Source organism: Plantactinospora solaniradicis (assembly GCF_042658085.1).
In the GTDB taxonomy this organism is placed as follows: Bacteria; Actinomycetota; Actinomycetes; order Mycobacteriales; family Micromonosporaceae; genus Plantactinospora; species Plantactinospora solaniradicis.
On sequence record NZ_JBHSPR010000013.1, the window covers coordinates 208993 to 266663 of the forward strand.

At 70.1% G+C, this 57671-nt stretch carries 50 protein-coding genes (2 of these 50 only partly in view); 29 read left to right on the top strand and 21 right to left on the bottom strand.

Annotated elements, in window-relative coordinates; translation table 11 throughout:
- Nucleotides 1-810, top strand: the final stretch of a protein-coding gene (locus ACFP2T_RS18750) for an ATP-binding protein (RefSeq protein WP_377423427.1). 1806 nt of this gene lie to the left of the window's left edge; the window shows 810 of its 2616 coding nt (coding positions 1807-2616); its start codon lies beyond the left edge, outside the window; it ends in the stop codon at nt 808-810.
- A gap of 337 nt (nt 811-1147) precedes the next feature.
- A complete protein-coding gene (locus ACFP2T_RS18755; RefSeq protein WP_377423429.1) occupies nt 1148-4543 on the top strand; it encodes a glycosyl hydrolase family 95 catalytic domain-containing protein in 3396 nt (1131 codons plus the stop codon).
- Nucleotides 4544-4660: 117 nt separating this feature from the next.
- Here ACFP2T_RS18755 and ACFP2T_RS18760 read toward each other — a convergent pair whose 3' ends face one another.
- Nucleotides 4661-5326, bottom strand: a complete 666-nt coding sequence (locus tag ACFP2T_RS18760; protein WP_377423431.1) for a hypothetical protein — start codon at nt 5324-5326, stop codon at nt 4661-4663.
- Nucleotides 5327-5516: 190 nt separating this feature from the next.
- Between ACFP2T_RS18760 and ACFP2T_RS18765 the strand changes: the two genes are divergently transcribed.
- From ACFP2T_RS18765 to ACFP2T_RS18775, 3 genes are all read left to right on the top strand, one after another.
- Nucleotides 5517-6416: a hypothetical protein gene (locus ACFP2T_RS18765; RefSeq protein WP_377423434.1), complete on the top strand. Its 900-nt coding sequence runs from the start codon at nt 5517-5519 to the stop codon at nt 6414-6416.
- A gap of 50 nt (nt 6417-6466) precedes the next feature.
- Nucleotides 6467-7084: a TetR/AcrR family transcriptional regulator gene (locus ACFP2T_RS18770; RefSeq protein WP_377423435.1), complete on the top strand. Its 618-nt coding sequence runs from the start codon at nt 6467-6469 to the stop codon at nt 7082-7084.
- A gap of 152 nt (nt 7085-7236) precedes the next feature.
- Complete coding sequence (locus ACFP2T_RS18775) at nt 7237-7950, top strand: hypothetical protein (RefSeq protein WP_377423438.1); 714 nt, start codon at nt 7237-7239, stop codon at nt 7948-7950.
- Here the strand turns inward: ACFP2T_RS18775 and ACFP2T_RS18780 are convergent.
- From ACFP2T_RS18780 to ACFP2T_RS18805, 6 genes are all read right to left on the bottom strand, one after another.
- Nucleotides 7910-8695 (bottom strand): alpha/beta hydrolase, encoded by a 786-nt coding sequence (locus ACFP2T_RS18780; RefSeq protein WP_377423441.1) that lies wholly within the window; start codon nt 8693-8695, stop codon nt 7910-7912. The two genes, ACFP2T_RS18775 and ACFP2T_RS18780, sit on opposite strands and share 41 nt — an antisense overlap.
- A gap of 43 nt (nt 8696-8738) precedes the next feature.
- Nucleotides 8739-9326, bottom strand: coding sequence for a GNAT family N-acetyltransferase (locus tag ACFP2T_RS18785; protein WP_377423443.1), 588 nt, complete (start codon nt 9324-9326; stop codon nt 8739-8741).
- Nucleotides 9327-9393: 67 nt separating this feature from the next.
- A complete protein-coding gene (locus ACFP2T_RS18790) occupies nt 9394-10035 on the bottom strand; it encodes a LysE family translocator (protein ID WP_377423446.1) in 642 nt (213 codons plus the stop codon).
- Nucleotides 10036-10045: 10 nt separating this feature from the next.
- Nucleotides 10046-10504: an NUDIX domain-containing protein gene (locus tag ACFP2T_RS18795; RefSeq protein ID WP_377423449.1), complete on the bottom strand. Its 459-nt coding sequence runs from the start codon at nt 10502-10504 to the stop codon at nt 10046-10048.
- Nucleotides 10491-11621 carry an MAB_1171c family putative transporter gene (locus tag ACFP2T_RS18800; protein ID WP_377423451.1) on the bottom strand — a complete coding sequence of 377 codons (1131 nt, stop codon included), beginning with the start codon at nt 11619-11621 and terminating at the stop codon, nt 10491-10493. The genes ACFP2T_RS18795 and ACFP2T_RS18800 overlap by 14 nt, the downstream gene beginning before the upstream one ends.
- Nucleotides 11614-12174, bottom strand: a complete 561-nt coding sequence (locus ACFP2T_RS18805; protein WP_377423454.1) for a UBA domain-containing protein — start codon at nt 12172-12174, stop codon at nt 11614-11616. The genes ACFP2T_RS18800 and ACFP2T_RS18805 overlap by 8 nt, the downstream gene beginning before the upstream one ends.
- A gap of 321 nt (nt 12175-12495) precedes the next feature.
- On the opposite strand from ACFP2T_RS18805, the gene ACFP2T_RS18810 reads away from it, so the two are divergent.
- On the top strand, nt 12496-12942 hold the full coding sequence (locus ACFP2T_RS18810; RefSeq protein WP_377423457.1) for an XRE family transcriptional regulator: 447 nt from the start codon (nt 12496-12498) through the stop codon (nt 12940-12942).
- Between the two features lie 16 nt (nt 12943-12958).
- On the opposite strand, the gene ACFP2T_RS18815 is transcribed toward ACFP2T_RS18810, so the two are convergent.
- Nucleotides 12959-14779: an RICIN domain-containing protein gene (locus tag ACFP2T_RS18815; protein ID WP_377423460.1), complete on the bottom strand. Its 1821-nt coding sequence runs from the start codon at nt 14777-14779 to the stop codon at nt 12959-12961.
- Nucleotides 14780-15041: 262 nt separating this feature from the next.
- Here ACFP2T_RS18815 and ACFP2T_RS18820 point away from each other — a divergent pair, with 262 nt between their 5' ends.
- Together ACFP2T_RS18820 and gndA are read left to right on the top strand one after the other, a co-directional pair.
- Nucleotides 15042-16400 (top strand): cellulase family glycosylhydrolase, encoded by a 1359-nt coding sequence (locus ACFP2T_RS18820; protein ID WP_377423462.1) that lies wholly within the window; start codon nt 15042-15044, stop codon nt 16398-16400.
- A gap of 321 nt (nt 16401-16721) precedes the next feature.
- Nucleotides 16722-18173, top strand: coding sequence for an NADP-dependent phosphogluconate dehydrogenase (gndA, locus tag ACFP2T_RS18825; protein ID WP_377423465.1), 1452 nt, complete (start codon nt 16722-16724; stop codon nt 18171-18173).
- An 86-nt stretch (nt 18174-18259) separates the two neighbouring features.
- On the opposite strand, the gene ACFP2T_RS18830 is transcribed toward gndA, so the two are convergent.
- The gene (locus ACFP2T_RS18830) at nt 18260-19834 is read right to left on the bottom strand and encodes an alkaline phosphatase D family protein (protein ID WP_377423468.1); all 1575 of its coding nucleotides are present in this window, start codon (nt 19832-19834) and stop codon (nt 18260-18262) included.
- Nucleotides 19835-20163: 329 nt separating this feature from the next.
- Here ACFP2T_RS18830 and ACFP2T_RS18835 point away from each other — a divergent pair, with 329 nt between their 5' ends.
- Entirely contained in the window at nt 20164-22536 is a 2373-nt protein-coding gene (locus ACFP2T_RS18835) for an alpha/beta hydrolase (protein WP_377423470.1), read from the top strand.
- 99 nt (nt 22537-22635) lie between these two features.
- On the opposite strand, the gene ACFP2T_RS18840 is transcribed toward ACFP2T_RS18835, so the two are convergent.
- The 3 genes from ACFP2T_RS18840 to ACFP2T_RS18850 all read right to left on the bottom strand — a co-directional run bounded on the left by ACFP2T_RS18840 (nt 22636) and on the right by ACFP2T_RS18850 (nt 25062).
- Nucleotides 22636-23466 carry an SAM-dependent methyltransferase gene (locus tag ACFP2T_RS18840; protein WP_377423473.1) on the bottom strand — a complete coding sequence of 277 codons (831 nt, stop codon included), beginning with the start codon at nt 23464-23466 and terminating at the stop codon, nt 22636-22638.
- 54 nt (nt 23467-23520) lie between these two features.
- Nucleotides 23521-24405 carry a helix-turn-helix domain-containing protein gene (locus tag ACFP2T_RS18845; RefSeq protein WP_377423476.1) on the bottom strand — a complete coding sequence of 295 codons (885 nt, stop codon included), beginning with the start codon at nt 24403-24405 and terminating at the stop codon, nt 23521-23523.
- Nucleotides 24406-24561: 156 nt separating this feature from the next.
- Nucleotides 24562-25062 carry an Lrp/AsnC family transcriptional regulator gene (locus ACFP2T_RS18850; protein ID WP_377423479.1) on the bottom strand — a complete coding sequence of 167 codons (501 nt, stop codon included), beginning with the start codon at nt 25060-25062 and terminating at the stop codon, nt 24562-24564.
- Nucleotides 25063-25124: 62 nt separating this feature from the next.
- On the opposite strand from ACFP2T_RS18850, the gene ACFP2T_RS18855 reads away from it, so the two are divergent.
- Nucleotides 25125-26033: an EamA family transporter gene (locus ACFP2T_RS18855; protein WP_377423482.1), complete on the top strand. Its 909-nt coding sequence runs from the start codon at nt 25125-25127 to the stop codon at nt 26031-26033.
- Between the two features lie 87 nt (nt 26034-26120).
- Entirely contained in the window at nt 26121-27044 is a 924-nt protein-coding gene (locus ACFP2T_RS18860; protein WP_377423821.1) for an aldo/keto reductase, read from the top strand.
- 93 nt (nt 27045-27137) lie between these two features.
- Here ACFP2T_RS18860 and ACFP2T_RS18865 read toward each other — a convergent pair whose 3' ends face one another.
- Complete coding sequence (locus ACFP2T_RS18865) at nt 27138-28508, bottom strand: pectate lyase (protein ID WP_377423484.1); 1371 nt, start codon at nt 28506-28508, stop codon at nt 27138-27140.
- Nucleotides 28509-28869: 361 nt separating this feature from the next.
- On the opposite strand from ACFP2T_RS18865, the gene ACFP2T_RS18870 reads away from it, so the two are divergent.
- On the top strand, nt 28870-30972 hold the full coding sequence (locus tag ACFP2T_RS18870; protein ID WP_377423487.1) for a sigma-70 family RNA polymerase sigma factor: 2103 nt from the start codon (nt 28870-28872) through the stop codon (nt 30970-30972).
- A 25-nt stretch (nt 30973-30997) separates the two neighbouring features.
- Here ACFP2T_RS18870 and ACFP2T_RS18875 read toward each other — a convergent pair whose 3' ends face one another.
- Nucleotides 30998-32431: a hypothetical protein gene (locus ACFP2T_RS18875; protein ID WP_377423489.1), complete on the bottom strand. Its 1434-nt coding sequence runs from the start codon at nt 32429-32431 to the stop codon at nt 30998-31000.
- A gap of 323 nt (nt 32432-32754) precedes the next feature.
- Here ACFP2T_RS18875 and ACFP2T_RS18880 point away from each other — a divergent pair, with 323 nt between their 5' ends.
- Nucleotides 32755-33396: a GNAT family N-acetyltransferase gene (locus tag ACFP2T_RS18880; protein WP_377423823.1), complete on the top strand. Its 642-nt coding sequence runs from the start codon at nt 32755-32757 to the stop codon at nt 33394-33396.
- Nucleotides 33397-33465: 69 nt separating this feature from the next.
- On the opposite strand, the gene ACFP2T_RS18885 is transcribed toward ACFP2T_RS18880, so the two are convergent.
- Nucleotides 33466-34047 (bottom strand): TetR/AcrR family transcriptional regulator, encoded by a 582-nt coding sequence (locus ACFP2T_RS18885; protein WP_377423492.1) that lies wholly within the window; start codon nt 34045-34047, stop codon nt 33466-33468.
- A gap of 94 nt (nt 34048-34141) precedes the next feature.
- Here ACFP2T_RS18885 and ACFP2T_RS18890 point away from each other — a divergent pair, with 94 nt between their 5' ends.
- Nucleotides 34142-35530 carry an MFS transporter gene (locus ACFP2T_RS18890; RefSeq protein ID WP_377423495.1) on the top strand — a complete coding sequence of 463 codons (1389 nt, stop codon included), beginning with the start codon at nt 34142-34144 and terminating at the stop codon, nt 35528-35530.
- A 97-nt stretch (nt 35531-35627) separates the two neighbouring features.
- Complete coding sequence (locus ACFP2T_RS18895; RefSeq protein WP_377423498.1) at nt 35628-36287, top strand: M23 family metallopeptidase; 660 nt, start codon at nt 35628-35630, stop codon at nt 36285-36287.
- 109 nt (nt 36288-36396) lie between these two features.
- On the opposite strand, the gene ACFP2T_RS18900 is transcribed toward ACFP2T_RS18895, so the two are convergent.
- Nucleotides 36397-37548, bottom strand: a complete 1152-nt coding sequence (locus ACFP2T_RS18900; protein WP_377423501.1) for a lactonase family protein — start codon at nt 37546-37548, stop codon at nt 36397-36399.
- 450 nt (nt 37549-37998) lie between these two features.
- Between ACFP2T_RS18900 and ACFP2T_RS18905 the strand changes: the two genes are divergently transcribed.
- The 8 genes from ACFP2T_RS18905 to ACFP2T_RS18940 all read left to right on the top strand — a co-directional run bounded on the left by ACFP2T_RS18905 (nt 37999) and on the right by ACFP2T_RS18940 (nt 44925).
- A complete protein-coding gene (locus tag ACFP2T_RS18905; protein ID WP_377423504.1) occupies nt 37999-39198 on the top strand; it encodes a lactonase family protein in 1200 nt (399 codons plus the stop codon).
- A gap of 199 nt (nt 39199-39397) precedes the next feature.
- A complete protein-coding gene (locus ACFP2T_RS18910; RefSeq protein ID WP_377423506.1) occupies nt 39398-39700 on the top strand; it encodes an urease subunit gamma in 303 nt (100 codons plus the stop codon).
- A 43-nt stretch (nt 39701-39743) separates the two neighbouring features.
- The gene (locus ACFP2T_RS18915) at nt 39744-40172 is read left to right on the top strand and encodes an urease subunit beta (protein ID WP_377423510.1); all 429 of its coding nucleotides are present in this window, start codon (nt 39744-39746) and stop codon (nt 40170-40172) included.
- 51 nt (nt 40173-40223) lie between these two features.
- Nucleotides 40224-41942, top strand: a complete 1719-nt coding sequence (locus ACFP2T_RS18920; RefSeq protein WP_377423513.1) for an urease subunit alpha — start codon at nt 40224-40226, stop codon at nt 41940-41942.
- Nucleotides 41943-42043: 101 nt separating this feature from the next.
- A complete protein-coding gene (locus ACFP2T_RS18925; protein WP_377423516.1) occupies nt 42044-42607 on the top strand; it encodes an urease accessory protein UreE in 564 nt (187 codons plus the stop codon).
- Nucleotides 42607-43308 (top strand): urease accessory protein UreF, encoded by a 702-nt coding sequence (locus ACFP2T_RS18930; protein WP_377423519.1) that lies wholly within the window; start codon nt 42607-42609, stop codon nt 43306-43308. Before ACFP2T_RS18925 ends, ACFP2T_RS18930 begins: the two co-directional genes overlap by 1 nt.
- Before the next feature lie 22 nt (nt 43309-43330).
- A complete protein-coding gene (ureG, locus tag ACFP2T_RS18935; protein WP_377423522.1) occupies nt 43331-44014 on the top strand; it encodes an urease accessory protein UreG in 684 nt (227 codons plus the stop codon).
- The gene (locus ACFP2T_RS18940; RefSeq protein ID WP_377423525.1) at nt 44011-44925 is read left to right on the top strand and encodes an urease accessory protein UreD; all 915 of its coding nucleotides are present in this window, start codon (nt 44011-44013) and stop codon (nt 44923-44925) included. Before ureG ends, ACFP2T_RS18940 begins: the two co-directional genes overlap by 4 nt.
- Nucleotides 44926-44947: 22 nt before the next feature.
- Here the strand turns inward: ACFP2T_RS18940 and ACFP2T_RS18945 are convergent, their stop codons facing one another.
- Nucleotides 44948-45127, bottom strand: a complete 180-nt coding sequence (locus ACFP2T_RS18945) for a hypothetical protein (protein WP_377423528.1) — start codon at nt 45125-45127, stop codon at nt 44948-44950.
- Nucleotides 45128-45302: 175 nt separating this feature from the next.
- Here ACFP2T_RS18945 and ACFP2T_RS18950 point away from each other — a divergent pair, with 175 nt between their 5' ends.
- Complete coding sequence (locus tag ACFP2T_RS18950; protein WP_377423531.1) at nt 45303-47282, top strand: fibronectin type III domain-containing protein; 1980 nt, start codon at nt 45303-45305, stop codon at nt 47280-47282.
- A 52-nt stretch (nt 47283-47334) separates the two neighbouring features.
- Here the strand turns inward: ACFP2T_RS18950 and ACFP2T_RS18955 are convergent, their stop codons facing one another.
- Nucleotides 47335-48000 (bottom strand): calcium-binding protein, encoded by a 666-nt coding sequence (locus ACFP2T_RS18955; RefSeq protein WP_377423534.1) that lies wholly within the window; start codon nt 47998-48000, stop codon nt 47335-47337.
- A 218-nt stretch (nt 48001-48218) separates the two neighbouring features.
- On the opposite strand from ACFP2T_RS18955, the gene ACFP2T_RS18960 reads away from it, so the two are divergent.
- The 3 genes from ACFP2T_RS18960 to ACFP2T_RS18970 are packed head-to-tail and all read left to right on the top strand — an operon-like array spanning nt 48219 to nt 51359.
- Nucleotides 48219-49349: an acyl-CoA dehydrogenase family protein gene (locus tag ACFP2T_RS18960; protein ID WP_377423537.1), complete on the top strand. Its 1131-nt coding sequence runs from the start codon at nt 48219-48221 to the stop codon at nt 49347-49349.
- Nucleotides 49346-50203 carry a phosphate/phosphite/phosphonate ABC transporter substrate-binding protein gene (locus tag ACFP2T_RS18965; protein ID WP_377423540.1) on the top strand — a complete coding sequence of 286 codons (858 nt, stop codon included), beginning with the start codon at nt 49346-49348 and terminating at the stop codon, nt 50201-50203. The genes ACFP2T_RS18960 and ACFP2T_RS18965 overlap by 4 nt, the downstream gene beginning before the upstream one ends.
- Nucleotides 50181-51359, top strand: coding sequence for a ferritin-like domain-containing protein (locus tag ACFP2T_RS18970; protein ID WP_377423542.1), 1179 nt, complete (start codon nt 50181-50183; stop codon nt 51357-51359). The genes ACFP2T_RS18965 and ACFP2T_RS18970 overlap by 23 nt, the downstream gene beginning before the upstream one ends.
- Nucleotides 51360-51442: 83 nt before the next feature.
- On the opposite strand, the gene ACFP2T_RS18975 is transcribed toward ACFP2T_RS18970, so the two are convergent.
- Nucleotides 51443-52111 carry a YceI family protein gene (locus ACFP2T_RS18975; RefSeq protein ID WP_377423544.1) on the bottom strand — a complete coding sequence of 223 codons (669 nt, stop codon included), beginning with the start codon at nt 52109-52111 and terminating at the stop codon, nt 51443-51445.
- A gap of 181 nt (nt 52112-52292) precedes the next feature.
- Complete coding sequence (locus ACFP2T_RS18980) at nt 52293-52847, bottom strand: GNAT family N-acetyltransferase (RefSeq protein WP_377423547.1); 555 nt, start codon at nt 52845-52847, stop codon at nt 52293-52295.
- Nucleotides 52848-53005: 158 nt separating this feature from the next.
- Here ACFP2T_RS18980 and ACFP2T_RS18985 point away from each other — a divergent pair, with 158 nt between their 5' ends.
- On the top strand, nt 53006-55174 hold the full coding sequence (locus tag ACFP2T_RS18985; protein WP_377423550.1) for an amylo-alpha-1,6-glucosidase: 2169 nt from the start codon (nt 53006-53008) through the stop codon (nt 55172-55174).
- Nucleotides 55175-55302: 128 nt separating this feature from the next.
- Here ACFP2T_RS18985 and ACFP2T_RS18990 read toward each other — a convergent pair whose 3' ends face one another.
- Nucleotides 55303-56904, bottom strand: coding sequence for a HEAT repeat domain-containing protein (locus ACFP2T_RS18990; protein WP_377423551.1), 1602 nt, complete (start codon nt 56902-56904; stop codon nt 55303-55305).
- A 198-nt stretch (nt 56905-57102) separates the two neighbouring features.
- Here ACFP2T_RS18990 and ACFP2T_RS18995 point away from each other — a divergent pair, with 198 nt between their 5' ends.
- A protein-coding gene (locus tag ACFP2T_RS18995; RefSeq protein WP_377423554.1) for a TetR family transcriptional regulator crosses the window boundary here: on the top strand, nt 57103-57671 show its 5' portion. The gene runs 85 nt beyond the window's last position; only the first 569 of its 654 coding nucleotides appear in the window; it begins with the start codon at nt 57103-57105; its stop codon lies beyond the right edge, outside the window.

A 57671-nucleotide genomic window follows, 5' to 3' on the forward strand; every position in this document is an offset into this window, starting at 1 on the left:
GCGGCCGTCCGGGCGGTCGAGCTGTTCGGCCAGCTCGCCGAGCCGCTGGGCGAGGCCAAGGCGCTCGACGCCGTGGCGTACTCCCACTTCAAGTACGGTCGGCTGGACGAGGCGCTACGGTGCGTCGAGCGGGCGCTGTCGATCGGTGCCTCCGGTCATCCGGACCTGGAGGTCAGTCTCTGGCTCACCCGTGGCTTCGTCCACAGCAACCGTGGAGACCGCGCGGAGAGCGAGACCTCGTACGCGCGGGCGCTCGACCTCAGCCGCGGCTCGGGCCTCAGGATCAAGGAGGCGCTCACCCTGCGGGCGCTCGGCTCGCTGCACCTGAGGCACGCCGACCACCAGCAGGCCGAGTCCTGCCTCTGGCGGGCGATGACCATCATGACCGAGTTGGAGCACGTGAGCGCCCAGGCGGCCATCCTGCTCACCATCGGGCAACTCCAGGCCCACCAGAGACATCCGGACGCCGCTGCCACACTCGAACGCGCACTCACCTCCTGCCGGCTGATCGGTGTCGCCTTCGGCCAGGCGCTCGCCCTCAGCGAACTCGCCACCCTGCACACCGCCGGAGGCCGTCCCAGATCCGCCATCGATGCCTGCTCCGAGGCGCTCGATCTGGCCCGGGGCCTGGGCCAACCACACCTGCGGGCCATGATCCTGCAACCCCTCGGCGCGGCGCACCGCGCGCTGGGCGATCGGCGGGCAGCGGCCGTGGCGTGGCGGGAGGCCCGGGATCTGCGGGCCGGTCTCGGCAACGCCGTCGAGGTCGCACAGCTCGACGCGCTGCTCGTCGAGTGCGACGACGAATGACGTCGGTCTCATCCTGAGCCATCCGTAACCGCTGCCCGCCTCGATACATCGGATGTCTAGCGCATCGACCGGGTCGCCGCACCCGGGTTAGGGCCGTCATCCGCTCCCCGAGACCGCCGGGCTAGTTACCGCCTGAGCTGGGATAGCTCGCCTATGCGGAGGGTGGCCGCCGATGCGACGGGCCGCAGTGGAGGGAAACAGCGCTCTTGTTTCTCTCCGGTGTCCTTTGTAACCTCGTGGCCAAACATCGGAGGCGTGTCGAACCTACGATCGGTGGTGCGGTCGTCCGGCTCGCCAGAGCCCTGCCCGGCAACCCATCTGACGACCGGAGACACTGATGGATGACCTCGTCCGGCGCCGTACGCTGCGCCGGTGGACGGCCGCCGGCCTGGCGACCGCGCTGACCGCCCTGCTGCCCGCCTGGTCCACCGCCACGCCCGCCTCGGCGGCCCCGGGTGCCGTACCGGCCGCCTCGGCCGGGGACCCGCTGACCCTCTGGTACGACGAACCCGCCGCCGACTGGGAGACCCAGGCGCTGCCGATCGGCAACGGCGCGCTGGGCGGGATGGTCTTCGGCCGGGTCGGCACCGAAACCGTGCAGTTCAACGAGAAGACCCTCTGGACCGGCGGGCCCGGCTCGGCCAGCGGCTACGACTTCGGCAACTGGACCTCGCCGCGCCCGAACGCGATCAGCGAGGTCCAACAACTGATCAACGAGCGGGGGCGGCTGTCCCCACAGGAGGTGGCGAACCGGCTCGGCCAGCCGAAGAGCGGCTTCGGGTCGTACAACACCTTCGGGGACCTGATGCTGCGGCTCTCCGAGGATCCCGGCGCCGTGCAGGACTACCGCCGGGAACTCGACATCGGCCAGGCCATCGCCCGGGTTTCCTACTCCGACGACGGCGTGCGCTACACCCGGGAGTACTTCGCCAGCAACCCGGACAACGTGCTCGTGGTCCGGCTCAGCGCCGACCAGCCCGGCATGATCGGATTCACCACCGGGGTGACCGCGCCGAACAACCGGTCGAAGAACGTCTCCGCCAGCGGCGGCCGGATCACCTTCGCCGGAACGCTCAACGACAACAAACTCAGGTACGAGTCACAGATCCAGGTGACCACCGACGGCGGCACCCGCACCGACGGCACCGACGGCACGGTCACGGTGGCCGGGGCCGACGCGGCCACCGTCGTACTCGGTGCCGGCACCGACTATGCCGACACCTACCCCACGTACCGGGGACCGGACCCGCACGCGACGGTCACCGCCGCCGTCGACCGGGCCGCGGCGAAGCCGTACGCCGAACTGGTCGCGGCGCACACCGCCGACCACCGGGCCCTGTTCGACCGGGTCCGCCTGGACATCGGCCAGGCAATGCCGGACGTCCCCACCGACGACCTGCTCCGGGCGTACCGGGGCGGCGGTTCGCCGGCGGACCGCGCGCTGGAGGCGCTCTTCTTCCAGTACGGCCGCTACCTGCTGGTCGCCTCGTCCCGGGCCGGCTCGCTGCCGGCGAACCTCCAGGGCGTGTGGAACAACGTCACCAACCCGCCCTGGGACGCCGACTACCACGTCAACATCAACCTCCAGATGAACTACTGGCCGGCCGAGATCACCAACCTGTCCGAGACCACCGCGCCGCTGTTCGACTACGTGGACTCGATGGTGCCGCCCGGCCAGGTGACGGCGCAGCAGGTCTACGGCAACCGGGGCTGGGTGGTCAACAACGAGACCAACATCTACGGCTTCACCGGCCTGCACAGCTACCCGCAGTCGTTCTGGTTCCCGGAGGCCGGCGCCTGGCTGGCCCAGCACTACTACGAGCACTACCGGTTCACCCGGGACGAGCGGTTCCTGCGGGAGCGGGCGTACCCGGTCATGAAGCAGTTGGCGCTCTTCTGGCTCGACGAACTGGTCGTCGACCCGCGCGACGGCAAGCTGGTGGTCTCCCCCAGCTACTCGCCGGAGAACGGCGACTTCACCGCCGGGGCGTCGATGTCCCAGCAGATCGTCTGGGAACTCTTCACCAACACGATCGAGGCGGCCGGGATCGTCGGCGGCGACGCCGCGTTCCGTCGCGAGGTCCGGGCCGCACTGGACAAACTCGACCCCGGCATCCGGGTCGGCTCCTGGGGGCAGCTCCAGGAGTGGAAGGAGGACCTGGACAACCCGAACGACCAGCACCGGCACGTGTCGCATCTGTTCGCCCTGCATCCGGGGGCGCAGATCTCCGCGCTGAAGGACCCCGAGCTGGCGGCCGCCGCGAAGATCTCGCTGAACGCGCGCGGCGACGGCGGCACCGGCTGGAGCAAGGCTTGGAAGATCAATTTCTGGTCCCGGCTGCTGGACGGCGACCACGCGCACAAGATGCTGACCGAGCAGCTCCGGCAGAGCACCCTAGCCAATTTGTGGGACACCCACCCGCCGTTCCAGATCGACGGCAACTTCGGCGCCACCTCCGGGATCGCCGAGATGCTGCTGCAGAGCCAGACCGGCGAGGTGCAGATCCTGCCGGCGTTGCCGAGCGCCTGGCCCACGGGCTCGGTGTCCGGACTGCGCGCCCGGGGTGACCTGACCGTCGACACCAGGTGGTCCGGCGGCGCCGCGACCGAGGTCGCCGTCACCGCCGGCCGGGACGGTGCGGTCACGTTGCGCAGCCCGCTCTTCGCCGGTCCGTACCGGCTGGTGGACGCGACGACCGGCAAGCGGGTCAACCCGGACGGCAACGGTGACAGGGCCACCTTCACCGCCCGCAAGGGCCACCGGTACGTCGCCACCGCCGGAGTGAGCTTCGAGATCGACGCGCCCGCGACGCTGGAGTCCGACCGGTCCGGGACGGTCTCGGTGACCGTCCGCGCCTCCGGCAGCACCACCGTGCCGGCCTCCAGGCTGAAGCTGGTCCTGCCGACGGGCTGGAGTGTCCGGCCGGGGCAGTTGCAGGTGCCCCGGCTGCGGCCCGGGGACTCGCAGGTCTACCGGTTCACCGTGACCCCGAGCCGGGAGGCCGCGCCGGGCCGGAACCGGATCGAGGCGAGGCTCGTCCACGACGACTGGCGGGCCTCGGGCAGCACGGCGATCGAGTTGCCCATCCCGCCGCCGTGTGACCGGCCGGACCCGGCGAACCCGCTCGTCGCCTGGGACCCGACGTCCGGGGACACCGTGGCCGACCGGTCGCCGTACGGGCGCACCGCCACGGTGCAGGGCGGCGCCGGGTACGTCGCCGACGGGCCGACCGGCAGCGCACTCGTGCTGGACGGGACGCGGTTCCTGCGTACCGCCCCGACCACGTTGGGCTTCCTGGAGACCGCCACCTTTGCCGCCGAGGTCAAGGTGACCACCAGCGGCAGCTACCGGCGGCTGTTCGACTTCCAGCCCGGCGGTGACCCCGGGACGGACGGCGTCCTGATCGACCTCACCCCGGGAAACCAGGTCCGGTTCATCGGCTCCGGTACCGGTGTGACCAGCACCGCGACCCTCCCGGTCGGCCGCTACGTCGACCTGGTCATCACGATGGACGACAACGGCGACATCGTCGTCTACGTCGACGGCCAACAGGCCGGCACCGCGAAGGTGCCCGACGGCGGGATCGTCGGCTGCGCCACCCGGGAGCTGCGGTTCGCCGCAGACCAGGACGGCGGCCAGCGGCTCACCGGCGAGGTCGACCGGATGGCCATCCTGCCCGAGGCGCTCCCCGCCGACCAGGTCGGCACCTGGCAGGCCCGCGCCTTCGGCTGAGCACCGTTTTCGACGGGTGGGTTCGCGGCGTGCACCGCCGCGAACCCACCCGTCCTGCTGTTCCGGGTACGCCCCGACGCCGCCCGGGTGGGACGCGACGTGGCCGGCGGCAGTCGATCAGCAGCCGCCGCCGTAGACCCGCCAGTAGCTCAACCTGTCGTTCTTGGACGCGCCCACCCAGGAACTCTCCGAGATGCCGGTCGACTCGATCCAGAGCAGTGCCCCACCGGCGCTGTCGTACGTGTACACCCGCCTGAGCCGGTGGGTGTTGACCCAGGACGAGGTCTGGTTGTTGAACCCCCAGTTCGACGCGAAGTCGGCACACGTGTCACGGAACTGCAACCGCCGGCCGCGCCAGTTCGAGTTGGTGTAGAAGCAGTACCAGTCCGCGTTCGTGACCGTGCTGTAGGGGCAGCCGCGCCGGTAGGCGGTGGCCATCGGGGTGACCAGACCGTTGTCCTCGGCGGCCGCTCTGACACCGTTCCCGAGTCCGTCCGGTGCGTACGCCTGTCCGGGCTCGGGGAAGACGACCACGACGCCCCCGCCCCGGTAGGCGAGCGCATGGTCGCTGACCTGGAGGCCACCGGGATACCGGCGCGAGTACTCGTCGATCTCCCGCTGTAGCTGCGTGGCGGATCCCGGTCCGACCGCCTCCGTGGCCGTGGTCCGGACCTGCTGACCGGCCGGGTGCCACGTTCCGGCGGCGGCGGACGTGGTGGGCTGGAACAGCCCGGCGGCCACGACCGCGACGAGTAGGGCCGCTGGCTTCCGGAGCGGGTTCATGGGCTCCTCCTCACGCTTCGGGAGTACGTACTGCCGAAGGTCCCGACCGGAACGGTGCTCGCCGTACCGGCGGAGTCGGCTATCCGAGACCCTAATCAGGGTTATATCCGCCGAAGTCATATTTGTCGGCTTTTAGTGTCAAGACTTGACGCTCGCACTGCCCCGATCGGCGCGTGACATGATTGCGCCCATGGGGAAGCAGCAGGACGTCGGCGGGGCCGACCGGCACAGCGGGTCGGGTACCACCGCGACGGACGGGAGCCACGACACACGGCTCGCCCTCGCGCAGGACCCCGCGACGCCACAGATGGCCCTCTTCGACCTGGCGTCCGACCCGTCGGCCGTGGTCCGCAAGGCGGTCGCGGCCCGGACCGACGCGCCCGCGCAGGCACTACGCCCGCTGACCCGGGACCATGATCGTCAGGTCCGGGAGGCCGTGGCGAGGAACCCTTCGACGTCCGTCGGCAATCTGCTACGTCTGGTCAAGGACGCCGACCGGTGGATCCGGTGGGCGGTCGCCGGCAACCCGGCCTGCGACTACTCGGTTCGCCGCGTGATGTCGGAGGCGCCCGACAAGGAGCTTCGTGGGCTCCTCGCGGAGACGCGCGAACTGGAGCCCGACCTGGCCGCCCGACTGGTCGACGACGTGTCACCCGAGGTACGGGAACGACTCGCCACCCACACCCACGACCCCGACGTGATCACCGCCCTGATGGCCGATCGCACGGCACGCGTACGCAAGGGCGTCGCCCGCAATCCCCGGACCACCCCCGAACAGCGGGGCGCGCTCGCCCAGGACCCCGTGGTCGACGTCCGTGCCGCGCTCGTCCGCGCCGTCGAGTTGGGCGAGGCGGAGCTGCGAGACCTCGTTGACGACCGTTCGGTACAGGTCCGACTGGCGATGGCGACATCCGAGGTCGTCCCGCCGCACATCCGGCAGGCCCTCAGGGACGATCCCGACGACACGGTGGCCGCCGCAGCTCGCGACTTCCGCCCGGCGTCCGGTGGCTCCCCCGTGGTACGGGCTCCACGCGTCGGCCACCGGCGCTCCGGGACCCGCCCGGGCCGGCCCGGCGGCCCCGCACGCTGAGGTCGACAACCGCCGACCGCTCGACGCAGAGCTTGTCTACGATCGTAGACATGACCGAGGACGCACCGGGCGACGACGGTGGTTCGCCTCCGCGACGGCGCAACGCCAGCGCCACCCGAGAGGCGATCCTGAACTCCGCGGTGGCCGCGTTCACCCGAGCCGGTTACGACGGCGCCGGAGTACGCGAAGTGGCCGGCGACGCGGGAGTGACCGCGATGCTCGTCAACCGCTACTTCGGGTCGAAGGAGCAACTCTTCGCCGAGGCCGTCGACCGAGCCTTCGCGCCCCGCACGGTGGTCGGCGACGACCTTGCCACGCTGGCCGAACAGGTGGCGGCCAGACTGGTCGCACGGACCGCGCCGGAGGCCGAGGACCCGGATCCGTTTCTGTTGATGCTGCGATCGGCGGCCAACCCCCGGGCTGCCGAGATCATCCGAGCCGGAGTCCAGCACCATGTCGGCCGCCACCTGACCCACCTGCTACCCGGTCCGAACGCCGCACAACGTGCGGAGCTGCTGCTGTCCCTGATCGCCGGGGTGTGGCTGATGCGCATTGTCATCAGCACGGACGGGCTGAGCGAGGCGGACCCGACCTGGCTCACCGGACAACTGCGGGACCTCGTACAGGTCATCGTCGACCGCCCGGCGGATCCCGCTGCCGAAGCCTGACCGCTACGGCGTGACCGGCGGTACGGTCGGCGCGGGCGGGTCCCGCGAGGAGTGGCCCTTCTGACCTGCGGTGGAGACCAGGGCCTCCCCAAGATCTCAGGGATCTCCGCTAGCATTGCCGCGTTCTGAGGCAGCTGCTGAAACGAGGCGACATGCGGTGGTTCCGGCTTCTGCTGGGTAGGAAGCAGGTCCAGCACGATCCGGGCCGACAGGAGGAGATGCTCCGGGACGTCCGGCACCGGTTCGGCGGCCGCGTACAGGCCCGGTTCTCCGACCAGGTCGATGCGGTTGCCCGGCTACTCGACGGTGACGACGGCCTGTCCGTAGCGGCCAGGATCATGCAGGAGTTCGCCGACGAGGCCCACACGGAGTTCCTCACCCAGGCTTTCGATCTGCACCGGCGTACCGGCCGGCGGCTCGTGGTCGACCGCCGGAACTATCGGCCACTGTGGAGGACCGCCGGGCCGGAGTTGCGGTGGCCGCTGTTCGGGTTGCCGTGCGGCTTCCACCCGTACGTACAGGTGGCCGCAGCCGTCACGGTCGCCGGCACCCGGGCGACCCGGCTCACGCGGGTGATCGACCCGAACCCGCTGCTGACCCACGTGTTCGAGGTGCTCGACCTCACCGCCGCCGGCTGGGAGTACGGCCGGGTCCGGGTGGACACCGACGCCGCCTCCCTGGCCAATCGGCTGATCTCCAGCGCCCGGGAGATCCGCGCGGCGATGGACAAGCCCCCTCCGCTACCGCCGCCGGCCCGGGAGCTGATGCGCCGCAACAACACCATCGACGTCTACGACCCGGCCGGCCACCAGGTGGTCAGCGCGATCAATCTGGGCGCGGAGATGAGACCGGCCCTACTGTCCTGAGACCGGTGCCGGCCGGGCAGCCTGCCGACGGCAGGGGTGGTCGGGCCGCAGCGGCGGATGCGGACCGGAGGATCTCGTCGATCACCGCGGCGAAGCGGCGGGGCGCCGCCAGAAAGGGAGAGTGCCCTCCGGCGATCCTTCGGCTGGCCGTGGCTCGAGCAGCCATCCTCTCCTGTAGTGCGAGAGGTATCGCCCGGTCGTCCTCGCAGAGGACGTACGTCGACGGGATGTGGCGCCAGGCGACACTCGTCACCTTGTCCGTGAATGACCGCAGGCTCTGTTTGACGAGTTGGTCGAGAGCCCGGGCCGCCGGCTCGTCGGCGATGTCGTGGTACAGCGCCACACGCGGGTTCCTCAGCAACCGGAAGGTGCCGCTGGTGTCGCTCGGCGCCTCCCGGCCGTGGAAGCTGAACACAGACTCGCCCTCGTCCAGCAGATAGGCGGTCAGGTAGATGAGGTGGGAGACACCGGCCGCGCCCGCCGTGCCCTGGGTGGCGGGAATGCCGCCGTACGAGTGTGCGAGCACGGCCACCGGCCCGTCGATCCCGGTCACCGCCTTCCGGATGACGTCGGCGTCGTCGTACATCGACCCGGTCGGGGCGGGATATCCGGCGCTCGGTAGCGCGGGCACCCGCGTCTCGTAACCACGCTCGGCGAGGGCGTCACAGGTGGCGGCCCAACTCGCGGGCCGGTGCCAGGCCCCGTGCGCGATGACGAGTGTGGGCCGACGTTCCGGACGGTTCATCCTCTCGCCTCCGTGAGGACCAGGTCGTCAGCGGACTCCACCGTCACGGGGTGCGGTACGCGAGCCACTCCTCGGCAAGCATCGCGAAGTCGAGTTCCGTGCTCCACTCCCCCTTGAAGAGTTCGTTGTGCACCAGTCGGGCCTCCTGCCGCATTCCCAACCGTCGCGCGACCCTCGCCGAGGGTTCGTTGCGTTCGTCGATCCGCGCGATGATGCGGTGCAGGCCGAGTTGGTCGAAGCCCAGCCGCAGCAGTCCGCGTGCCGCCTCGGTGGCGTACCCGTGCCCGCTGAAGTCAGGATTCACGACGTACCCGATTTCTCCGCCACCGTGTTCTCGGCTGTGCCAGAACAGCACCACGTCACCGACCAGCTGACCGGTACCGGCGTCCTCGATGCCGAGGGTCAGGGCCTGGCCCTCGTCCGTAAGCTCGGTGTTCGCCCACTGCGTGGCGAGCCGTTCGTCGATGACCTCGCGGGTCATCGGCTCGAAGGGTACGTAACGGCAGACGTCGGGCCGGCTTCGGTAGGCGAACAGCGCGTCGACGTCGTCGACGGTGAGCGGACGCAGCGACAACCGCTCGGTCCGGACCGGATAGACAGGACGCAGGGCGGACTGCTGGAGGACTGACACCCCACCATCCTGCCAGCCGCCCCGGCGCGCCGACCTTCGGATGCAGCACAGCGGCAGCGCGAACGAGTCAACGAGAGTCCGCGATCAGCCGCACGGCCAGCGCGCCGAACACGACCGCGGCGACCTGGTCCAGTCGGCGCCGCACCGCGGGTCGGTGCAGCACCTGTTGGGCGAGCCTGCCGGACAGCACGCCCACCGAGCCGTCGACGAGCAGGCCGACGACGACAAACAGACCGCCCAGGGCCAGCAACTGGGTGGCGACCGGCCAACTTCCGGTGCCCGTGCTGAGGAACTGTGGAATGAAGGCGAGGTAGAACAGGACAACCTTGGGATTGGCGATGTTGGTGAGGGTCGCCATCAGGTAGACCTTGCGAATCGACCGGGCGGCCGGTTGCCGGAGTTCGGGTGTCTCCGCCTGGCGTTGGCGACCTGCCCGTAGCGCGTCCACCGCGAGGTAGATCAGGAACACCGCGCCGGCGACCCGGACCCCGTCCAGGATCCACGGCGCCAACCGGAGCAGAGCGCTGAGCCCGAACGCGGCCGCGAACGTGTGAACGGCCAGGCCGGTCGACATGCCCACAGCGGCGACGAGGCCGGCGCGGGGGCCGCCGGTCAGGGAGTTGGCGATGATGAACATCATGTCCGGTCCTGGCGCGATGGAGAGCAGGAAGACGGCCAGGACGAAGGCGACGACGACTTCGATGTCCACGGGGCGGAGTCTAGACCTGGCCCAACTCGACGTACCGGGTCACGCCGTCGGCACGGGCGGCCAGCACCTCGGCCAGCAGGGCCCACTGCGGCTCTGACAGCAGCGACCGGGCCCGCTCGACCGGAACGAAGGCGTACTCGGCGAGTTCTGCGGGATCCAGCACGATCGCCGCCCGCCGGTCCGGCGGAAGTACCCCGCCGTCGAAGACGAAGAAGACCTTTCCGTCCGGACCGTTCGCCGTCCAGGCGACCACGAGCAGCGGACCGATCGACGCGTCGAGGCCCAGCTCCTCCCGTACCTCTCGGACGCAGGCCGCCCGGGGCGTCTCGTCCGCGTCGACGCCGCCGCCCGGCAGATTCCAGAACTCCTTGTACGTCGGATCCACCAGCAGTACCCGGTCGTCGTCGTCGAAGAAGACCGCCCCGGACGACACCTGTGGCCGGGCCGGCGTCGCCTCATGCGTGGTCAAGTTCCCTGGCCCTCATCCTCGCGAACGATCGGCTCACGGCGATGAGCCACTCCAGCTCATTGTCCTGGACGCTCGGCGGCTGCTCTGGCAGCGCCGCCGCTGGCTCGTACCCTTCCTGCCGGTTCTTGAGGCCCTCGTTGATCATCCGGGCGGCGTCGTCGGACGCCAGCGGTTCACCCGGCCGGACGGCCGCCGAGGCCGGCAGGTACGGCCGCAGCGCCAGATATCCGTCCCAGATCTCCACCATGCGCCGGTAGAGGCGGTAGTTCACGTCTCCCACAGCGACGGAGTCCCCCTCGGCGGCGGAATGCAGCGCGATCCCCGGAAAGGCGTCGTGCAACGCCGACCACAGCGGTTCGAGAGCGCGGTAGGCGCTGAGTTGGTCGACCCGGGTCTTCGGGCCCCAGCCGGGCATCGTGAGCCCGGCGAAGAAGACGATCTGGCCGAGGCTGGCGAACGGCTGGGCGATGTCGACCAGCGGTTCGACCCGGACGTCGGCGCTGATCAGGATCAGGTAGCTGCCCCGGCAGGCGCAGTATCCGAAGCTGACCAGCGCACCCAGGGCGGTGAGCCGCAGACCTCGGCGCAGCCACGGCAACTGCGCGGTGAGCCCGGCGAAGTGCCACGACCGGTACGCGATCGCGAGCAGCCCGGCACTGAGCGCCACCAGGAACATCACCAGGTACCAGAGCATCAGGGTCTCGCCGGCGTGGGTCTTCCAGAAGTGGATCGTGTACCGGTCGTGGATCGGCGCGACCACGATGAGCGCCGACATGGCGGCGACGATGACGAGCCCGACCGCCCAGTACACGCGGGCGCGATGCCGGGCCCGTGGCGCGGGGTACTGCCAGAAGGCCAACAACTGCAGGACGCACACGCTGAACAGGACCATGAACGAGTGGATGAACAGTTTCGTCAGGTTGGGGACCCCCAGGGCCGCGTCGATCGGCTGGTAGACCAGCCCGACGGTGAGGGTGAACGCCACCGCCGAGAACCCGAACGCGGCGACCATGGCGCGCAGCGCCGGGTTCGTCCAGTCCTGGCGCAGGTGGTTCAGTTTGTAGACGAAGGCGATCCAGCCTGCCAGCGCGCCGATTCCGTAGATCAGGTCATGCATCGGTACGACCACCTCGATGGTTCGGGGCCAACAGGGCGTCCTTGAGCCGGAGGGTGAGCGCGTTGTCCCCGCCACGGCCGGTCGGTGTCCGGTCCACCCGGCTCAGCAGGAGTGATGCCAGGACCTCCGCTTCCCGCTCCTGTTCATCGGAGTAGTGGCTGCGGCCCAGTAGCGCACGCACGAGCCCGGGATCCAGATCGGGGAAGAGCTGGCGGGGGTCGAGGCGCCGGTCGGTACCCAGAACGGAGTGTCCGCAGATGACGTGTGCCAATTCGTGGGCGACGATGTGGTCCTGGTGCATCGGCGTGGTGTTCGCCTCGTACGCGATGAGATCGGCGTCGGGTAGCGAGAGCCAGACGCCGCACGGCCGCGCCTCGTGCAGGGGCATCATGAGCAGGCGGATCGGCCGGTTCCGTTGCTGCCCGACGTGGGCACAGAGCGTCGCCATGCTCACCGTGGCCGGCAGTCGCAGGGCGGCGAGGCGGGCCGTACAGCGCCGTCGGAGCCGCCTGAACCGCCAGGAGGCCTTCCATCGACGGGTAGGGAGGATCATTTGTGAACTCCCCATGGCCGCACAAGGCAGGAGATCTCGAAAGCGATGTAGCCGGCTCCCACGGGGGAAGGAGTCGGCTACATCGATTAGGAACCATAGGTCATGACGGCGCGGAGAGCAAAGTCGGGGAGGAATCTCCCGTTGACCGGCCAGCATCGGCCACCCCCGTGCTGACGATGCTGGCCGGCGCCCGTGTGGACAAATGTGCCGAGCTCCGTCCACACTAGCTAACGGCTGATGCGCACACAATCCGATATAACTGCAATGTAAGCGTGGTGATACGGTGTCCGGTATGGCATGTGTTCATCTCAGCGAACGGCGGTGACAGCCGTGGCCGAGATGAAGGGCGGCTCGCTGGCCAATCGGATCGATCACCTGTTCAAGGCGGTGCAGCCGAAGGGACGCGAGTTCAGCTACGAAGAGGTCGCCCGGGGCTGCGAGGCCCTGACCGTGGGCACCTTCTCCAAGACGTACGTCTGGCAGTTGCGGACCGGGCAGCGCGACAACCCCACCAAGCGGCACCTGGAGGCGCTCGCCGCCTTCTTCGGCGTACCGGTCGCCTACTTCTTCGACCACCAGGTGGTCGACGACGTCAACTCCCAACTGGCCCTCGTCGCGGCGCTGCGCGACTCCGACGTCCGGGACATCGCGTTGCGCGCCCTGCACATGGACCACGCCACGCGCCAGTCGCTGGCCCGCATCGTCAACGAGATCAGCAAGATGCAGGGCGGTCACCCCGCCGTGAAGGACCCGGACGAGCAGGCCTGACCCGGCCGGGCGCCTGTCACACCTGGTTGCGCCGCCACTGCTGGTTGGTACCCGAGCCGCAGGTCCACTGCACCAACTGGGCGCCGTCGGTCGAGGCGGCGTTCAGCACGTCGAGGCACCTGCCGCTGTGCCGGGCGACGAGCTGGACGTAGCCCGTACCGAGGTCCTGGATTCGCCACTGCTGGTTGGTCGCCGTACCACAGGTCCACTGGGTGACCCGGACACCGTCTCCGGTGGCACCGACCCCGCCGTACACGTCGAGGCACTTGCCGCTGTTGGCGCTGACGACCTGGTGGTAGCCGCCACCCGCGTCGCGGAACCGCCACTGCTGGTTCGCCTGTCCGTTGGCCGTCCACTGCACGACGTCGGCGCCGTCGGCGGTCGAGCCGTTGAAGACGTCGACGAGCTTGCCGCTGTGCCGGGCGGCCAGGGTGTATGCGGCGGGCACCGGCACCGTGGACTGTGGAACGAGCCGGTACAGCCCGGAGCCGTGCGCGGGCAACGAGCGGGTGAGCACCCCGGTGGCGGTGCCGAGGTTCACCCCGGACCACAGGTCGGTGACGCTGGCCGAGCCGATACCCAGGTCCGCCAGCGTGACCGACACGTCGCTCGTCGCGGTGCCCCGGTTGAACAGGGCGACGTACCTGTGGTTGGTGCCCGGGACGTCCGCGGTCCATACCCGGTTGGTTCCGCCGTACAGCTCCCGGTTCGCGGTGCTGGCCTGGTCGACGGCGATGACCGCCGGGTTGGTCATGAGAGCCAACTCCGAGGCGCGGTTCTCGACCAGGTTGCCGCCCCACATCAGCGGCGACCGGGTGATGGACCAGAGCGTCATCAGGGTGCGCTGTTCGTCCGGGGTGAGATTGGAGTAGCGGGGCGAGCCGACGGGCCCCTGTTTCGACAGTCGCCCGATCGGGATCATGTCGGGGTCCGGCCACGCGCCGCTCGCCCGGTACGGCGTCCAGTCCCTCAGCTTGTCGAAGAGCGCGTCCACGCTGGCCCAGTTGTCCCACAGGTCGTTGACCACCCGCCACATGTGGGCGTTGGCCGCCACGTGGGTGCCGCTCGCCGTCGCTGTCGGGCCCGGAGAAAAACTGAGGACCATCGGACGGCCACTGCGTTCGATGGCCAGCCGGTACCCCTCGACCTCCGCCTGGCGGTACGTCGGCGCCGCGATGTCGTCGACCTTCACGTAGTCCACGCCCCAGCTCGCGTAGAGCTGGAACAGCGAGTCCAGGTACGCCTGAGCCCCGGCGTGACCCATGTCCAGGCCCCACATGAGATTCAGCCAGGCTGCGGTGGTGGTGTTGTCGACCTGGTTCGCCCGATAGCTCGTGCCGAGGATGGGGGTGTTGTCGGCGACCGCCTGACGCGGGATCCCCCGCATCAGGTGGATACCGAACTTCAGGCCGGCGGCGTGGATGTAGTCGGCCAGCGGCTTGAACCCGTTCGTGCCGCTCGCGGACGGGAAGCGCGTGGTGTCCGGCAGCAGCCGCCCGTTGGCGTCCATCCGCAGCCGTGGCTGGAGGTTGGCGTCCTGGTTCGGGCTTCCCGTGCCGCTGCCCGGGTAGTACCAGGCCCAGTCGATGACGACGTACTGCCAACCGTGCTGCCTCAGGTTGGTGCTCATGTAGTCGGCGTTGGCCTTCACCTGCGCCTCGGTCACATTCCAGTTGTACGAGTCGTAGCTGTTCCACCCCATCGGCGGAGTGGTCGCGACGCCGTTGGGCAGTGCGCTGGCCGCCGACCCCGTCCGCATCGGAACCTCCCCCAGCGTCGCCAGCAGCACGCCGAGCACCAGGGCCGCGCCTGCGGACCGTCGGACGTGAGAACCCATCGGTTCGCCCCTCCTCGATGTATCCGGACCCCGTGGATGGTGACTCGACAAGGGCAGTGTTAGCGCTAACATCATGCCCTGTCAATAGCTGGCGGCCGGTCCCGTCGACCCTCCCCCACCGGTACGCGCCGACGCTCCGGTCCGCTTGCCCCCGGCTACACATTGACCTACGCTGATTGCCGCTGTGAGCCGGGCAACGATCAGCGGGTCCGTAACGGGCCCATCCTGCCCCGGCTCCGGGGCCTTCCCTCAGAGGTAGGTCATGAAGAGACAACTCACCGTCCTCGGCGTCGCACTGCTCGTCGCCGCGGCATCCGTCCTGATGTTCGCGCGCCCCGCCGACGCCGCCGTGGGCCTGCGGGTCAGCGGCACCAACATCGTCGAGGCCAACGGCCAGCGGTTCATCATGCGGGGGGTCAACCACCCGCACGTCTGGTTCACCGGTCAGACCAGCGCGTTCGCCAACATCAAGGCGCTCGGTGCCAACACCGTGCGCGTGGTGCTGGGCAGCGGCAAGCGATGGGGTCCCTCCACCGACGTCGCCAACGTCATCTCGCTGTGCAAGCAGAACAGGCTGATCTGCGTCCTGGAGGTGCACGACACCACCGGATACGGCGAGGAGGGCGCGGCCGCCAGCCTCGACGAGGCGGTCGACTACTGGATCAGCCAGAAGAGCGCGCTCGTCGGCCAGGAGAACTACGTCGTCATCAACATCGGCAACGAACCGATCGGGAACACCAACGCCAGCCAGTGGATCAACGCCACCACCGGCGCCATCCAGAAGATGCGCAGCAACGGCTTCGAGCATCTGCTCATGGTCGACGCGCCGAACTGGGGTCAGGACTGGCAGTACGTCATGCGGGACAACGCCCAGACGATCCTGAACGCCGACAGCAGGCGCAACACCGTGCTGTCGATCCACATGTACGCCGTGTTCAACACCGCCGCCAGCATCACCGACTACCTCAACCGGTTCCAGAGCAACGGATGGCCGCTCGTCATCGGCGAGTTCGGCTGGCGGTTCAACCCCAACGAGGTGGACCACGACACGATCCTGGCCGAGGCCAACTCCCGGGGCCTCGGCTATCTCGCCTGGTCATGGAGCGGCAACACCGATCCGATCCTCGACATGACGGTCAACTTCGACCCCACCCAGCTCACCACCTGGGGTCAGCGGATCTTCAACGGCGCGAACGGCATCAGGTCCACGGCCAGGGAAGCCACGATCTACAGCGGCGGGCAGCCGACCACGACGCCGACCGCCACACCGCCGACGACCACGCCGCCGGTGACGCCGACGACCACGCCACCCGGCGCCACCCGGGCCTGCACCGCGACGTACTCGGTCGTGGGCCAGTGGTCCGGGGGCTTCCAGGGCGACGTGCGGGTCACCGCCGGCGGCAGCGCCATCAGCGGCTGGGCGGTCACGCTGGCGTTCCCCAACGGCCAGACGGTCAGCCAGGCCTGGAACGCCACGGTCACCACCAGCGGATCCACCGTCACCGCCCGCAACGTGGGCTACAACGGCAGCCTCGCCGCCGGAGCCGGCACCACGTTCGGCTTCATCGGTTCGTGGAACGGCAGCAACGGCGCACCGACCCTGACCTGCACCGCCACCTGAACCACCTGCACCACCTGCATCGCCACCTGAACCACCGGTAACCATCCGGGCCGGGCGCCCACCTCGCCCGGCCTTCGAACGGGCATCACCAGAGGGAAACGCGGACAGTAGCGGAGCCGCCGTCGGACAGCGATGGCGATGACACCGGTGATCCGTCCGACCCGGCCGTCTGGCCACCGATAAGATCCCAGGTCACCAGGGGGTCGAGGTATTTCGGCACCGCACCAGGCCACCGATGGCGTCGGCATGGGCGGCCCGCCGCGATACGGTCACGAAGGCACGATGCCAAACGGTGCTGCCGAGGAAAGGTGGACGGTCAGGATGACCGAAGAAGCAACCGCGCCGCGAACGGGCGCTCAGATCGGGGTGACCGGGCTGGCGGTCATGGGCCGGAACCTGGCCCGTAACCTGGCTCGACACGGGTTCACCGTGGCGGTGCACAACCGCTCGCCCGAGCGCACCCGGCGGCTGGTCGCCGAGCACGGCGACGAGGGCACCTTCGTGCCCGGCGAGTCGCTGGCCGACTTCGTCAACTCGCTGGAGCGGCCCCGCGCGGTCATCGTGATGGTCAAGGCGGGCGGGCCGACGGACGCGGTGATCGAGGAACTGGTGCCGCTGCTGGACGCCGGCGACATCGTGGTCGACTGCGGCAACGCCCACTTCGACGACACCCGCCGCCGCGAGGAGGCACTGCGCGAGCACGGTCTGCACTTCGTCGGCACCGGCGTCTCCGGCGGTGAGGAGGGCGCACTGCTCGGGCCGAGCATCATGCCGGGCGGCTCGGCCGAGTCGTACGCCAAGCTCGGGCCGATGTTCGAGTCGATCGCCGCGCAGGTCGACGGGGTGCCGTGCTGCGTGCACGTCGGACCGGACGGTGCCGGGCACTTCGTGAAGATGGTGCACAACGGCATCGAGTACGCCGACATGCAACTCATCGCCGAGGCCTACGACCTGCTGCGGGCCGGTCTGTCCGCGAGTCCGGCCGAGATCGCCGAGATCTTCCGCACCTGGAACTCGGGCGAGCTGGAGTCGTTCCTGATCGAGATCACCGCCGACGTGCTGGCCCACACCGACGCCAACGGTCAGCCGTTCGTCGACGTGGTGCTGGACCGGGCCGAGCAGAAGGGCACCGGCCGATGGACGGTGCAGAGCGCGCTCGACCTGGGCATCCCGATCACCGGCATCGCCGAGGCCACCTTCGCCCGGTCACTGTCCGGACACGCCGATCAACGGGCCGCCGCCGCCCGGGCCTTCCCCGACACCCCCGCCTGGCAGGTGGAGGACCGGGACGTGTTCGTCGAGGACGTCCGCAAGGCACTCCTCGCCTCGAAGATCGTGGCCTACGCGCAGGGCTTCGACCACATCCAGGCCGGCAGCCAGGAGTACGGCTGGCAGATCGACCGGGGTGCGGTGGCCAGCATCTGGCGTGGCGGGTGCATCATCCGCGCCCGCTTCCTGGACCGGATCCGCGAGGCGTACGACGACCAGCCGGACCTGCCGACGCTGCTGGTGGCGCCGTACTTCGCCAAGGCGACCGGCGACGGCGTACCGAGCTGGCGGAGGGTGGTGGCCGACGCCGCCCGGGCCGGGGTGCCCACCCCGGCGTTCTCCTCGTCGCTGGCCTACTTCGACGCGCTGCGCCGGGACCGACTGCCCGCCGCGCTGATTCAGGGGCTGCGGGACAACTTCGGGGCGCACACCTACCAGCGGGTCGACCGGCCGGGATCCTTCCACACCCTGTGGGCCGGCGACCGCTCCGAGCTGGCCAGCTGACGGCGTCCGGCGTACCTGGTGGCGAGCCACCAGGTACGCCGGATACCGGGGATCTCCTCGACCGGGGCGGGACCCCTGCACCGGTGTCAGGCCGACACGTGTGCCACCCCGGGCCTTCCGCTCTGCACGTAGACGCTGGCCCGCGTCGAGACCGGGGCTCCGGGCGCGTTGACGAAGGGCACGACCCGGTAGTCGGTACGCATTTCGCCACGGCCGAGGTGGCAGACCTGGTACCCGCGCTGGGAGTTGTGGAATTTCATGTGCGGGTTCTCGGCCAGCCAGGTGACGCCGAGCGCGTCCATGTCCGTCCCGTTGCCGCCCGAGCTGATCGACGTGCCGAGGAACTCGGTGCCGACCGTGCGCGAGCCCGGGTTGGCGAAGTCCAGCTTGAGGTCGGCGGCCACGCTGCGGTGAGCGTCGCCGGTGATGATGACGAAGTTCTCGACCCGTCGCGCCGCCACGCCCTCGAACAGCCGCTGGCGCGCGGCGGCGTACCCGTCCCAGGTGTCCATGCCGAACGTCTCCGCCGCGCCGTCGGTGTGGTCGGCCTCCATCGCGAAGATCTGGTTGCCGAGCACGTTCCACCGCGCGGTGGAGGCGCGGAGTCCGGCCAGCAGCCACGCCTCCTGCCTGGCGCCGAGCATCTGGCGGTTCGGGTCCCAGCGGAGCGACTGGTCGGTGAGCTGCTGGTCACGGAACCGCCGGGTGTCGAGCACGTCGAGTTGCAGCAGGTCGCCGAACCGCAGCCGCCGGTACACCTGCATCTCCGGGCCCCGGGGCATCGACGACGCACGCAGTGGCAGATTCTCGTAGTACGCCTGATAGGCGGCGGCCCGGCGGAGCCGGAACACGGCCGGGTCCTGGTCCGGCTCGGTGTCCGGCTGCGAGTGGTCACCGGCCCAGTTGTTCTCCACGTCGTGGTCGTCGGGGGCGACCACCCAGGGCGCGGCCGCGTGCGCCGCCCGCAGCGCCGGGTCGAGCTTGTACTGGGCGTACCGGATCCGGTAGTCCGTCAGGGAGAACGTCTCCACGGCCGGGAGGTGTGCGCGCCCGATCGAGCCCGCGCCGCCGCCCTCGTAGATGTAGTCCCCGAGGTGGACGACCAGGTCCAGGTCCTCGCGGGCCATGTGCTCGAACGCGGTGAAGTAGCCGTCGGTGTAGGCCTGGCAGCTCGCGAACGCGAAGGTCAGCGACTTGAGGGTGGTCCAGGGACGCGGTGCCGTGCGGGTCCGGCCCACCGGGCTGACCTGGTCAAAGACCCGGAACCGGTACCAGTACCCGCGGTCCGGCCGTAGGCCGCGCACCTCGGCATGCACCGAGTGCCCCCAGCTGGCCGTGGCCCGTTCGACGCCACGGCGCACCACCCGACGGAATCTCTCGTCCTCGGCCACCTCCCACCGCACGTTGACGGCGCGGTCGGGCATGCCCCCGAGCCCGTCGAGGGCGAGCGGGTCCGGCGCCAGGCGGGTCCAGAGCACGACGCCGTCGGGCGTCGGGTCGCCGGACGCGACGCCGAGCGTGAACGCGTAGCCCGGCAGGGTGAACCGGTCGTTCGAGACGGCGGACGTCGCCGAGGCGGGTTCGGCGGCGAGGATCGACGCGCCTGCGGCGATGCCGCCCAGGGCAAGGAACTGACGACGGGGCAGCGGGGACTGCGTCATGGGGGGTGCCTTCCGGGCAGTGGTCGGTGTTGCCTTTGTTCGTGATCATCCCAACTGCCCGACATGACACCCGCTGGAACACGTGGTGAACAGAACCGCTCGTACATCGGATCCGGATGCACCCGGTGCCGCCGTCCGATGTAGACCCGACGCAGCTCCGTGCCGCCTCCGCACCGCGTCGGGTTCCGTCAGTCCAAAGTAGGCAGATGGACACCCGTCGCATTGATCGAAGCGATCCGGGCGCTCTAGGATGGCGGCGCATCTGATCTGGGAGCGCTCCCGAGGTGGCGGCGCTCCGCCCACAACGGAATACACGGGGGAGCATGCTCATGCGGGTTGGCAGAGCCGTGATGACGGCGGCGGTAACGCTCACAGTGACGATCGGCGGCGGCGGTGCCGCCTGGGCGAGTCCTGGTGACCCGCACCGGGGCACGCTGGCCGTCGCCCAGTCCTCGTTGCCGGACGGTTGGACACTGACGAAGGCGGCGTCCGGGTTCGAACTCACCTGGCATTCGGAGCAACTGGTACGGACCGGCGACGCCGCGGTCGAGTTCCACGCCGGAGGCCGGCTGCTCGGCCGGCCCGGGGCCGCACCAGACCAGCGCGGTTTCCACCTGGCCATCGACGACGTCACCGCACAAAACCTGACCGATCTCCAGGTGCGGGCCAGCGGGCGGCGCCTCGACGTCGCGGTGGACCCGACGATCCCCCGCACGGCCACGGCACCGCCGACGCTGGCGGCCGCCCAACTGCCACCCAACGCGGTCGACCCGGGCGTGCCGGGTCCATACTCGACGCTCTCCGGCGAGTACACGCTGCCCGACGTGACGCTGCCAGGCTTCGCGGTGCCGGTGGAGATGCGCGGCTACGTCGTGGCGCCGCAGGGTACGTCCGGCCAGCGCCCACTGGTGTTGATCCTGCATGGTCGGCACCCCACCTGCTACCAGGGCACGGCCGAGCCGACCACGGTCTGGCCCTGCCCCAGTGGCTGGAACGCGCTGCCGAGTCACCGTGGGTACGAACGGATCCAGCAGCTACTCGCCTCGCAGGGTTACGTGACCGTGTCCATCTCCGCGAACGGCATCAACGCGCAGGACGGTGCCGGCCTGCCGCCCCAGGACGCCGGTGCACAGGCCCGGTCGTCCCTGGTCCGGTTGCATCTGGGCCGCTGGGCGAACTGGGCCGGCACGGGCCGCCCCACCGCACCCGACGTGGTACGGAACGCCCCCGTGCCGAACATGTCCAACGTCCTGCTGGTCGGGCACTCCCGAGGTGGCGAGGGCGTCAGCCGGGCTGCCGTCGACAGCGTCAACCGGCCGCCCGCCGCTCAGGACGGATACCCGGGAACGGTCGGCTGGCAGATCCGTGGGCTGGCGTTGATCGCACCGTCGATCTACAGCCACAACCCCGCTCCCGACGTACCGTCGGTGACCATCCTGCCGAGCTGCGACGGTGACCTGTCCGACCTGGAAGGCGAGTTGTACCTGGACGCGACCCGTGGCGTCGGCCGTGGGTTCGCCCTGCACGGCGCCGCCTACGTGCTCGGCGCCAACCACAACTACTTCAACACCGAGTGGACCCCCGGCCTGTCCGCGGCGAAGTCCTGGGACGACTACCCCAGCCCGCACGACCCGGTCTGCCGGTCGGCCTCGCCGACCCGGCTGACGCCCGTCCAGCAACAGAACGTCGGCGCCACCTACGTGGCGGCCGCCGCCGCAACGTTCGTGGCCGCCAACGACCAGGTACGCCCGCTGCTGGACGGATCGGGCTTCCGGGCACCCTCGACGGACCCGGCCACGGTGGTCAGCCACGCGGTGGGCGGCAACCGGACAGGTCTGATCGTGCCCACCGCCTCGACCGTGGTGAGCGGCGCGAACGGCCGGCTCTGCGAACAGGTCGTCCCGGCGGGTTCGTCCACCGGCTGCGAGAACCCGAAGTCGCCGCACTTCGCCCCGTTCGACCCGGTCAGCCCCGAGGCCGGCCGGCACGCCGTCCTGGTGACCTGGGCGACGCCCGGCGCACCGGTCAGTATCCGGCCGCCGGCACCGGTTTCGCTCTCCAGCGCACAGTCGGTGGCGATGCGGGTCGTCGTTCCGCCCGGCTCGCCGGGCACCCAGTTCGACGTCGCCATCACGGACTCCGCGGGCCGCCGCGCCACGCTCGGCACGACCACCCTCGACCCCTGGCCCGCCCCGACGCAGACGTCGTCCGACTGGGGCCACGAGGTGCGGATGCCGCTGACCAACGCCAGCGCGGCCGGGCTGAACCTCAGCCAGGTCGCGACGCTGGAGGTGGTGCCGCGCGCGGGCGAAACCTGGGCCAGGATCTGGCTGATCGACGCCTGGGGCTGGCGGTCCGGAACTCCGGCCCCGCAGCCGGTGTCGCGGCCCCGGCTGGACCTGGGTGAGCGGACGGTCCAGGAGGGCAATTCCGGGACCGTCACCTATCAGGTACCGACCCAGGTCTCCGGCAGTGGTACCGGCCAGGTACGGGTGTTCGTCGTGGATCCCGTCACGGGGCTCGCCACGGCCAGCGTCGTGACCGTCCCGTCCGGCAGCACCAGCATCTCCGTCCCGATCGCGGTGACCGGCAACACCCAGCCCGGAGACGGCCGGAGGTACGTCGTGGCGGTCAAGGCCGTTCAAGGGGTGGCCGTGGGCGACGCCTACGGGCAGTTGACCGTCCAGGACGACGACGCCTGACCAGATCCGCCCGACGGTGAGGGCGTCCCGCACGACCTGCGGGACGCCCTCACCGGGGCACGGGGGTGTGCACCGCCGAACCCGGCGGTGCACATGCCGTTAGAGCCTCGCGGGCTTGCGGCCGACGCCGACCAGATTGTCCAGCGGGCGCGGTGGGCCGGACGGGTCGGGATCGGGTCGCCACCGGGTGACATCCACCAGGCCGGGCTCGACCAGCTCCAGACCATCGAAGTAACTGGCGATCTCTTCGGGGCTACGCATCGCGTACGGCGGGTTGGCCGACTCGTTCCAGATCCTCATCACGTCGTTGAGTTCCTGGTTGGTGTCGGTGCCGTCGACGACCACCAGGTGACTGCCGACGGCCAGGGAATCCATGAGCCGTCGCACGATCGACCGGGCCTCGTCGACGGTGGGCAGGTGGGCCAGGATCCCGGACAGCATGAGCGCGACCGGCCGGGTGAGGTCGAGCGTCCGCCCCGCCTCCCGCAGGATCGTCTCGGTGTCCCGGAGGTCGGCCTCGACGTAGTCCGTGGCGCCCTCGGGGCCACTGGTCAGCAGGGCCCGGGCGTGCACGAGCACGAGCGGGTCGTAGTCGACGTAGACGATGCGGGCCGCCGGGGCCGCCGCCTGGGCCACCTCGTGCGTGTTGTTGGTGGTGGGCAGCCCGGTGCCGACGTCCAGGAACTGCGTGACACCGGCCTCGCCGGCCAGGTACCGCACGGCCCGGTTCAGCACGGCACGGTCGGCACGGGCAATGTCGACGATGATCGGATAGGCCGCCGCGATCTCGTCGCCGAGGGCACGGTCGACGGCGTAGTTGTCCTTGCCGCCGAGCCAGTAGTTCCAGACCCGGGCCGTCTGCGGAACGGTGCTGTCAATCCTGGGTCCGGCCGTCCGCTCCTCAGTGGACGGATCTGTCTCCTCGGTCACGCGCACTACCCCTCGGTCCGTCGCCGTCCAATGACGCGCCAAGGATACATTCGGTCACCGGGTCGTCCCGTCGAAGTCGTGGATGATCCGCTCCAGGATCTGGACGGTGTCCTCCAACGGAGCGGCCTCGACGAACAGGCGGTTCACCGCGTCGAAGTAGCACTCGACGTCCTCGCGCTTGTCCAGATACAGCGCGCTCGTCAACTGTTCGATGTAGACCAGGTCGGGCAGGTCCTGCTGGGGAAAACGCAGGATGCTGAAGGCCCCACCGGCCGCGGCGTGTCCACCGGCGACAAGTGGAAGCACCTGGAGCCGCACGTTGGGCTTCTTCGTGACGATGCAGATCAGCGCCTCGAGCTGGTCACGCATCACGTGCGGGCCACCGACCGGACGCCGTAGCGCGGCCTCGTCCACCACCGCCCACAGCTTGGGCGGATCCGGGCGGCTGAGCACCTGTTGCCGCTCCAGCCGCAGACCTACCCGCCGCGCGACCTCGTCCTCCCGCGCCGCACCGTGGCCGAGGCGCACGACCGCCCGCGCGTACTCCTCGGTCTGTAGCAGCCCAGGGACGAACTGGACCTCGTAGCTCCGGATCAGCGTCGCCGTCGCTTCCAGACCCAGGTAACGCTGGAACCAGTTCGGCGTGACATCGCTGTACGGATGCCACCACCCCGGTGCGTTGGCCTCGCGGACCCGCGCCAGCAGCGCCGCCCGTTCCCGCTCGTCATCCACGCCGTAGAGGGACAACAGGTCCAGTACGTCGCGCTCCTTGAAGCCGACCCGGCCCAGCTCCATCCGACTGATCTTCGACTCCGAGGCGCGGATCGGCTCGCCAGCCTCCGCCCTGGTCAGGCCCCGCTCCTCGCGCAATCGCCGCAACTGCGCACCCAACACTGTCCGCACGGCTGTGGGACCGTCCTGCTGTGGTTGTGCACTCACCCTGCACCTCCGGGTTCTGCCCGATGCCAAGCATGCCACCGGTCTTCCGCCAGAGCTACCATCCGGCGACCCCTCGGCCGACGCCGGCCGGTCCGGTGGAGTACCGACGGCCGAACGGGCGGCACGGCACCACGAAGCCGGGCCGGTGCCGTGGGGTCAGTCGGCGCGGCCGGCGGCCGGTGGCCGGGGTGGCACCGGTGTGGAGACGACGAACGAACTGGTGGTCTGCCCGTACAACAGAAACTGGTCAAGGACGCCCTCCAACGCCTCGATACTCGGCACGTGCACCTTGAGCAGGAAGCAGTCCTCACCGGAGATCCGGTGGCACTCGCTGACCTCGGGCACCTGACCGGCCAGCTTGGCGATCCTGGGCAGTTGCCCCGGACCGGGCCGGACCCGTACCCATGCGGCGACCGGAAGTCCGACGGCCGCCGGATCGACGTCGAGGCGGTAACCACGGATCACGCCGGCCTGTTCCAGCCGGGTCACCCGCTCCCGGATCGCGGGCGCGGACATGCCGACGCGGCGGGCCAGTTCCGAGGCGGTCAACCGGGGGTCGTCGGCGAGAATGTCGAGGAGTCGCCGATTGACGTCGTCCAGCAGTGACTTTCCATCTGGAATGCCCTTCGGCGGTCTTGCCGACCTCGACGGCGACATCAGCGCACCCTGACCTTCGTTTCGACATGGACCTTGGCCTGCATACCTTCAACCATAGTGAGGTGGCCGAGACCGATTCGACGGCGGCGCGGACGACCCCCGGAACCGGCGGGCTCGCCGAGCGCGTACCGCCGCACGCGTACTTCGTCGTCAGCGCGGTCTTCCACTATCTGGGCCCGGCGTTCGCGGTGCTGCTGTTCGCCCGGGTCGACGTCCTCGGGGTGGCCTGGCTGCGCATCGCCTCCGCGGCGATGATCCTCGCGCTGTGGCGGCGACCGTGGCGCACCTGGCGACGCCTGGACCCTCCGACGCGCCGGCTCCTGCTCGGCTGGGCCGCCGCGCTGGCCCTCATGAACAGCTGCTTCTACCTGGCGATCGACCGGCTCCCGCTCGGCACGGTCGCGGCCATCGAGTTCGTACCCGTGATTGCCCTGGCGGCGCTCGGCACACGCACCGGACGCAACGCCGCCGCCCTCGCCATCGCCGTCGGCGGGGTGTACCTGCTGACCGACGTCCGGCTCGCCGCCGAACCCCTCGGGATCGCCCTGGCCGTGGCGAACGCCGGGCTGTTCAGCGTGTACATCGTCGTGGGCCACCGGGTCGCGCGGAGTCCGGCCGTACGCGGCATCGACGGCCTGGCGCTCTCGATGCTCATCGCGGCGGTCATCGCGCTGCCGATCGGCATCACCGGTGCCGTGCCGGCGTTCACGGACCCGGTCGCCCTGGCCGCCGGGGTCGGCGTCGGGCTCTCGTCCTCGGTCGTCCCGTACGTCTGCGACCAGCTCGCCATGGCCCGACTCACCCGCCACGCGTACGCCCTGCTGGTGTCGCTGTTGCCCGCGACCGCCACGGTCGTCGGGGTGGTCGTCCTCACCCAGATCCCCACCACCGCCGAACTGGTCGGCGTCGTCCTCGTCGTCTGCGGAGTCGCCCTGCACCAGGAGCGGCACGCCCCGGCGAGCGCGGCCTGACCGGGCCGGCACCGAACGAAGGGAGCCACAGTGGAGTACCGCCGACTGGGTACGTCCGGCCTGAAGGTCTCGCGGATCGGCCTCGGCATGATGAGCTACGGCGACCCGGCCGCCCTGTCCTGGAGCCTGACCGAGGAGGCGGCCGAGCCGATCGTCCGACGTGCCGTGGAGGCCGGCGTGACGTTCTTCGACACCGCCGACATGTACTCGGACGGCGCCAGCGAGGAGATCACCGGACGGCTGCTCCGGCGGCTGTTCCGGCGACGCGGCGACTACGTCCTGGCGACCAAGGTCTACTACCCGATGGGCGAGGGCCCGAACGACCGGGGACTGTCCCGGGCACACATCATGGACTCCGTCGACGCCTCGCTGCGGCGGCTGGGCACCGACCACATCGACCTGTACCAGATCCACCGCTGGGACGCCGAAACCCCCATCGAGGAAACCATGGCGGCACTGCACGACGTCGTACGGGCCGGAAAGGTGCGGTACCTCGGCGCCTCCCTGATGCACGCGTGGCAGTTCGCGAAGGCCCAGTACGCGGCACAGGCGATCGGTGGCACCCGGTTCGTGTCCATGCAGACCCGCTACAACCTCGTCTACCGGGAGGAGGAGCGGGAGATGCTGCCGCTCTGCCTGGACCAGGGGGTGGGCGTCCTTCCGTACAGCCCGCTCGCCCGTGGGCTGCTCGCCCGCGCGGCCGAGCGGGACCACCCGAGCCGGACGCCCCGCGCGATCGACGAGAAGGGGACCTGGTCGAGGGTTGTCGACAACGACCACGATGTCGTCGACGCGCTGCGGGCGGTCGCCGCCGACCGGGCCCTGCCGCCCGCGCGGATCGCGCTGGCCTGGCTGCTCGACAACGCGGCGGTGACCGCCCCGATCATCGGAGCGACCCGGCCGGACCATCTCGACGACGCGGTGGCGACCGTCGGCCTCTCCCTCGACGAGCAGGAGCGGGCGAGGCTGGAGACGCCGTACCTGCCGCACGTCCGGTACGGCTACGAATAGCCGTACCCCGGCGGACGGCGCTGCCCTCCCGTTGGATGGCGGTGACCCGTCGCTGTCACGCGGAACGGGCCACCGCCACCAGCCGGGCGTCGGTCAGCGGTAGGTGATGTCGGAGCTGCTGTAGATGCAGTTGACGCCGTCCGCGCCCTCACCGATCAGTACGGGCTCGCTACCGCTGGACACGCCGCGGTACTTCTGGCAGACGGCCGCGTCGCCGTAGATGGTGATCCGGGTGAAGCGGGCGGTGTCACCCCAGTTGGTGTTGATGCCGGCAACGGCGTCGGCGTTGCGGACGGTCACGTTGTCCATCACGACGTGCCGCTGGTACGAGCTGGAGCAGTTGCCGCAGGCCCGGTAGAGCTTGCCGATGTTCTCGGCGTAGAAGCCGGAGATGTGGACGGTACCGGAGCCGTTGTGCTGGAACACCTTGTCGGACGCGGCTCGGGCGCCGCCCCCGATGACGTTGTAGGTGCTGCCACCGCGGAAGGTCGCGGCGTCCTCGCCCACGTCCTCCCACCAGACGTTGCGGATGGTGCAGTTGCCCTCGCAGTGGATGCCGTCACCGGCGGGCGCGCCGAGGATGACGTTCTGGATGGTGGCGCCGGCGGCGAGTTCGAATACCGGGTCCTGGCTCTCGCCCTGCCCGCCGTCGCCGATGCAGCAGTAGCGGCGCATTCCACCGTCGAAGGTGCCGGTGACCTGGATCGTGCCGTTGTTGACCGGCGCGTTGCCGGTCGGTGTCGGCCAGGTCGTACTGGGTGGCGTCGTCGTGGGGGGCGCGGTGGTGGGCGGGTTGTTCGGCGTCGTCGGATTCGGCGTCGGGGGGTTGGTTCCCGAGGTCGTCACCGACACGTCGTCGAACGCGGCGCTCGCGTAGACCGTCTGCAGGCCGATGCGCCCGGTGCCGGACACCGAACTGGAGCCCTGCGCGACCTGGGCGCCGTCCACGGTTCCCCGCACGGTCGAGTCGCTGACCTCGATCGCGAGCGTGTACCAGGTGCCGGTGGCGACCGTACGGGAGGCGCCGCCGATGACGGTGACGGTGCTGCCCTTGACGGCCTGGAGTTGCACCTGGTTGCCGGGCAGCAGCGCCAGCCGGTAGAAGGTGGTGGACCCGGTGGCCCTGGCCAGCAGCCCGACCTGACCGCCTGAGCCGAAACTCAGCGGCTTGACCCGGGCCTGCACGGCGTAGGAGGTCCAACTGGTCGTACCGGCGAACAGCCGGGCGTTCTCACTCCCGGCGTTGGACTGCCGGACCGCCTGGGAACCGTCGGCGACGACCGCCCAGGTACCGCCGGACTTGGACCAGCCGCTGGTGTTGCCGTCCTCGAAGTCGTCGTTGAACAGTGACGCGGCCTGCGCCGTGTGGCTGAAGCCGATGGCACCGACGACCAGCACCGCGACGGCGCCGGTGACCAGCGACCACCGACGCCATCGTCGACGGACCAGGGGGCGGGAGAACATGAGGAACCTCCAGGGGCGGGACGGAAGTGGGTTCCACGCACGTGCGGCGCGGCGTACGGCGCCCGAGAGCAGGTCGCGGCCGGGTCGGCAGCGTCGGGAGCCGGACTCAGGAAAGCGCGTTCCCAGGACACCTGCAAGATCGGGTTGGGTTTGTTGGCGCCCTCCGCGGCCGGGCTCCGATTGCTGTTATCCGCCGGCCCCGTCTCACGTCAACGAAGGTAGGCCACGCCCAGGCCACCTCCCCGGCGGGAGGTCGAACCATGCAAATATGACGATCAGGTGGTGAGGAGAGGAGGTCGCCCTGCGGACAGCGGTCGACTCCGCCCTCGTCAACGCGGCCCGGAGCGGGGACGAGCAGGCCATGGCGGCACTGGTGGCCGAGGCCATGCCGCTCGTATACAACGTGGTGGGCAAGGCCCTTCACGGCAGCCCCGACGTCGACGACGTGGTCCAGGAGACGATGCTCCGGGTCGTACGGGGAATTGTCGGGCTCAAGGATCCGGATCGCTTCCGCGCCTGGGTGATCTCGATCGCCTACCGTCAGATGCAGGATCGCGGCCGTTCGATCCGGGTCGCGACCGCGCTGGGGCCACTCGTCGGCGACGTATCGGAGTGGCCCGACCCGGCCGGCGATTTCGTCGACTCGACCATGTTCCGGCTCCACCTCTCCGGCGAACGCCGGGAGACCTACGAGGCCAGCCGATGGCTGACCGCCGAGGAACAGCGCGTCCTGCGGCTGTGGTGGCAGGAGTCCGCCGGCCTGCTCACCCGCGCGGACCTCGCCACCCGGCTCGGGCTCACCCCCGCGCACGCGGCGGTACGGGTGCAGCGGGTGAAGGCGCAGCTCGCACTCGCCCGTACGCTCTTGCGGGCCTGGCACGCGATCCCGCGATGTGCCGAGCTGGCCGTCGCGGGAGGCAAGCTGAGCGGGCCGTCGGATCCGCGATGGTTGAAGCGCCTCGGCCGGCACGTCCGACGCTGCGAGGTCTGTCTCGCCCACGAGCGGGAACTCATCCCCGCGGAACATCTGATCGCGGGTGCCAACCTGGCGCCCGTCCTCGCCGGGCTGGCCGGGTCGGCCGGCGCCGCGGCCACCGCCGGCGGGGCGGCCGCGCCCGCCTGGAGCCTGTGGGATCCGCTCCAGCGGGCCGTCAGATACCTGATGGCGAAGTTCCTGCCGGTCGGGGGAATCGTCGCGATCGGTACGGCCGGGGCGGTCGTCTACGCGGTGGCCTACCCGCCGTACCAGGAGAGCGGTCCCGGACTCGCGATCCCGTCGGTGCAGGCGTCGAACCGGGCGTCACCCGCCGCGCCGACGACGGGTCCGGGGAGCACATCGGCCCCGACCCCAGCACCGGCCGGCGGCGTCAACGGCGTCACGACCGCCTCCTACTACGTCGCGCCGAACGGCAGCGACACGAACCCCGGGAGCGTCGACCTCCCCTTCGCCACCCTCGACAGAGCGGCATCGGTGGTTCGTCCCGGCCAGAGCATCGCGCTGCGCGGCGGGGTGTACCGGCCCACCCGTCCGGTCGAGATCACCACGAGCGGGACGGCGGATCGGCGCATCGTGCTGAGCAACTACCGCACCGAGATTCCGGTCATCGACGCCTCGGGTATCCCGGCCGACGCGGCGTACGTCACCCAGCGGGCGAGCTACTGGACCGTCCAGGGACTGGAGATACAGGGCGCACCCGGGAACGCGTACGTCTGCCGATCATGCGCGCACAGCGTCTTCCGAGGGCTGTCGTTCCACGACAACGGGCAGACCGGACTGTTGCTGCGGGACGCGGACACCACCGGCAACCTGGTCGTCGACAGCGACTTCTTCCGCAACCACGACAACGCGACGAACGGGGAGTACGCCGACGGCCTGGGCATCGAGTACGGCTCCGGCACCGGGAACGTCGTACGGGGCTGCCGACTGTACGAGAACGCCGACGACGGCCTGGGCCTGCACGAGTTCACCGGCGCGGTCACCATCGACCGCACCTGGTCGTTCGGCAACGGCGTCAACCGCTGGGAGATCGCCCCCTTCGACGGCGACGGCTACGGGTTCAAACTCGGCGGCGGCACCCAACCCGCTCCGGTTGACCACGTGGTCACCGGCAGCGCGGCGTGGGACAACGCCGGGTACGGGTTCACCGAGAGCGGAAACACCGGCACGCTGACGGTTCGCCGCAACACGGCCTTCCGCAACGGAAAGACCGGCTTCGCCTTCGCGCGCTCGACATCGCTCCTGCGCCAGAACCTGGCCGTCGGCAACGGCCGCGACACCCAGTTCGGTGCCGGCGTGGACGCGGCGGACAACTCCTGGGACCAGGCCGGATGGAGCGACGCGGTGCTGCTCACCACCGATCCGGCGTCCACATTGGCCCCGAGGACACCGGGCGGCGGTCTGCCACCGACGACGTTCCTGACCAACAACCGGGACGACGGCATCGGCGCTTCCATGGGACCCTGACCGGAGTCCGGGAGATCGGATCGGGCTACTCGACGTAGCGGCGCAGCGCGGTCCGGATCTGCGCCTCGGTCGGCGTACTGACCTGCTGCTCGTCCGGATCCTGCCGGCCGTAGAGCAGGAACAGGCACTCGGCGTCGGCACCGTCGATCCGGGTCCGCCCAATGATCTTCGCGGTGCGCGCCTCGCGGATGACGAGCGTGTACCGCCCGAGCACCATGTCCTGGACGACCCGCTTGCCGTCGCCGAAGTAGCTGCACTCGTCGAGCACCCGGCCCTTCCGCAACTGGACGCAGGCGACGATCTGGATCTTCGCCGGGTTGTCCGAGTACCAACGCGCCGGTCCCCTGACGAAGTTCTCGTCGACGTAGACCGGGTGCGGCGCGCGGCCGGCGTACCGCGCCGCTCCGGTGAAGCCCTGGCCACGGCAGACGTCCGAATACCCGTAGATGGTCTCGGGCAGTGCGGGCCGAGGCGGTGGAACGGGCGACGGTGTCGGGCTCGGCCGGGTGGGCGAGGGCCTCGGAGCCGCCGACGGCGTGGGCCTGGTGGCGGCCGGACGGATCTCGTCGGCCGGCTCGTCGATCGCCGCGAACGCGACGCCGGGGAGCAACGCGAGCACCACCAGCCCCGCGAGGGAGGCGAGGTGGCGACGACGGCGATCCCGGGCGCGTCCGGCGGGGGTGACGGCGGCGGGGACGAAGATCGCGGTGCCCGGCCGACCGGATTCCGCCGGGGGTCGCAGTGCGGCGATCATCCCGGTCGCGGCGGTCGCCTCCGGCACCGGCCCGCTGAACCAGGCCCGCAGCTCGCCGGTCCGGCCGATGACGATCCGCTCCCCCGCCACGAGGCGGACCGACTCGATCAGCTCCCACGGCAGACGGTCACCGTCCGCCACCCGCTCCACCCCGTCGGCCGTCACCGCGAGTGGGCCGAACTCCACCCGCTCGCCGGCCCGCGCCGAAGCCACGTGGCGCGCCACGACGACGGGCCGGACGCCCTGCTCGACCGCTTCCACCAGGTCGGTCAGCGGCGCCAATCCGTCCAGGACGAACCGGACGGGTTCGACCGCCCCGACCGGGTGGACGCTGATCGCCCGACTGCCGTCCGGCCCGATCCGCACCGGGCCGCCCACCGACTCCCACCGGACCACCAGCGGCGGACCGCCGTCGAACACGTCGACGAATCCTCGCTCGTACACCACCAGCCACCGGCGACCGCCGACCGGCGGCAGGAGGCCCGCGTACGCCGCGGCACCGAGCGCGGCCACGGGAACGAGCACGACGCCGACCGCCGGCAGCCCCACCAGGAACGACAGCACCGCGAGTACGACCGCAGCCCCGACCGCGACCCAGATCGCGGTGAACGGATCGGCACGCCAGGCCCGGTAGGTGGCCACCCGCAGACCGAGATCCTGCTCGGCCGCCCCGATGGCGACGGTCCCAGGAGGACGAAGCAGCATGGGCACCTCCGGTGGGATCGTCGACGACCCACCGCCGCCGCACGACGATTGTCGCCGCTCCCGTCGGCAACCCGTGGTGGTCGTTCGTCGGGTCGTTCGACACCGGAACGCTCCCCGCGACCCGACGGCGTCGCACGGGCAACCCGACGTCCTGCACACCGTCGTCCCGGCCGACCAGGCTGCGACCGATGCCCCGGCTCGCGCTCAACTCGATCGCCGCCCGCCCGATAACCCCTGGTCAGCGACGTGTCAGACTGTTCCGGTCAGCTGGGGCGGCTGTTGGGGACGGCTCGGGACGGGCGGGTGTCGGGAAGTGGCGCGGGATGATCGAAATCCGTAGCTTCGCGGAGACCGACCGCGCCGAGCTACGGAAGCTGTTCGGCCGGGCGGGAGCGGGGTCTCCGTCTTCTTCCCTGTGGGGGCACGAAGAGTCCGAGGCGGCCATGTACCTGGAGCCGTACATGGGCCAGGAACCGGACTCGTTGTTTGTCGCCGTGGTGGGTGGCGATGTCGTCGGCTACCTGGCGGGCTGCCTCGACAGCTCGACGTTTCCCAGCGAAAGAGCGCGCATGGAGAGGGCGATCACGAAGTATCGGCTGATTTTCCGCCCCCGGCCCGCGGCCTTCCTCGCTCGCGGGATGGTCGACATGGCGTCGGCCGCGATCCGGCGGAGGCCCACCGCGGGAGCCTTCGACGACGCCCGTTGGCCGGCGCATCTGCACATCAACGTGGCGCCCCCGGCCCGGGGAACCGGTGCCGCCGACCGGCTGATGAAGCGATGGTTCGATCGGCTCAGAGACACCGGCTCGCCCGGGTGCCACCTGCAGACCCTCGCCGAGAACACGCGTGCGGTGCGATTCTTCGAACGCGCGGGCTTCGCCAGGCATGGTCCGACCGCACTGGTTCCCGGCGCCAGACAGGGCGGCCGGCAACTCCACCAGCAGACGATGGTCTGGCGGCCGTAGGCGCCCCGGACTCCACGCGGTGCTGCTGTTCTTCGTCGGACTCGGCGCGCCGCCGGCCGCCGTACGCGGTCACCGGGGCCGGTACGCGGCCAGGATCGTCTCCGAGATGAAGCCTGGGGCATCTGCCCGGTCCAGCCGCCCGGTGGCCACGTCCGTCGCCGCGCCGTGGATGACGTGGTGCAGGACGCCGGCCAACCAGCTCGCCGGTAGGTCGTCGCGGAAGACTCCCTCGGCCTGACCGCGAACGATCAGGTCACCGACGCGTTGCTCGGGTTTGGCGTGCAGATCGTGCAGCCGTCCGGGCGGCAGGGTCTTCTGCGCCGCCTCGAGGACGGCGCTCGACTGGGCGATCAGTAGCCAACTCGATTCGATCAGGGCCCGGAGGGTCTCCCGGGGGTCGCCGGTGAGATCCACCGCCGCCAGTACCTGGTCCCCTTCGTGGAGCAGTCGGATCAGCGCGGCCTCCACCAGGGCGTCCCGGGACGGAAAGTGTCCGTACAGGGTCACCCGACCGACCCCTGCCGCCTGGGCGATCTCGATGACGCTCGCGTCCGCGTTCCGACTCAGGCAGGCGACGGCCGCGCCAAGGATCTTCTCCGCGTTGTGCTGGGCGTCCGCCCTGCGCGTGGGCTTGCTACCGGAGCGAGACATGCCACCTCTCAAGTCGTACAGGCCTGTATGAGTTACAGTACCGGACGGAACTCGTACACGACTGTACGACTTAATCTGAAGGGGGCGGAACGTCATGACCGAAGCCGTGACCTCCACCAGTCCGACCCGCAGCCCCGATCCACGCCGCTGGCGGATCCTCGGAGTCGTCGGCATCGCCCAACTGATGCTGATCCTGGACGTCACCGTTGTCGCAATCGCCCTGCCCCACATCGGCGCGGAGCTCGGGCTGGAGCGCGAGACCCTCACCTGGGTGGTGAGTGGTTACACCCTTGCCTTCGGCGGTCTCCTCCTGCTCGGGGGTCGCGCCGCCGACCTGTTCGGCGCCCGCCGCCTCGTGCTCGTCGGGTTGCTGCTGTTCGCCGCCGCATCGCTGGTCGCCGGCCTGGCAACCGCCGGGCCCATGCTCCTGGGCGGGCGGGTCGCACAGGGTCTCGCCGCGGCCATCCTCTCCCCCGCCGCGCTGTCGCTGGTCGTCACCACATTCGAGGGCGAGGAACGGAACAAGGCTCTGGGAATCTGGTCTGCGCTTGGCGGCAGCGGAGCCGCGCTGGGCGTTCTCCTCGGTGGCGCCCTCACGGCAGGACCGGGTTGGCCCTGGGTCTTCTACATCAACGTGCCGGTGGGGATCGCGCTGCTGCTCGTCCTCCGGGCGCAACTCCCGTCGCAGCCGCGCCCCAGCACGGCGGGCCGGCTCGACGTACCGGGCGCCGTCCTGGTGACCGCCGCCACGGGAACCCTGACCTACGCCCTGATCAGGGCCGGTGACCAGGGGTGGACGACCCTGACGACCGGGGCTCTCTTCGCGGTCGCGGTGATTCTCTATGCGGCCTTCGTGGTGCGGCAGCGCGTCGCCGCGAGCCCGCTCATGGACGTGCGACTGCTGATCCGCCGACCGGTCGCGACCGGAACCCTGTTGATCCTGGTAGCGACGGCACTAATGATCATGGTCTTCTTCCTCGGTACGTTCTACCTCCAGGACCATCGCGGGTACGGCGCGCTCACCACCGGCCTGCTGTTCCTTCCCATCGCCCTGGCGACCATGGCCGGGGCGAACCTGGCAGGTCGGGTCATCGGTCGTACCGGGCCTCGGGCGCTCGCGGTGCTCGGACTCCTCCTCGCCGCCGTCGGCATGGCGATCCCTGCGCTCGCGGCCGGGACCGTAGCCATGGTGATCGGCGTCGGACTCGCCGCCGCCGGCACCGGAGTGGTCTTCGTGGTCGCCTCCGCCACCGCGCTGGGACAGATCGAACCGCACGAGGCTGGCCTGGCATCAGGAATCGTCAGCACATTCCACGAGTTCGGCGCCTCGCTCGGCGCGGCCGTCGTGTCGAGCATGGCCGCCGCGAGCATTGCCGGAACCGACGCCGCAGGCTTCTCGCGGGGCTTCGCCACCGGTGCGATCGTCGCCACCGCGGCCGCCCTCCTGGCGCTCGTCATCACGCCGAGGCCCCGTACCGATTGACCGTCGCCGCCCGAGCAACCGCCGGTGGGAGCCGCCGCGCTCCCACCGGCGACCCGGACCGGCGATCCCGCGATCCCGCGCCTTGCCGGTGTCTGACATGCTCGGGACGGTGACGGGCCAGCCGACCAGACGCCGCACCCACCGCCGTATCCGGACCCGCACCACCCGGGTCATCCTCGTGCTCACCGCGGTCGCGGCCGTCTCCGTCATCGCGGTGGTCGCCGTGGTCGTCGTGCCGCTGCTGCGCTCACCCGGCCCACGTCCGCTCTTCCAACTCCCCGTCGCCTGTGGCGAGACCTGGCAGCTCGGCACCTATCCGGGCCACGACGACTACGACGTCGACCTCTTCCCGACCAGGGGCGAGGCGTGGGGCCGGCCGGTGCTCGCGTCGTACGCCGGCGAGGTCACCGTGGCCGGGATCAACGGATCGCTCGGCGGCCGTACCCCGGACAACCCGGACGGCCCGCGCGGCCGGGGCGGCGGGTACTGGGTGAAGATCGACCACGGCGGCAAGTGGGAGACGCAGTACCTGCACATGCTCGAACCGCCGCTGGTCCGGGTCGGTCAGCGGGTGGAGCAGGGCGACCAGATCGGCCGGGTCGGCAGCACCGGCAACTCCGGCGCCCCGCACCTGCACTACGAGCAGCGCCAGGGCTGGCAGAAGGTCGAGACCTACTTCGACGGTTCACCGTCCGGCATCACCCACGATGACGAGGAATACACGGTCAAGCGAAAAAGCAACAACTGCCCCGCCTGATATGCCGCCAGGGCAGGCAGTTGATGGTCTTCCGGCCGGACCAAACGCATTCTGCTGCGGTTGGTCCGGCCGGAACCGGGTCAGCCGGATGACGGCACCTCTGCCGGCATCAGGAGGCGGCGATGCCTTCCATGCCGATCCCGTTGGCGAACGTGGGCAGTCCGTCCACCGTGGTGACGAGGGTCAGGGACCCGTCGTCATGTACGGCGTAGCCCTGCACGTTGCCGGCGGCGGCATTCTGCACGTAGAGGAATCCGCCACCCTCGGTCATGTCGATCGAACCGCCCCCGGTGCTCGCCACGACGGCCGCGACCAGAACCAGCTGTCCGTCGTCGCCGACCCGGTAGGCGCTGATGGTAGAACTCCCCGCGTTGGCCACGTAGAAGTAGTCCCCCACTCGCTGGACCCAGCACGACGCCATCTGACCGTTCGGCACCGCCGGACTTACCTGGCGCAGTTTGCCTTCGCCGTCGAGCAGGTACCGGGCCAACGCGTTGGTTCCGGACTCGGTGACGACGACACCCCGGTGGTCGTCGAAGGTGAACCCGAACGGTGTGCCTTCGGCGGGGTTGCTGACCGGCTCCGAGAGCTGGCCGCCGTCCTCGATCTCGAACGCCTCGACGGTGTTGTGGCTCTTCGTGCTCACCAGCACGAACCGGCCGTCGGGGGTGACGCTCACCTGGGCCGGTGCGTCGCCGAACGCTGGCGGATTGGCGTTGCCCAGGTCCAGCGACCGGTTGGCCCCCCGGATCGGTTGGAGCCGTCCGTGGTCCAGGCGGTAACCCTGGACGGAACCATCGCCACCGGCGTTGAGCACGTAGACCAGATCCTCGTGCACCCCGATGCTGACCGGCAGCAGACCACCTGACCAGATCACGTCGGTCCGCTCAAGTCCGTCATCGTTCACCCGGAAGACGGTCACCGTGTTGCTCCCGGCGTTCACCGCGAAGAGCAGTCCGTCCTCGTACCTGAGCGACCCCTGGGACGCCAGGGCATCGACCGGCGGTCCGACCGTGGCACCGCCGAGGCCGCCCGTCTCGAACTCGCCGGCCGGCGTGAGCTTGCCGTCGCGGTCGCGCTCGTACACCTTGATCGTGTTGCCTAGCGGCTTGTTCGTCTGGACGAAGACCAGACCCTCGCGCTGGACTCCTGCGCCGTGGTCCCCGCGCCGGTCATCGTCGGCGACGACCGGGCCCGAGGCTACGGTCGCCCCGACCAGGGATGCGAAGACAACTGCCGCCGCCCGCCTTTTCCATTGCATGATTCACCCTTACGCTGCTTCAAGCACTAATAAGAGGAATTTTCCTGTTTGAGGCTATAGCGGCCCGTGACCCTATCGAGGCTGTTTCCCGGAAAGAGACCGGGGTGGTCCGGACCCGCCCCCTTCGCCCCGCAGGCGCATCCGTGTCCGGTCACCGCGACCGCGAGGCACACGACTGCGGGCCAACGGATCTGCGGATCCGGTACGGGCGGGCTGCCGGCCACGTAGTCTCAGGTTGGACCGCCTGCCGCTTCATCAGGGGACTGAAGCGCGCGAATATCCCGGATGCGTCGCGGCGCACTGACCAGACATCGGATCGGCCGGCACCGGGCCCCGGTTCACGGCCGGCGAGACGTAGTTCTCGGAGGCGATGGGGGGACAGGTATGTCGAGTGAGCAGTCCATGCCAACGCCAGCCACGCGCGACGGACGGCATGGCGGACATCTCTACATGCAGACGAACGAACCCGTCAACGCCGTCGTCCACTATCTCCGGTCTCCGGACGGCACGATCACCGAACTGGGACGCATCCCCACCGGCGGCGCCGGCTCCGGGACCTTCAAGCCGATCAGCGGGCAGCCCAGCGCACCAAACGCCTTCGAGGGCGCGGGCAGCGTGATCCTCTCGCCGGACCGACGGTTCCTCTTCGCCACGAACGGCGGCGACAACTCGGTCTCCAGCTTCGGGGTGGCCGAGGACGGAGGTCTCGCGCTGCTGGACGTCAAGCCGACGGGGAACGCCGTGACCGGGCGCAGCGGCACCGCCAAGTCGCTGGCCTACGCCCCCGCCAGTGAGACGCTCTTCGTGCTGCACTCGTTCGGTCCCGACCATGTCCGCCTGATGTCGGTGGACGGCGAGGGCAGACTCTCGCTGCGCCTGGAACGGTACTCGGTGAACACGCCCGACAAGCCCCACCGGGTGGCCACCATGGTGACTCTCTCGCCCGACGGAAGATTCCTCTTCGTCGGCACCACATTCGACGAGCCGCCCACCGCGAACCCGGACGGCTCGGCGATCCTCTGGGTCGAGCGGGACGGCCAGCCGAAGTCGATCGCCTCGAACGAGCCGGACCCCGACGGTCTCATCGTCTTTCCGGTGGCCGCCGACGGGACCCTCGGCGCCCCCTCGTTCCACGATGCCGGCGGGGGTTCGCCTTTCTACATCGCCTTCCTGCACGGTCGCCCGGACACCTTCGTCGTCGGCTACGCCGTCGGTGACGGAATCGTCATGGGCAACATCGACGCGGACGGAAGGGTCAGCTTCGGGCCGCTCACCCCGATCAACACCAGCGCGGGCAAGCCCTCTGAGCTGTGCTGGCTATCCGTCTCCCCGGACGATCGGACGGTGTTCGCCACCAACTTCGGATACAGCAACATCAGCAGCTTCCAGCTCGACGGCGGCGCTCCGGTCGTCGCGAAGGATCCGGCGTGCCCGAGGGTGCCGGGCGATGGCAACTTCCGGGCTCTCAACGGGACCGTCAGCAGCGGTCCGAGCGACAACTGGGTGTCGCCGGACGGCGCCTATCTCTACCAGATCTACGGGAACGCCTCGAAACTCGTGGGCTATGAGATCCAGCCAGACGGTTCGCTTGAGGAGATCACCAGTGTGAGCATCCCGTACAACAGCCCGCAGGGCCTGGCCGGCGTCTGACGTCGAACTTGGGGCTTCTGGCCAATTTGCCGGCTATCAGGCAATTAGTTCGTTTATCGTGGGAGCACGCCGCCCGAGCGGCGTACCACGGACATCCACTGGCGCTGACCGGTCACAGCTCACCGTCACGTTCGTCGAATCCCGCTGCGGGATCGGTCGTCTGCCCGTCCGGCAGCGATCGACCACGGAAGGACGAGCTGTGCATCTCACTCCGAAGGAGTTCGACAAGCTGGTCATTCTCTCGATGGCCCAGATCGCCTCGGCGCGTAAGGGCAGAGGACTCAAGCTCAATCATCCGGAGGCGGTCGCCATAGTCGCCGCCGCGGCACTCGAGGGTGCCCGGGAAGGGAAAACCGTCGAGGAGGTGATGCATGCGGCACGTCACGTCCTCACCAAGGACGACGTCATGGAGGGTGTCGCCGACATGGTCCCGATGATCCAGGTCGAGGCGGTATTCGCCGATGGCAGTCGGCTGGTCACCCTGCATGCGCCGATCCAGTAGCCGGAGCGGCCACACAGCGCCGCCGAACGAACACGAGGCAACGATGGCCGATTCCGAGCCCCGAGCGCCGGTAGGCGGATACGTCCTCCGCAGCGACCCGCTGGAACTGAACGCCGGGCGCCCCGTCGTCCGGATCGAGGTCCAGAACACCGGGGACCGGCCCATCCAGGTGGGTTCACACTTCCACTTCTACGAAACGAACCGGAACCTGGAGTTCGACCGGGAGGCGTCCTTCGGCTGCCGGCTGGACATTCCCGCCGCCACGTCGATCCGCTTCGAACCGGGCGACCGGAAGACGGTATCCCTCGTGCCGTACGCGGGCCGGCAGCGGGTGTACGGGTTCAACGGCCTGGTGAACGGCTGGACCGGGGGCGAGCCGCTCGGGTACCAGCCGGATCGCGCGGAGGCCGCTCGCCGAGCCCGGATCAGGGGTTTCAAGTCCACATCCGGCCGGAACGATGGCGGGGAATGACGCCGGACGGCTGGACCAGCGGGTGCCGACAGTGGCCCCAGGAGCGCAGCGATGAGCCAGATTTCCCGACAGGAGTACGCCGGACTGTACGGCCCGGCGACCGGTGACAAGATCCGGTTGGGCGACTCGGATCTTTACATCGAAATCGAAAAGGATCTGCGCACCCTCGGCGACGAGGCCGTGTACGGCGGCGGCAAGACCCTGCGCGACGGCATGGGCGCCAGCGCGGACCTCACCAACGCCAACGGAGTACTGGACCTGGTCATCACGAACGTGACCATCCTCGACGCTCAACTCGGCGTGCTGAAGGCCGACGTGGGAATCAGGGACGGGCGGATCGCCGGGATCGGCAAGGCCGGCAACCCGGACATCATGGCGGGGGTGACCCCCGGGCTGGTGACCGGCCCGGGCAGCGACGCCATCGCCGGCGAGCATCTCATCCTGACCGCCGGCGGGGTTGATTCGCACGTGCACCTCATCTCGCCGCAGCAGGCGTACGCGGCGCTGAGCAACGGCGTGACCACCATCTGGGGCGGTGGGACCGGGCCGAGCGACAGCTCGAACGGGGTGAACGTCACGCCCGGCCCTTGGAACCTGCACGCGATGATGCGCGCCTTCGAGGGCATTCCGATCAACGTCGGCCTGATCGCCAAGGGCAACAGTTCCGGCCTTGAACCCCTCGCGGAGCAGGCGCGCGCCGGCGCCGCCGGCTACAAGCTCCACGAGGACTGGGGGGCGACACCACAGGCGATCCGGTCGGTGCTGACCGCTGCCGAACGGTTCGACATCCAGGTGGCCGTCCACACGGACACGTTCAACGAAAGCGGCTACGTGGAGGACAGCATCGCCGCGTTCGAGGGCCGGACCATCCACACCTATCACACCGAAGGCGCTGGCGGCGGCCACGCCCCGGACATCATCAAGGTGGCCGGGCAGATGAACTGTCTGCCCAGCTCCACCACGCCGACCAACCCCTACGGCATCAACAGCCAGGCTGAGCTGTTCGACATGACCATGGTCACCCACAACTTCAACCCGAAGGTCCCGTCCGACGTGGCGCTGGTGGAGAGCCGGGTGCGTCCGGAGACGATCGCCGCCGAGGACGTCCTGCACGACCTGGGAGCCATCTCGATGATGTCCAGCGACTCGCAGGCGATGGGCCGGATCGGGGAGAACTGGCTGCGCACCGTGCAGCTCGCCAGCGCGATGAAGGTGGCCCGGGGCAGGTTGCCGGAGGACTCACCGGCGAACGACAACTTCCGGGTGCTGCGGTACGTGGCCAAGATGACGATCAACCCGGCGATCACCCTGGGCATCGCCCACGTGCTCGGCTCCGTCGCGCCCGGCAAGATGGCCGACCTGGTGCTGTGGGAGCCGGCGTTCTTCGCCGCCAAACCCAAGATGGTGATCAAGAATGGAATGATCCTCTGGTCCATCATGGGCGACCCGAACGCCTCGGTGCCGACCCCGCAGCCGGTCATGTACCGACCGATGTTCGGCGCGTACGGCACGGCCCTGAGCGCGAGCTGCGTGACCTTCATGTCCCAGGCCGGCTACGAGGCTGGCGTCGGGGAGAAACTCGGCCTGCGCCGCCAGGTCCTTCCGGTACGCGGGACCCGGGGCCTGACCAAGCGGGACATGGTCCGCAATGACGCCCTGCCGGACATCGAGGTGGATCCGGAGACCTTCGCGGTACGGGTCGACGGCGTACACGCCACGGTTCCGCCCGCCAGGCGCCTTCCGCTGAGTCAGCTGTACTTCTTCAGCTAGCGCCACCAACTTTCCCGGACCAGGGCACAGGTCCGTGGCCGATCGAATCCGGTGCCACGACGAGGCGTCCGGCGACACCGGTCCGGAACGAAGGAGACGACATGCTTGTGGAATCCGTGTTGGGCAACGAGACCGAACCCGACTGGGGCGCCCGGCTCGAGGCGGCCCGGGTGGACAGCCTCGTGCTCGACCAGTGGGAGGCGCAGAAGAATCGGTTGCGGAAACAGACCCGGGGCGGCGTCGAGGTGGCGCTCTCCCTTGGCCGTGGGACGCGGCTGCGCGACGGGGATGTCCTCTGCTGGGACGAGCGGGCGGCCACCGCGATAGTGGCCCGGGTCCAACTCGGTGAGGTGATGGTCGTCGACCTGAGTGGGCTGGAGAACGAGCCGGCGGAGCTGGGCCTGCGTTCGGCCGTCGAGTTGGGGCATGCCATCGGGAATCAGCACTGGCCGGCGGTGGTGAAGGGGACCCGGCTGTACGTGCCACTCACCGTCGACCGCCGGGTGATGGACTCGGTGATGCGTACCCACGACTTCGCCGGAATCTCGCACGACTTCGTACCTGGCACCGAGGTGATCGCGTACCTCGCGCCGCACGAGGCCCGCCGCCTGTTCGGCGGCGCCGATCAGGCGCCGCACTCGCACGTGTCCGCCCTCGTCGGCTGATGGAGCCAGCCACGCCGACCATTCCGGCGACCCTGAAGATCCTGCAGTTCGGCGACTCGCTGTTCCCGGTCGGCGCCTTCACCTTCTCCGGGGGGCTAGAGACGGCGGTGCAGCAGGGGGTGGTCCGGGATCGGGAGAGCCTGGCGGAGTTCACCCGTACGGTCAGCCACCTGGCCGCCACCGGCGATGGCATCGCGCTGCTGGCCGGGCATCGCGGCGCCGTCGCGGGCGACCTCGACCGGATCCGTCGGGCCGACGAGGCGGTTCACCTCCGCAAGCTCTCCGAGGAGGCCCGGACGATGACCGTCCGGATGGGTCGCAAGCTGGCCGAGGCGGCAACGCACATCGTCGGCGACTCGATACTCGCCAAACGGTTCCGGGACGCCGTGGCGGACCCGGTCCCGGTCACCTATCCGGTCGCGTTCGGTGCGCTCTTCGGTGAGCTGGGACTGTCCGAGGAGGACGCCTTCGCCGCCCACCACTACGGCGTCGCGGTGGTGGTGCTCAGCGCGGCGATCCGGCTGATGCCGGTGGACCACCTCGACACCCAGGCGATCCTGTACGCGGTGAACGCGACCGCCACCGAGGAGTACCAGCGGGCAGCGGTCGCGAGCCTCGACGACATGGCCGCCTTCGGGCCGGTGATCGACGTGCTGGCGGCGACCCACGTCCACGCGCACGTCCGGATGTTCATGAATTGACCGCAGAGTTCTAGGAGTGATCATGAAAACAGTCAGCCGGATCGGCGTCGGTGGACCGGTCGGCAGCGGCAAGACGGCGATCATCGAGGCGATCGTCCCGAAGCTGGTCGGGAGCGGGTTGCGGGTGCTCGTGGTCACCAACGACGTGGTCACCACCGAGGACGCCAAGCACGTCCGGCGGGCACTGACCGGCGTACTGCTGGCCGACCGGATCATCGGCGTGGAGACCGGCGCCTGCCCGCACACCGCGGTCCGGGAGGACCCGAGCATGAACCTTGCCGCGGTGGAGGACATGGAGGCCCGCTTCCCCGACAGCGACCTGCTGCTCATCGAGAGCGGCGGAGACAACCTGACGCTCACCTTCAGTCCGGCCCTGGTCGACTACTTCATCTACGTGATCGACGTGGCCGCCGGGGACAAGATCCCGAGGAAGAACGGCCCGGGTATCTCCCGGTCGGACATCCTGGTGATCAACAAGACGGATCTCGCGCCACACGTCGGTGCCGACCTGGGCGTCATGGCGGACGATGCGACGCGGATGCGCGACGGAAAGCCGTTCGTCTTCACCAACTGCAAGTCCGGAGCGGGAATCGACGAACTGATCTCGCTCATCCGGCACAACACGCTGTTCGACCTGAGCCCGCCGGCCGATCTCCAGACCCCGGCCGACCCGCGACGAGAGGACGCACTGGACGTGCCCGCATGACCTGGGTGGACGATGCACCCGAACTGGCGCCGTACCAGGACGAGCCGGCTCAGATGGCCAGCGCCGCGCCGGGGAAGGTCGGTCTGCTGCGGCTCGCGTTCGAGCACCGGGTCGATCGGACGGTGCTGGCCGACCTGTTCCGGCAGGCTCCGCTGCTGGTACAGCAGGCGCTCTACTGGGACGCGGCGATGCCCGAGATGGCCTGCGTGTTCCTCGTCTCCACCTCCGGCGGGATGCTGCAGGGCGACCGGCACCGGATCGACGTGTCGCTCGGCGCCGGCGCCAGGGTCCACCTCACCACCCAGGCGGCCAACAAGATCCAGGAGATGGACGCGAACTACGCCGTCCAGGTCCAGCAGATCACCCTCGGCGAGGATGCCTACCTGGAATACCTTCCCGAGCCGGTCATCCCGTACCGACGAAGCCGGTTCATCACGCACACCGCGGTCACGCTGCCGGAGACGGCCACCGTGCTGTCCGCCGAGATCCTGCTGCCCGGACGGAAGTACCACCGCGACGGGGAGATCTTCCAGTACGACCTCTACTCCGCCGCCGTGCGTGCCGCTCGACCGCACGGGCCCGACCTGTTCGTGGAGAAGTTCGTGATCGAACCCGCGCGGTTCGGCGTCGACCGTCGGGGCGTCCTCGACAATTTCCAGGTTCTCGGCACCGTCCTACTGCTGACCTCGCCCGAGCGCGCCCGCCGGGTGTTCGAGCGGATGCCTCCCACCTGGGACGACGACCTGCCGCTGGCCGCCGCAGCCAGCCGGTTGCCGAACGACGCGGGCCTGCTCTACCGGGTGCTCGGACGGGAGACCGAGCCGGTCCGGGCCCAGGTACGGGAATTCTGTGGGGTGGCCCGGGCCGAGGCCGTCGACCGACCCACCCCGCCGGCCTTCAGCTGGCGTTGACCCCGACGTCGGTTCCGAGCCGCTATCCCCACTCCCGGCGCACCATGGGCGGCTCCACCTCGTCGTGCGGTGGATCCGTCTCGGCCGTCTCGACCAGGTCCGCCGGTACGACCCTGGCGGGCAGTCGGCCGAACCGCACCCGCCGCACGGACGCGAACTCCTCGTCCGTCAGCCGCTCGGTGTGCCCACGGTCCTCACCCATCGCGACCTCCCTCGTCTCCCCTCATTGTCCCCACCGGCGCAATCCCCACCCCGTCTCCTCCGCGCAACTCCTTTCCGGCATTAATTGATTACTTTCTATATTGATGTCCTCGGCATATGCTCTCGAATGGCCCGCCACCAGAAGACCGTCGAGCAACGGCCCACGGAGGTGCCCGATGCCACAGCGATCCCGAGTGCCGAACCGGTTCCTGTTCGCCATCGCGCTGTCGCTCGCGCTCCCCGTACAGCCCGCCTCCGCCGCGTACGTGAACACGCCGCCGGTCGAGACCGCCGGCCCGGCCAGATCAGGCCCCGACACCCGGCCGCCGACCGCCCCGACCAGGCTGACGGTGTCCGGCGTGACCGGCACCAGTGTCACCCTCACCTGGCGCCCCTCGGCCGACGACGTGGGGGTCGCGGCGTACGACCTCTACTCGGGCGCAGCCGTGGTCCGCTCGGTCACCGGCACGACCACGACGGTCCCGGACCTGGTGTCGGGCACGACCTACGCCTTCGTGGTGAGGGCACGCGACGCGGCCGGAAACGTCTCGCCGGCCAGCAACCGGGCGACGGCGACCGTCGGCCGGCCCCGGGCCACGGACTTCACGGTCTTCGGGTTCAGTCAGTCCGACGTGCACCAGGAAGATCCGCAGGTTTACGAACTCGTCCCCGACGTCACCATCCGGGCCATCGGCAAGTGGTCCACCAGTGGTGACGAGGCGGCCGACTACGACTTCACCCAGATCCGGCGCTACCACGACAAGGGCATCACGTTCATGGGCAGCGGGACGGCCAGCGTCATCTTCCCGCACGACTTCGCCAGCACCGAGATCTTCGACGACATGTCGACGCGCGACGCGGACAACAATCCGGTACCCCATGACGAGTTCGGGTTCCCCGATCCCGCGCGTCGGGGCAACATGTTCAACCCGAAGTACCGCCGGTACCTGCTCGACTGGGCCAGGATCCAGATCGACGGCGGCGTGGACGGGATCAACCTCGACGAGGTGAACGCCGGGTTCAGCGGCGGGCAGAAGTACGGCTTCAACGGCAACGAGGGATTCGACGACTACGCCATCGCCGACTTCAACCGGTACCTCCTGACGAAGTACCCGGCGTACACGGCCGCCGACTGGAAGTCCCGCTTCGGCATGACCGACGACAACCTCGTCCGGAGCGACGTCCCCGCCGACGACCTCGCCCGCAACTTCAACTACCGCAGCTACCTGCGGGCCAACGGCTGGAACCTCGACCCGCTGCGCTCCGACAATCCGCTCGCCACCGAGTGGGGGCGGGTGACCGCCAACCGGATGTACGCCGACGACATGTCCTTCACCGTCAGCTACCTGCGGCGCTACTGGAAGGAGATGGTCGACGAGCTGCGGTCCTACGCGAGGAACACCGCCGACCGCCAGCTACTGGTCAGCTCCAACGGACTCCTGCCGTACGTGGACTACAACAGTGTCGGGATGTACCCGTGGAACCCCGACGAGCAGACGCCCGACTTCAGGGGAGCCGACTACGTGCCCGTCGTCGACGGCCACCTGAACGGCGCGAAGTCGTTGCAGGCGAACTACCGGTACCTCAAGGAGCAGAGCGGCCGGATCGCCGGGGACGTGCCGGTGGCGGTGTTCATCGACTGGCCGAACGACATGATGACCAACTACCTGAACCTGCCGCTGGCCGAGAAGCGGGACTACTGGCAGATCTTCGGCGCCGAGGCGTACGCCAACGGCATCTTCCCGGCCTTCCACCTGAAGGACACGGTGGGCAGCCCGACCGCGGAAGAGTCCGGCATGCTGGACTTCTTCCAGACGTACAGCCAGTTCTACAAGGACCACCGGTCGCTCTACCGGGACAACGACCACGGGACCCAGGCCGTACGCGTCGGGGCGGGCAACATCTCGGGGAGTCTGCTCGTACAGGACGGCAGCGGGGCGCGGACCCTGCACCTCGTCAACCACAACTACGACCGGGGGATCATTCCGCAGACCGGCTTCGGGGTGGAGGTCGACCTGCCGTCCTGCCCCCGACGGGTAGCCATGATCTCTCCCGACTTCGCGGAGTCGAGGGTGCCGGCCTCCTCCTGCCGGCACGGCAGGCTGAGCGTGACCGTCGACCGGCTCGACTACTACAACGTCCTGGTGTTGAGCTGACGCCGCGACGTCCCGCCCGGCGCGCAGCACCGGACGGGACGTCCATCGTGTGTCACGGGCAGTTCAGGACGACCTCGGTGTCGCAGAGCGCGTCGACGTTGGGGCCGCCGTCCCCGACATCGGTGCCCAGCCCGCCGGTCAACTCGTCCACGCCGGCCCCGCCGGCCAGGTCGTCGTCCTGGGCACCGCCGCCGAGGACGTCGTCACCGTTTCCGCCGTTGAGCCTGTCCTCACCGTCGCCGCCGCGTACGGTGTCGAGGCCCGGGTTGCCCTCCAGGACGTCATCTCCCGCGTTCCCCTCGACGACGTCGTCGTCCTCGTCGCCCCGGGCCCGGTCCGCGCCCCCGTCGCCCGCGATCTTGTCGTCGCAGAGGCCACCGGAGATGGTGTCGTCCCCGTCGCCCCCGCTGATGATGTCCTCGCCGTCGCCGCCGCTGATCTGGTCGTCGCCGGGCCCGCCGTCGAACCTGTCGTCGCCGCCGTTGCCGATCAGGGTGTCGTTGCCGCCGTTGCCGATGAAGGTGTCGTTACCGGCCCCACCGACGAAGACGTCGTTGCCGACCCCGCCGATGAAGGTGATCCCCACCGGATCGGGCTCGCACTCCTCGTTGGCCGCCGCCGGCCCGCCGGTGGCCAGGACGACTGCCGTGGAGAGCAGGAGCAGCGCGGCGAGAGCGGTGCCGGGCCGACCCTGCTTCCTGGTGATGGTCATGCTCATGGTCCATCCTCCGTACCTGTGCCGGGTCCCGCTCGGTGCGGACCCGGGCCCCCTGGGTGGTGGCCAGACGAAGGGTGGCAAGCGGGGCTCAGCGCTCGATCAGCGTCACGTCACGGCCGGGCACCGCTCGGCGGCCACGAGACACTTGTCGGTTGTCGGCCGCGACAGCCAGGCGGGAACATGGCAGGGACCGCGCTGGCCGAGCCCGGGGAGGGCGCATGACCTACCAGGATTCCTTGGACCGGATCATCAAGGAGATCGTCGTACCCGGGGCGGAGTCCGTCGACCGGTCCCGGTCCTTCCCCCGCGAGGCCGTCGCCGCGATGGCCGAGGCGGGCCTGCTCTCCCTCACGGTGCCCACCGAGTACGGCGGAGGTGGCGAGGGGCTCCGCGCCGCCACCGTGGTGGTCCGGCAGCTCTCGGCGGCCTGTGGCTCGACCGCGATGGTGACGATGATGCACTACAGCGCCGTTGCCGCGCTGGCCGCCACCGCCCGGGCCGACGAGCTACGGGAGATCGCCGCCGGACGGCACCTGAGCACCCTCGCCTTCTCCGAGACGGGATCACGCAGCCACTTCTGGGCACCGGTCAGCACCGCGACCGAGGACGGCGACGAGGTACGCCTGAACGCCCGGAAGAGCTGGGTCACCTCGGCTGGCCACGCCGACAGCTACGTATGGTCGAGTCGGCCGCTCACCGAGGCGGGGGCGATGTCGCTGTGGCTGGTCCGGGCCGGCGCCGAGGGCCTGTCGGTCGGTGCCGAGTTCGACGGGTTGGGACTGCGCGGCAACGACTCCCGCCCGGTCACCGGCGCCGGCGTACGGGTGCCCCGGACGGCGCTGCTCGGTGTGGACGGTACGGGCCTGGACCTGGCGCTGACCGCCGTACTGCCGTGGTTCCTCCTGCTCAACGCCGCCGCGAGCGTCGGCCTCATGCAGGCGGTGACCCGCGAGGCGGCGGAGCATCTGGTCCGGACCCGCCTCGGACACCTGGACCAGTCGTTGGCGCAGCAGCCCGAGTCCCGGGCGGTGCTGGCGAGGATGCGGATCGAGACGGACCGCACCCGGGCGCTCGTCGACAGCACACTGACCGCCGTCGAGCAGGGAGCCGACGACGCGCAACTGCTGGTGCTGGAGGTCAAGGCGGCGGCGGACGGCAGCGCCGCCGAGGTCGCCGACCTGGCCATGACGGTGTGCGGCGGAGCCGCGTTCCGCAAGGAGCTGGGGATCGAACGCCGGTTCCGGGACTCCCGGGCGGCCCGGGTGATGGCGCCGACGACGTCGGCCCTGCTGGACTTCGTCGGCCGGGCCCTCTGTGGCCTGCCGCTGCTGGACGGTCCGGCCCGATGAGCCGCACGCTGCTCCTCGGCGCCGTCGCGTACGACCCGAAGGTCGTGACCATCTGGACCGGTTTCCGGTCCTGGTTCCGCGAGCGCGGCCTGGACCTGGACTATGTGCTCTACTCGCACTACGAACGGCAGGTCGAGGACCTGCTCGCCAGCCGGATCGACCTGGCCTGGAACTCACCGCTGGCCTGGATCCGCGCCGAGCGGCTGGCCCGGGCCCGTGGGCTGGATCTGCGCACCGTCGCGATGCGCGACACGGACCGCGACCTGACCTCGGTGATCGTGGTACGGGCCGAGGGAAACCTGCACTCCCCCGCCGACCTGCGGGGCCGGACCGTCGCGACCGGCGCGATCGATTCGCCCCAGGCGACACTGCTGCCGCTGGCGCTGCTCCGCGGCCACGGCGTCGATCCGGGGGCCGATGTCGACCTGCTCCGGTTCGACGTGGGCGTCGGGCTGCACGGCGACCACATCGGCGGTGAACGTGACGCCGCGAGCGCGCTGCTTGCCGGCCGTGCCGACGCGGCCTGCCTGATCGACGCGAATCTGCTGCTGTTCGGGCGGGACGGCACGCTGCCGTCCGCGTCGGTCCGGGTGCTCGCCCAGACGGAGCCGTACGACCACTGCAACATGTCCGTCGGGCCGGGGGCCGACCAGGCACTCGTGGACCGCTTCGGCGAACTGCTGCTGAGCATGTCGTACGCCGACGACTCCGCCCGGCCGCTGCTCGACCTGGAAGGGCTCAAGGAGTGGCTGCCGGGTCGGACGGACCGGTACGCCGCACTGGACAGTGCGGTCACCGACACCGGCTTCTACCTCCCCGACGGGACGCTCGGTGCCGACGACTATCGACCTTGAGGGCCTCGGTTTCGACAACGGTGGTCACCTGCTCGTCAACCGGGCCCTGGCCGGGCTGGGGCCGGGCGAGCGCCTGGTCGTGCGTGGTCGGCATCCCGCCCTCGGCGTGCACCTCGCGGCCTGGTGCCGGGCGGAAGGGCATCGGCTCGACCCGGAGGCCGCCTCCCCGACCATCGTCGCGGGCAGCGCCGACCGGGACCGGTGGCGGGGAGCGCGGCGGGCCGGACGGACGGCCGCCGACGTCGTTCCACAGGCGAGCCGGGAGTGGGGGCTGGCCGCCCGGAGCGCGCTGGTCGAGCCGGGTGGTCCGGCGCTCTCCGTCGACTGGGTCGACCGCGACCTGGTCTGGGCCGACATCGCACCCCAGCTGTACGCGCAGGCCACGGCGAACCAGTGGGATCCGGCGACCGCGGTGGACTGGACGGCGGCCGGATCCGTGCCGGAGGACGTCGAGGACGCCGTCGTCCAGGTGATGACCTTTCTGGTGGAGAACGAACAGGCCGCGTTGATGATCCCGGCCCGGCTGCTCTCCCGGCTGCATCCGCACTACCGCGAGGTGATGCAACTCCTGGCGGCGCAGGCCGCCGACGAGGCACGGCACGTGGAGATCTTCACCCGCCGTGGGCTGATGCACCGGGACAAGCTCGGACTCTCCGGAGCCGGCGGTCGGGCGTCCCTGCAGACCCTCCTGGAGGAACCGGACTTCACGCTCGCCTCGTTCCTGCTCTCCGTCCTGGGGGAAGGCAGCTTCCTCGACCTGCTGCACTTCCTGCATCGCCACGCTCCGGACCAGGTCACCGCCGACGTCACCCGGCTCGCCGCCCGGGACGAGGCCCGGCACGTCGCCTTCGGGGTCGCGCACACCGCGCACGTGGTCCGGGCGGACCCGGGGTTCCTGCACCGGCTGCGTACGGCGGTCGAGCGACGCCACGCGGCGCTGGCCGACACGGCGGGCCTGAACAAGCAGGTCTTCGACGCGCTGGTCGTCCTCGCCGCCGGCTCCTGGGAGCCGGCGGCGATCGCCCGAGGCTGGCAGGATGTGCTCCGCCTCCAGCAGGCCATGGATTCCGGGCGCCGGAGACGGCTGGAGTACATCGGCTTTCCGGACGACGAGGCGGCCGCCCTGTCGGCGCTGCACACCCGCAACTTCATGTGACCGTCGGACTCCACCGACCAATTCGGACGGGGCCGCCGTCCGGGGCCGCGCCCTCGTGCCCGGCCGCCGCGACGCGAGCCACGTCAGGGCTGGCGGATGGCCTCGCCGGCAATCTCGATCCGCACGGTCTTTCCGACGAGGACACCGCCGCTTTCGAGGGCCACGTTCCAGAGCAGCCCGTACGCCTCTCGTTCGATCTCCGCCGTCGCGCTGAACCCGAAGATGTCCTGTCCGTAGGGGTCGCGTCGGGCGCCGCCGAACTCCACCTGGAGATCGACCGGTCGGGTTATCCCCTTCACGGTCAACTCCCCGGTGAGGACGAACCGTCCGGACGTCCGGCTGACCTGCTCCGGAACGACGACCTCGCTCCGCCGGCCGGGGCGCTGGCTCCGCAGGCGGGCCCAGAAGAAGATCGCGTCGTCCCGGTCCGGCTGCTGCCTGATTCCCGTACTGCGGTACTCCAGGGTGGGGTAGCGCTCCACGTCGAGGAAGTCGGCGCTGCTCAGGTGCGCGTCGCGGTCGGCGTTTCCGGTACCGATGCTCGCCGCCCGGATGGTCGCGGTCACCGACGAGTTCAGCGGGTCCGGATCGACGAGGATCCGCGCGGTCGCGTCGCCGAACTCGCCCCGTACCGGGCTCACCATCATGTGTCGGGCCAGGAACCCGATCCGCTTGTGGGCGGGATCGAGCAGGTAGGTGCCGGGAGCGGGGATCGTCATGCCGTGCCAGGACCGTGTCGTGGAACCGGTCATCGTCGTACGTCCCCCGAATCCTTGCCGCGCGGTGCGGATGTCCTACGGTTCACCGATTCCACAGAGTAGTCAGGTAACCGGAAGGACATCTCTGACCTGGGCAGCTCCCGTGAGGATGATCACTTTGTGTGAGCCGCCGCGCGAACGCCAGCACCGTGCCGGTGGTCGGCGGACGGGGCGGTCAGAGAGACTTGTGGTAGATCACGAAGTCGCAGGGCGTCGCGAGGTGCGGCTGTAGCGCCGGGTACGCCTCGTCGAGACGGGTCCTGCGGGTCTCCCGGTAACCGATCCGGGTGTACCAGTCGCGCAGAAATTCCTTCGCCGGATGCGTCCAGGTCTGCGGGACGAGAAGCTCGAGCTGCATCCGGTCGAGCTGCCGTTCCCGCGCCCAACGCTCGGCGAAGGCGACGAGTTCCCGGCCGATGCCGACGCCACGCTCGTGCGGGCTGGCGACGAGCATCCCGAACCCGCCCTGGCCGCTGGCGAGACGCTGGACCCGGATCGTGCCGACGAGCCGCCGCCCCATCCTGGCCACGGCGAGTTGACCGGTACGGATCAGGGACGTCACCTCGTCCGGGCTGGTCCGATCGGTGCCGTCGAGCCACAGGCCCTGCTCCGCGCCGGCGTACACCTGGTTGATCAGGTCGACGACCTCGGCCACGAACTCGCCGTCGTCGGCCTCGGCCGGGCGTGCGATCGAGACGTCCAGCGGTGACGGCGTGCCGGTTTCTCGCATTGCCCCTGTGTCTCCGTCTGGATGTCGGTGCCGAATCGAACGGTAGCAGCCGCGCCGGCCAGGCTGGGTCGTGGGCGTTTTCACGGGCGGGAGCGGAGCGAGCAGGTAACGTAATCGGAAATATCTCCGCAATCCGGCCCGCTCCGTCGGAGGTGTACGTGACAACGACCGGGCGGCGGCGCCCGACACCGGCCGACCCGAGTCCGGAACCGGTGCCGGGATCCGAGGTTCCGAGCGAGGCGGTCCGCGACCTGCCTCCTGATCTGGGGCCGGACGCGATCGGCGTGTTCGACGGGCTGTCGTTCATGTTCTCCGACGCGGCCGGCGACGTGCCCCCCGGCTCGATCGGCGGGCTGATCCACGAGGACACCCGGTTCCTGAGCCGCTGGCAGCTCACGCTCAACGGCGCCCGGCCGCTGGTGCTCGGTTCCAGCTCGGTCGACGCCTTCTCGGCGGCTTTCTTCCTGGCCAACCCGGACCTGCCCGAACTGCCCGCCAACCGGATCGGGATCCGCCGGCAGCGCTTCGTCGGCGAGGGCATGTACGAACGGATCAGGCTGCAGTGCTTCACCGACGAGCCGGTGCCGATCGAGTTGCGGCTGGCGGTCGGCGTCGACTTCGCCGACCTCTTCGAGATCAAGGAGAAGGTCCGGGACCGGTCGGCCCGGATCGTCCGGGAGCACGCCGCCGACGGCTCCCCGCTCAGCTTCACGTACCGCAACGGCGAATTCGCGGTGGGCACCGAGGTCCGGGCCCTACCGGCGCCGAGCCGGATCGAGGGCGACGACCTGGTCTGGGACCTCGTCCTGACCCCCGGGGAGGGCTGGGAGGGCGAGCTGCACGTCCCGCTGCGCTACGCCGACCAACGGATCCGGCCGTCCCGACGCCAGTTCGGCGAGGTCTTCGAGGTGGACGGCGGGACCGACTCGGCGAGCCGGTGGCGGGCCAGCCGCCCCGACGTGCATGCCGACTCGGATCTGATCTGCGACGTCTACCACAAGTCCGTGGCGGACCTGATATCGATGCGGATCGAGAAGGAGGTCAGGGGGCAGCGGATCGTGATGATCGCCGCCGGGCTGCCCTGGTTTCTCACCATCTTCGGACGGGACTCGTTGATCACCGGCTACCAGGCGATGCTCGGCGGACCGGAACTCGCCCGCGGGGCACTGTTGGTCCTCGCCGCCCACCAGGCCACCGAACTGGACGAATTCAGCGATCAGGAGCCGGGCAAGATGCTGCACGAGTACCGCAGCGGCGAACTCACCCGGCTCGGCATCAAGCCGCACAACCCGTACTACGGCGCGGCCGACACCACCCAGCTCTGGCTGATCGTGCTCTCCGAGTACTGGCGCTGGACCGGCGACGAGGCTCTCCTACGGAACGTACGGGACAACGCGTACGCCGCGCTGCGCTGGATCGACGGGTACGGCGACCGGGACGGCGACGGCTACGTCGAGTACGCCACCCGGTCCCGCGAAGGACTGGGCAACCAGTGCTGGCGGGACTCCTGGAACGGCGTGCAGTTCGCCGACGGGACGATTCCGGTGCTGCCCATCGCGACCTGCGAGATCCAGGGCTACACCTACGACGCGAAGCTGCGGATGGCGGAGCTGGCCGACGGCCCGTACCGCGATCCCGCGTTGGCCCGGCGGCTGCGCGACGAGGCCGCCGCGCTCGCCGACCGGTTCAACCGTGACTTCTGGATCGACGACCGGGGCGGCTACTACGCCCTCGGGCTGGACGGGGACAAGCGGCGGATCGACTCGATGACCTCGAACATGGGGCACCTGCTGTGGAGCGGCATCGTGCCGGCGGAGCGGGCCGCGGCGGTGGCCCGGCAGCTCATGTCCGACGAACTCTTCTCCGGCTGGGGAGTGCGGACCATGTCGACCGACGACCGTGGCTACAACCCGATCGGCTACCACCTGGGCACGGTCTGGCCGCACGACAACTCCCTGATCGCGTACGGGCTGGCCCGGTACGGCTTCCGGGCGGAGGCGAACCGGATCATCGAGGCGATGCTGGAGGCGACCCGGTACTCCGACAACCGGCTGCCCGAGGCGTTCTCGGGCTACGACCGCTCGTTCGGCCGGATCCCGGTGCCGTACCCGACGGCGTGCAATCCGCAGGCCTGGGCCAGCGCGGCACCGCTGCTCTTCCTCCGGACGATGTTCGGACTGGAGGCGAGGGACGGGCAGTTCGTCCTGGACCCGGATATCCCCGAGCGGTTCGGACGGATCCAACTGACCGGGGTGCAGGGGTTCGACCAGCGCTGGGAGATCGAGGCGAACGCCCGGCAGAGCCACCTGCGGCTGTCGAACCGCTGAAACCGTTTCCGGCAAGGGACTTACACCGCTCGCCGGCGACCGGCATCACGTGCCGGGGCCGAACCGTCGATCCGGCCGGCAGACCCGCCGGTTCCCCGGTCGGGCTCGTCGGTGTACGCCCCGGGCGGCTACGTCCCCGACCGCTGTGTCGGGACGGCACCGGCGAGCCAGCCCGAGAGCAGCCCGGTGGTGTCGGCGCCCAGGGTTCCCGCCGCCCGGCGGGCCAGTTCGGTGAGGTCGGCGTGCTCGGCGGCGGTGACGAGCAGCTCGGGCACCAACGCCCGACGCCGCGCCGGTAGGTTCGTGGCGCGGACGAGGCCGGTGACGTCGGCCCGGCCGCGCCGGGCCAGCTCCGGGTAGGGATCCATCGCCAGGAGAAGGCCGGCGCGCAGCCGGACCGCCGTGGACCGGTCCCGCAGCAGGCGGTAGCCGGCCCGTCGAAGTTCCGTCCGCGGATCGGCCAGCAGCCGCCAGCCCAGTTCGGGCGGCACCCTGCGATGGAAGGGCCGCAGCGCGGCCGTCGTTTCGCGGACCACCGCCGGTGACGGGTCGCGCAGCAGCGGAACCATCCCCTCGACGTCGACGGCCTCCAGTTGCCGCAGGGCCCATACCGCCCGGGCGCGTACCGACGCGGACGGATGTGCCAGCAAGGGTCGCAGCAGCGGTACGGCCGTGTCCGATCCCATCTCGGCCAGCCCGGCGATGGCGCCGATCGCCGGTACCGGATCGGCGACCGCGCCCAGGTAGTACGCCAACAGATCGGTGCCGAGGCGCCGGGCGGCGTCCCGGGCGACCGCCCGTACCAGTGGGGCCGGGTCGTCGAGGTAGCCGGCCACCTCGGCGTCGTGACCGGTCCGCACCAGGCCGGTCAGCGCGAGCACCCGCACGTCCGCGCGGCGGCTGCCGGCCAGGCGTTGCAGGACGCCGATCCGGCGGGTCCACACCGCCTCCCGGCAGGCCGCCTCCGCGGCCCTGGCCCGGATCCGGACATCACCCTCCGACTCCGCTGCGGCCACGAGTTCGTCGAGGTGTAACCAGCGCTGGGTCAACGCGGTGTCGAACACGAACCGCCGCAGGTGGCGGCCGGCCGAGCCGGCAAGTGCCTGCCGTACCTCGGTCGGTGCGGTGAGCAGCGCGGCCAACGCCTGGGTGTAGGCGAAGCCGCCACGCCGCCAGAACTGCACCACCAGGGCGGTCGGCACCGTCGCCGGCAGGTAGCCGTTGGGGTCGTCGGCCAGCAACAGGGCCAGCCCGGCACGTGCCCGGTTACGAACCTGGCCGACCCAGTCGCCGGTACGCAGCACGAGGAACGGCATCAGCTCCGGGCCCGGCCGGTCGAGGATCGCCGTGACCGCACGTTCGCGGATCCGCCCGTCCCGGTGCGTACTGGCCAGCGCCATCGCGATCGGGCCCGCCGCGCCGGCGTCCAGGCGTTCGGGCAGCCGGTCCAGGACCGTCGAGTGGTGAGGCGAGTACCAACTCGTCCGCCGGGCGTGCTCGTCCAACCGCGACACCACCCTCGGCCGCCCGCCCAGCAGTTCGAGCGCCGCGAGGGCGGTGGCGTCGTCGCCGACGGCGTCGAGGTCGGCCAGCTGATCGACCAGACGGTCCAGGGCCGGCCGGCCTCGACCGGCTACCTCGTCGATGGCGGTCCTGACCGGAGCCAGCCGGGCGTCCGGGTCCACGCCCGCCGGTCCTCGGGGGCGACGGAGGCGCTTGAGCCACGTCATCCGGACATCGTGCCGCAGTGCCGAGGGGCCCAGTCCGCAATTATCTCCGGCTCGCGATGCCGCTCGCGCCGGCCGCCCGGAGGGCCGTGATGTACGGACTAGTACGTTCGTTATCCTTGGGGGCGTGACAGCCGTGGCGAGAGCTGGTCGACTCCCCGGGACACCGGGTCCGCCGGGCCCGAGGCGGGAAGAGGGGCCATGACCGGCCAGGCGGCACCGGAATCCAAGGTCGACCGCAGGCGTGACGCCGAGCGTACCCGGGCCGACATCCTCGACGTCGCGACCGAGGAGTTCGCGAACCGGGGATACAGCGGAGCGCGGGTCGACGAGATCGCGGCGCGTACCCGCACCACCAAACGGATGATCTACTACTACTTCGAGGGCAAGGAACAGCTCTACCTGGCCGTGCTGGAACGCGCGTACGCCGAGATCCGGGCGGCCGAACGCGCCGTCGACGTCGACCACCTCGACCCGGTCGCCGCCGTCCGCCGCATCGCGGAGGTCACCTTCGACCACCACGAGGCGCATCCCGCCTTCATCAAGCTGGTCGGCGTCGAGAACGCCCAGCAGGCCGAGCACATGACCCACGTCGCCCGGCTCGTCGACCTCAACAGCTCCGCGGTCGACGTCCTGCGCGGCGTGCTGGACCGGGGCCAGCGGGACGGCGCGTTCCGCACCGACGTCGACGCGCTCGACATCCACATGATGATCAGTGCGTACTGCTGCTTCCGGGTCGCCAACCGGCACACCTTCAAGGCGCTGTTCGG

Coding starts and splice junctions, on each gene's coding strand:
- ACFP2T_RS18755 (WP_377423429.1), top strand. CDS start 1,148: ATGGATGACCTCGTCCGGCGCCGTACGCTGCGCCGGTGGACGGCCGCC.
- ACFP2T_RS18760 (WP_377423431.1), bottom strand. CDS start 5,326: ATGAACCCGCTCCGGAAGCCAGCGGCCCTACTCGTCGCGGTCGTGGCC.
- ACFP2T_RS18765 (WP_377423434.1), top strand. CDS start 5,517: ATGGGGAAGCAGCAGGACGTCGGCGGGGCCGACCGGCACAGCGGGTCG.
- ACFP2T_RS18770 (WP_377423435.1), top strand. CDS start 6,467: ATGACCGAGGACGCACCGGGCGACGACGGTGGTTCGCCTCCGCGACGG.
- ACFP2T_RS18775 (WP_377423438.1), top strand. CDS start 7,237: ATGCGGTGGTTCCGGCTTCTGCTGGGTAGGAAGCAGGTCCAGCACGAT.
- ACFP2T_RS18780 (WP_377423441.1), bottom strand. CDS start 8,695: ATGAACCGTCCGGAACGTCGGCCCACACTCGTCATCGCGCACGGGGCC.
- ACFP2T_RS18800 (WP_377423451.1), bottom strand. CDS start 11,621: ATGCATGACCTGATCTACGGAATCGGCGCGCTGGCAGGCTGGATCGCC.
- ACFP2T_RS18805 (WP_377423454.1), bottom strand. CDS start 12,174: ATGATCCTCCCTACCCGTCGATGGAAGGCCTCCTGGCGGTTCAGGCGG.
- ACFP2T_RS18815 (WP_377423460.1), bottom strand. CDS start 14,779: ATGGGTTCTCACGTCCGACGGTCCGCAGGCGCGGCCCTGGTGCTCGGC.
- ACFP2T_RS18820 (WP_377423462.1), top strand. CDS start 15,042: ATGAAGAGACAACTCACCGTCCTCGGCGTCGCACTGCTCGTCGCCGCG.
- gndA (WP_377423465.1), top strand. CDS start 16,722: ATGACCGAAGAAGCAACCGCGCCGCGAACGGGCGCTCAGATCGGGGTG.
- ACFP2T_RS18830 (WP_377423468.1), bottom strand. CDS start 19,834: ATGACGCAGTCCCCGCTGCCCCGTCGTCAGTTCCTTGCCCTGGGCGGC.
- ACFP2T_RS18835 (WP_377423470.1), top strand. CDS start 20,164: ATGCGGGTTGGCAGAGCCGTGATGACGGCGGCGGTAACGCTCACAGTG.
- ACFP2T_RS18850 (WP_377423479.1), bottom strand. CDS start 25,062: ATGTCGCCGTCGAGGTCGGCAAGACCGCCGAAGGGCATTCCAGATGGA.
- ACFP2T_RS18860 (WP_377423821.1), top strand. CDS start 26,121: ATGATGAGCTACGGCGACCCGGCCGCCCTGTCCTGGAGCCTGACCGAG.
- ACFP2T_RS18865 (WP_377423484.1), bottom strand. CDS start 28,508: ATGTTCTCCCGCCCCCTGGTCCGTCGACGATGGCGTCGGTGGTCGCTG.
- ACFP2T_RS18870 (WP_377423487.1), top strand. CDS start 28,870: ATGGCGGCACTGGTGGCCGAGGCCATGCCGCTCGTATACAACGTGGTG.
- ACFP2T_RS18875 (WP_377423489.1), bottom strand. CDS start 32,431: ATGCTGCTTCGTCCTCCTGGGACCGTCGCCATCGGGGCGGCCGAGCAG.
- ACFP2T_RS18880 (WP_377423823.1), top strand. CDS start 32,755: ATGATCGAAATCCGTAGCTTCGCGGAGACCGACCGCGCCGAGCTACGG.
- ACFP2T_RS18885 (WP_377423492.1), bottom strand. CDS start 34,047: ATGTCTCGCTCCGGTAGCAAGCCCACGCGCAGGGCGGACGCCCAGCAC.
- ACFP2T_RS18890 (WP_377423495.1), top strand. CDS start 34,142: ATGACCGAAGCCGTGACCTCCACCAGTCCGACCCGCAGCCCCGATCCA.
- ACFP2T_RS18895 (WP_377423498.1), top strand. CDS start 35,628: ATGCTCGGGACGGTGACGGGCCAGCCGACCAGACGCCGCACCCACCGC.
- ACFP2T_RS18900 (WP_377423501.1), bottom strand. CDS start 37,548: ATGCAATGGAAAAGGCGGGCGGCGGCAGTTGTCTTCGCATCCCTGGTC.
- ACFP2T_RS18905 (WP_377423504.1), top strand. CDS start 37,999: ATGCAGACGAACGAACCCGTCAACGCCGTCGTCCACTATCTCCGGTCT.
- ACFP2T_RS18915 (WP_377423510.1), top strand. CDS start 39,744: ATGGCCGATTCCGAGCCCCGAGCGCCGGTAGGCGGATACGTCCTCCGC.
- ACFP2T_RS18920 (WP_377423513.1), top strand. CDS start 40,224: ATGAGCCAGATTTCCCGACAGGAGTACGCCGGACTGTACGGCCCGGCG.
- ACFP2T_RS18925 (WP_377423516.1), top strand. CDS start 42,044: ATGCTTGTGGAATCCGTGTTGGGCAACGAGACCGAACCCGACTGGGGC.
- ACFP2T_RS18930 (WP_377423519.1), top strand. CDS start 42,607: ATGGAGCCAGCCACGCCGACCATTCCGGCGACCCTGAAGATCCTGCAG.
- ureG (WP_377423522.1), top strand. CDS start 43,331: ATGAAAACAGTCAGCCGGATCGGCGTCGGTGGACCGGTCGGCAGCGGC.
- ACFP2T_RS18940 (WP_377423525.1), top strand. CDS start 44,011: ATGACCTGGGTGGACGATGCACCCGAACTGGCGCCGTACCAGGACGAG.
- ACFP2T_RS18945 (WP_377423528.1), bottom strand. CDS start 45,127: ATGGGTGAGGACCGTGGGCACACCGAGCGGCTGACGGACGAGGAGTTC.
- ACFP2T_RS18950 (WP_377423531.1), top strand. CDS start 45,303: ATGCCACAGCGATCCCGAGTGCCGAACCGGTTCCTGTTCGCCATCGCG.
- ACFP2T_RS18955 (WP_377423534.1), bottom strand. CDS start 48,000: ATGAGCATGACCATCACCAGGAAGCAGGGTCGGCCCGGCACCGCTCTC.
- ACFP2T_RS18960 (WP_377423537.1), top strand. CDS start 48,219: ATGACCTACCAGGATTCCTTGGACCGGATCATCAAGGAGATCGTCGTA.
- ACFP2T_RS18965 (WP_377423540.1), top strand. CDS start 49,346: ATGAGCCGCACGCTGCTCCTCGGCGCCGTCGCGTACGACCCGAAGGTC.
- ACFP2T_RS18975 (WP_377423544.1), bottom strand. CDS start 52,111: ATGACCGGTTCCACGACACGGTCCTGGCACGGCATGACGATCCCCGCT.
- ACFP2T_RS18980 (WP_377423547.1), bottom strand. CDS start 52,847: ATGCGAGAAACCGGCACGCCGTCACCGCTGGACGTCTCGATCGCACGC.
- ACFP2T_RS18990 (WP_377423551.1), bottom strand. CDS start 56,904: ATGACGTGGCTCAAGCGCCTCCGTCGCCCCCGAGGACCGGCGGGCGTG.